This is a genomic window from Enterococcus sp. DIV1096b (assembly GCF_050498765.1).
GTDB lineage: Bacteria > Bacillota > Bacilli > Lactobacillales > Enterococcaceae > Enterococcus_D > Enterococcus_D entomosocium.
In genome coordinates this window covers 1-56,953 of record NZ_JBMHEK010000002.1, presented here as the reverse complement: position 1 = coordinate 56,953, position 56,953 = coordinate 1, and the positions used below count along the sequence as shown (strand labels likewise).

General features: G+C 37.8%; 63 protein-coding genes and 1 pseudogene. 57 read left to right on the top strand and 7 right to left on the bottom strand.

All coding sequences use genetic code 11. The features are described from left to right. The 19 genes from IGJ17_RS17190 to IGJ17_RS17100 form a co-directional block, all read left to right on the top strand. Positions 1–2,489: DUF3991 domain-containing protein (locus IGJ17_RS17190; protein WP_429961656.1), on the top strand; the 2,489-nt coding region annotated here is incomplete at its 5' end. Between the two features lie 13 nt (positions 2,490–2,502). Continuing rightward, a complete protein-coding gene (locus tag IGJ17_RS17185) occupies positions 2,503–2,916 on the top strand; it encodes a CPBP family intramembrane glutamic endopeptidase (protein WP_429961655.1) in 414 nt (137 codons plus the stop codon). A gap of 61 nt (positions 2,917–2,977) precedes the next feature. Next, positions 2,978–5,158, top strand: coding sequence for a DNA topoisomerase 3 (locus IGJ17_RS17180; protein WP_429961654.1), 2,181 nt, complete (start codon positions 2,978–2,980; stop codon positions 5,156–5,158). Further along, complete coding sequence (ssb, locus tag IGJ17_RS17175) at positions 5,155–5,619, top strand: single-stranded DNA-binding protein (RefSeq protein WP_142960365.1); 465 nt, start codon at positions 5,155–5,157, stop codon at positions 5,617–5,619. Before IGJ17_RS17180 ends, ssb begins: the two co-directional genes overlap by 4 nt. Before the next feature lie 105 nt (positions 5,620–5,724). After that, positions 5,725–6,204 carry a transcriptional regulator gene (locus IGJ17_RS17170; RefSeq protein ID WP_313266021.1) on the top strand — a complete coding sequence of 160 codons (480 nt, stop codon included), beginning with the start codon at positions 5,725–5,727 and terminating at the stop codon, positions 6,202–6,204. 232 nt (positions 6,205–6,436) lie between these two features. After that, positions 6,437–6,640, top strand: coding sequence for a hypothetical protein (locus IGJ17_RS17165; protein ID WP_010750032.1), 204 nt, complete (start codon positions 6,437–6,439; stop codon positions 6,638–6,640). 351 nt (positions 6,641–6,991) lie between these two features. Continuing rightward, positions 6,992–8,449: a DNA (cytosine-5-)-methyltransferase gene (gene dcm, locus IGJ17_RS17160; RefSeq protein WP_429961653.1), complete on the top strand. Its 1,458-nt coding sequence runs from the start codon at positions 6,992–6,994 to the stop codon at positions 8,447–8,449. 315 nt (positions 8,450–8,764) lie between these two features. Then, positions 8,765–8,968, top strand: coding sequence for a hypothetical protein (locus IGJ17_RS17155; RefSeq protein WP_086373464.1), 204 nt, complete (start codon positions 8,765–8,767; stop codon positions 8,966–8,968). Between the two features lie 44 nt (positions 8,969–9,012). Then, positions 9,013–9,342, top strand: coding sequence for a hypothetical protein (locus tag IGJ17_RS17150; RefSeq protein WP_142967603.1), 330 nt, complete (start codon positions 9,013–9,015; stop codon positions 9,340–9,342). A 92-nt stretch (positions 9,343–9,434) separates the two neighbouring features. After that, on the top strand, positions 9,435–9,614 hold the full coding sequence (locus IGJ17_RS17145) for a hypothetical protein (RefSeq protein ID WP_010748127.1): 180 nt from the start codon (positions 9,435–9,437) through the stop codon (positions 9,612–9,614). Positions 9,615–9,712: 98 nt separating this feature from the next. Beyond that, positions 9,713–10,375 (top strand): DUF2786 domain-containing protein, encoded by a 663-nt coding sequence (locus tag IGJ17_RS17140; RefSeq protein WP_347483681.1) that lies wholly within the window; start codon positions 9,713–9,715, stop codon positions 10,373–10,375. 27 nt (positions 10,376–10,402) lie between these two features. Continuing rightward, the gene (locus tag IGJ17_RS17135; protein ID WP_104870835.1) at positions 10,403–10,648 is read left to right on the top strand and encodes a hypothetical protein; all 246 of its coding nucleotides are present in this window, start codon (positions 10,403–10,405) and stop codon (positions 10,646–10,648) included. Beyond that, positions 10,605–10,961: a hypothetical protein gene (locus IGJ17_RS17130; protein WP_429947154.1), complete on the top strand. Its 357-nt coding sequence runs from the start codon at positions 10,605–10,607 to the stop codon at positions 10,959–10,961. Before IGJ17_RS17135 ends, IGJ17_RS17130 begins: the two co-directional genes overlap by 44 nt. A 42-nt stretch (positions 10,962–11,003) precedes the next feature. Beyond that, positions 11,004–11,390, top strand: coding sequence for a DUF6075 family protein (locus tag IGJ17_RS17125; RefSeq protein WP_429947152.1), 387 nt, complete (start codon positions 11,004–11,006; stop codon positions 11,388–11,390). A 201-nt stretch (positions 11,391–11,591) separates the two neighbouring features. Then, complete coding sequence (locus tag IGJ17_RS17120; protein WP_429947150.1) at positions 11,592–12,095, top strand: hypothetical protein; 504 nt, start codon at positions 11,592–11,594, stop codon at positions 12,093–12,095. Positions 12,096–12,189: 94 nt separating this feature from the next. Beyond that, positions 12,190–12,465: a YvrJ family protein gene (locus IGJ17_RS17115; RefSeq protein ID WP_429947170.1), complete on the top strand. Its 276-nt coding sequence runs from the start codon at positions 12,190–12,192 to the stop codon at positions 12,463–12,465. A 45-nt stretch (positions 12,466–12,510) separates the two neighbouring features. Further along, complete coding sequence (locus IGJ17_RS17110) at positions 12,511–12,756, top strand: helix-turn-helix domain-containing protein (protein ID WP_429947148.1); 246 nt, start codon at positions 12,511–12,513, stop codon at positions 12,754–12,756. Between the two features lie 904 nt (positions 12,757–13,660). Beyond that, entirely contained in the window at positions 13,661–14,029 is a 369-nt protein-coding gene (locus IGJ17_RS17105; protein ID WP_429947146.1) for a BlaI/MecI/CopY family transcriptional regulator, read from the top strand. 116 nt (positions 14,030–14,145) lie between these two features. Next, a complete protein-coding gene (locus IGJ17_RS17100) occupies positions 14,146–14,781 on the top strand; it encodes a recombinase family protein (protein ID WP_429961652.1) in 636 nt (211 codons plus the stop codon). A 727-nt stretch (positions 14,782–15,508) separates the two neighbouring features. On the opposite strand, the gene IGJ17_RS17095 is transcribed toward IGJ17_RS17100, so the two are convergent. From IGJ17_RS17095 to IGJ17_RS17075, 5 genes are all read right to left on the bottom strand, one after another. Next, positions 15,509–16,096 carry an SOS response-associated peptidase gene (locus tag IGJ17_RS17095; protein ID WP_429961651.1) on the bottom strand — a complete coding sequence of 196 codons (588 nt, stop codon included), beginning with the start codon at positions 16,094–16,096 and terminating at the stop codon, positions 15,509–15,511. Positions 16,097–16,188: 92 nt separating this feature from the next. Next, on the bottom strand, positions 16,189–16,695 hold the full coding sequence (locus tag IGJ17_RS17090; RefSeq protein ID WP_429961650.1) for a hypothetical protein: 507 nt from the start codon (positions 16,693–16,695) through the stop codon (positions 16,189–16,191). Next, a complete protein-coding gene (locus IGJ17_RS17085) occupies positions 16,679–18,058 on the bottom strand; it encodes a Y-family DNA polymerase (RefSeq protein WP_429961649.1) in 1,380 nt (459 codons plus the stop codon). Before IGJ17_RS17085 ends, IGJ17_RS17090 begins: the two co-directional genes overlap by 17 nt. 255 nt (positions 18,059–18,313) lie before the next feature. Beyond that, complete coding sequence (locus IGJ17_RS17080) at positions 18,314–18,685, bottom strand: hypothetical protein (protein WP_016612373.1); 372 nt, start codon at positions 18,683–18,685, stop codon at positions 18,314–18,316. Between the two features lies 1 nt (position 18,686). Next, positions 18,687–19,598 (bottom strand): ParA family protein, encoded by a 912-nt coding sequence (locus IGJ17_RS17075; RefSeq protein WP_029485251.1) that lies wholly within the window; start codon positions 19,596–19,598, stop codon positions 18,687–18,689. Positions 19,599–20,151: 553 nt separating this feature from the next. On the opposite strand from IGJ17_RS17075, the gene IGJ17_RS17070 reads away from it, so the two are divergent. The 4 genes from IGJ17_RS17070 to IGJ17_RS17055 all read left to right on the top strand — a co-directional run bounded on the left by IGJ17_RS17070 (position 20,152) and on the right by IGJ17_RS17055 (position 23,592). Then, positions 20,152–21,651, top strand: a complete 1,500-nt coding sequence (locus IGJ17_RS17070) for a primase C-terminal domain-containing protein (protein WP_429961648.1) — start codon at positions 20,152–20,154, stop codon at positions 21,649–21,651. Between the two features lie 136 nt (positions 21,652–21,787). Further along, entirely contained in the window at positions 21,788–22,075 is a 288-nt protein-coding gene (locus IGJ17_RS17065; protein ID WP_086373500.1) for a type III secretion system protein PrgN, read from the top strand. A gap of 341 nt (positions 22,076–22,416) precedes the next feature. Continuing rightward, positions 22,417–22,827 (top strand): hypothetical protein, encoded by a 411-nt coding sequence (locus IGJ17_RS17060; RefSeq protein WP_429961647.1) that lies wholly within the window; start codon positions 22,417–22,419, stop codon positions 22,825–22,827. Positions 22,828–22,839: 12 nt separating this feature from the next. After that, positions 22,840–23,592: a DUF6973 domain-containing protein gene (locus IGJ17_RS17055; protein ID WP_429961646.1), complete on the top strand. Its 753-nt coding sequence runs from the start codon at positions 22,840–22,842 to the stop codon at positions 23,590–23,592. A gap of 117 nt (positions 23,593–23,709) precedes the next feature. Here the strand turns inward: IGJ17_RS17055 and IGJ17_RS17050 are convergent, their stop codons facing one another. Together IGJ17_RS17050 and IGJ17_RS17045 are read right to left on the bottom strand one after the other, a co-directional pair. Next, the gene (locus IGJ17_RS17050; protein ID WP_429961645.1) at positions 23,710–24,654 is read right to left on the bottom strand and encodes a helix-turn-helix domain-containing protein; all 945 of its coding nucleotides are present in this window, start codon (positions 24,652–24,654) and stop codon (positions 23,710–23,712) included. 345 nt (positions 24,655–24,999) lie between these two features. Beyond that, positions 25,000–25,269, bottom strand: coding sequence for a helix-turn-helix domain-containing protein (locus IGJ17_RS17045; protein ID WP_271773057.1), 270 nt, complete (start codon positions 25,267–25,269; stop codon positions 25,000–25,002). 668 nt (positions 25,270–25,937) lie between these two features. Here IGJ17_RS17045 and IGJ17_RS17040 point away from each other — a divergent pair. The 34 genes and pseudogenes from IGJ17_RS17040 to IGJ17_RS16875 all read left to right on the top strand — a co-directional run. After that, a complete protein-coding gene (locus IGJ17_RS17040; protein WP_142960386.1) occupies positions 25,938–26,339 on the top strand; it encodes a hypothetical protein in 402 nt (133 codons plus the stop codon). Positions 26,340–26,909: 570 nt separating this feature from the next. Further along, the gene (locus IGJ17_RS17035; protein WP_429961644.1) at positions 26,910–27,191 is read left to right on the top strand and encodes a hypothetical protein; all 282 of its coding nucleotides are present in this window, start codon (positions 26,910–26,912) and stop codon (positions 27,189–27,191) included. Between the two features lie 46 nt (positions 27,192–27,237). Then, on the top strand, positions 27,238–28,158 hold the full coding sequence (gene dcm / locus IGJ17_RS17030) for a DNA (cytosine-5-)-methyltransferase (protein ID WP_429961643.1): 921 nt from the start codon (positions 27,238–27,240) through the stop codon (positions 28,156–28,158). Between the two features lie 44 nt (positions 28,159–28,202). Next, positions 28,203–28,577, top strand: a complete 375-nt coding sequence (locus IGJ17_RS17025) for a hypothetical protein (protein WP_194199968.1) — start codon at positions 28,203–28,205, stop codon at positions 28,575–28,577. 258 nt (positions 28,578–28,835) lie between these two features. Then, positions 28,836–29,264, top strand: coding sequence for a hypothetical protein (locus IGJ17_RS17020; RefSeq protein WP_010749173.1), 429 nt, complete (start codon positions 28,836–28,838; stop codon positions 29,262–29,264). 92 nt (positions 29,265–29,356) lie between these two features. Continuing rightward, positions 29,357–32,983, top strand: a complete 3,627-nt coding sequence (locus IGJ17_RS17015; protein WP_429961642.1) for an MSCRAMM family protein — start codon at positions 29,357–29,359, stop codon at positions 32,981–32,983. A gap of 13 nt (positions 32,984–32,996) precedes the next feature. After that, entirely contained in the window at positions 32,997–33,317 is a 321-nt protein-coding gene (locus IGJ17_RS17010; protein WP_148844165.1) for a hypothetical protein, read from the top strand. A 51-nt stretch (positions 33,318–33,368) separates the two neighbouring features. Next, a complete protein-coding gene (locus IGJ17_RS17005) occupies positions 33,369–33,530 on the top strand; it encodes a DUF2065 family protein (protein ID WP_140966480.1) in 162 nt (53 codons plus the stop codon). 67 nt (positions 33,531–33,597) lie between these two features. Then, complete coding sequence (locus tag IGJ17_RS17000; RefSeq protein WP_140966479.1) at positions 33,598–33,984, top strand: hypothetical protein; 387 nt, start codon at positions 33,598–33,600, stop codon at positions 33,982–33,984. 4 nt (positions 33,985–33,988) lie between these two features. Then, positions 33,989–35,452, top strand: coding sequence for an ATPase, T2SS/T4P/T4SS family (locus tag IGJ17_RS16995; RefSeq protein ID WP_429961641.1), 1,464 nt, complete (start codon positions 33,989–33,991; stop codon positions 35,450–35,452). Then, positions 35,421–36,278, top strand: coding sequence for a type II secretion system F family protein (locus IGJ17_RS16990; RefSeq protein WP_140966477.1), 858 nt, complete (start codon positions 35,421–35,423; stop codon positions 36,276–36,278). Before IGJ17_RS16995 ends, IGJ17_RS16990 begins: the two co-directional genes overlap by 32 nt. Then, positions 36,275–37,039: a hypothetical protein gene (locus tag IGJ17_RS16985; RefSeq protein ID WP_142967621.1), complete on the top strand. Its 765-nt coding sequence runs from the start codon at positions 36,275–36,277 to the stop codon at positions 37,037–37,039. The genes IGJ17_RS16990 and IGJ17_RS16985 overlap by 4 nt, the downstream gene beginning before the upstream one ends. A 17-nt stretch (positions 37,040–37,056) precedes the next feature. Continuing rightward, on the top strand, positions 37,057–37,425 hold the full coding sequence (locus IGJ17_RS16980) for a hypothetical protein (RefSeq protein WP_311957741.1): 369 nt from the start codon (positions 37,057–37,059) through the stop codon (positions 37,423–37,425). A gap of 4 nt (positions 37,426–37,429) precedes the next feature. Further along, entirely contained in the window at positions 37,430–37,573 is a 144-nt protein-coding gene (locus tag IGJ17_RS16975) for a hypothetical protein (RefSeq protein WP_185953298.1), read from the top strand. Between the two features lie 13 nt (positions 37,574–37,586). Then, a complete protein-coding gene (locus IGJ17_RS16970) occupies positions 37,587–37,997 on the top strand; it encodes a hypothetical protein (protein ID WP_010749182.1) in 411 nt (136 codons plus the stop codon). A 26-nt stretch (positions 37,998–38,023) separates the two neighbouring features. Continuing rightward, complete coding sequence (locus tag IGJ17_RS16965) at positions 38,024–38,317, top strand: DUF5415 family protein (protein WP_086373487.1); 294 nt, start codon at positions 38,024–38,026, stop codon at positions 38,315–38,317. Then, positions 38,271–38,549 carry a TrbC/VirB2 family protein gene (locus IGJ17_RS16960; RefSeq protein WP_010749184.1) on the top strand — a complete coding sequence of 93 codons (279 nt, stop codon included), beginning with the start codon at positions 38,271–38,273 and terminating at the stop codon, positions 38,547–38,549. The genes IGJ17_RS16965 and IGJ17_RS16960 overlap by 47 nt, the downstream gene beginning before the upstream one ends. 63 nt (positions 38,550–38,612) lie before the next feature. Further along, on the top strand, positions 38,613–40,889 hold the full coding sequence (locus IGJ17_RS16955) for a hypothetical protein (RefSeq protein WP_429961640.1): 2,277 nt from the start codon (positions 38,613–38,615) through the stop codon (positions 40,887–40,889). 11 nt (positions 40,890–40,900) lie between these two features. Then, on the top strand, positions 40,901–43,531 hold the full coding sequence (locus IGJ17_RS16950; protein WP_429961639.1) for a VirD4-like conjugal transfer protein, CD1115 family: 2,631 nt from the start codon (positions 40,901–40,903) through the stop codon (positions 43,529–43,531). Positions 43,532–43,575: 44 nt separating this feature from the next. Then, positions 43,576–44,064, top strand: a complete 489-nt coding sequence (locus IGJ17_RS16945; protein WP_311957735.1) for a hypothetical protein — start codon at positions 43,576–43,578, stop codon at positions 44,062–44,064. 62 nt (positions 44,065–44,126) lie between these two features. Next, positions 44,127–46,538: a pLS20_p028 family conjugation system transmembrane protein gene (locus IGJ17_RS16940; RefSeq protein ID WP_429961638.1), complete on the top strand. Its 2,412-nt coding sequence runs from the start codon at positions 44,127–44,129 to the stop codon at positions 46,536–46,538. An 11-nt stretch (positions 46,539–46,549) separates the two neighbouring features. After that, entirely contained in the window at positions 46,550–46,999 is a 450-nt protein-coding gene (locus tag IGJ17_RS16935) for a single-stranded DNA-binding protein (RefSeq protein ID WP_142967616.1), read from the top strand. A gap of 13 nt (positions 47,000–47,012) precedes the next feature. Beyond that, entirely contained in the window at positions 47,013–47,321 is a 309-nt protein-coding gene (locus IGJ17_RS16930) for a DUF5592 family protein (RefSeq protein ID WP_005230821.1), read from the top strand. 3 nt (positions 47,322–47,324) lie between these two features. Beyond that, positions 47,325–47,894 carry a hypothetical protein gene (locus IGJ17_RS16925; RefSeq protein ID WP_005230823.1) on the top strand — a complete coding sequence of 190 codons (570 nt, stop codon included), beginning with the start codon at positions 47,325–47,327 and terminating at the stop codon, positions 47,892–47,894. A gap of 17 nt (positions 47,895–47,911) precedes the next feature. Beyond that, on the top strand, positions 47,912–49,837 hold the full coding sequence (locus IGJ17_RS16920) for a VirB4 family type IV secretion system protein (RefSeq protein WP_429961637.1): 1,926 nt from the start codon (positions 47,912–47,914) through the stop codon (positions 49,835–49,837). Positions 49,838–49,841: 4 nt separating this feature from the next. Further along, positions 49,842–50,957 (top strand): lysozyme family protein, encoded by a 1,116-nt coding sequence (locus IGJ17_RS16915; protein WP_428214290.1) that lies wholly within the window; start codon positions 49,842–49,844, stop codon positions 50,955–50,957. 24 nt (positions 50,958–50,981) lie between these two features. Further along, entirely contained in the window at positions 50,982–51,647 is a 666-nt protein-coding gene (locus IGJ17_RS16910) for a hypothetical protein (RefSeq protein ID WP_311957731.1), read from the top strand. A gap of 356 nt (positions 51,648–52,003) precedes the next feature. Beyond that, entirely contained in the window at positions 52,004–52,240 is a 237-nt protein-coding gene (locus tag IGJ17_RS16905) for a hypothetical protein (protein ID WP_171805177.1), read from the top strand. Next, positions 52,240–53,112: a hypothetical protein gene (locus IGJ17_RS16900; protein ID WP_311957730.1), complete on the top strand. Its 873-nt coding sequence runs from the start codon at positions 52,240–52,242 to the stop codon at positions 53,110–53,112. Before IGJ17_RS16905 ends, IGJ17_RS16900 begins: the two co-directional genes overlap by 1 nt. 56 nt (positions 53,113–53,168) lie before the next feature. Continuing rightward, entirely contained in the window at positions 53,169–53,612 is a 444-nt protein-coding gene (locus tag IGJ17_RS16895; protein ID WP_311957728.1) for a hypothetical protein, read from the top strand. 279 nt (positions 53,613–53,891) lie between these two features. Continuing rightward, positions 53,892–54,164, top strand: a complete 273-nt coding sequence (locus IGJ17_RS16890) for a hypothetical protein (RefSeq protein ID WP_081117345.1) — start codon at positions 53,892–53,894, stop codon at positions 54,162–54,164. A gap of 17 nt (positions 54,165–54,181) precedes the next feature. Next, positions 54,182–55,693 carry a MobP2 family relaxase gene (mobP2, locus tag IGJ17_RS16885; RefSeq protein WP_429961636.1) on the top strand — a complete coding sequence of 504 codons (1,512 nt, stop codon included), beginning with the start codon at positions 54,182–54,184 and terminating at the stop codon, positions 55,691–55,693. A gap of 16 nt (positions 55,694–55,709) precedes the next feature. Then, positions 55,710–55,901, top strand: coding sequence for a hypothetical protein (locus IGJ17_RS16880; RefSeq protein ID WP_429947166.1), 192 nt, complete (start codon positions 55,710–55,712; stop codon positions 55,899–55,901). A 118-nt stretch (positions 55,902–56,019) separates the two neighbouring features. Further along, positions 56,020–56,953 (top strand): annotated as a pseudogene (locus IGJ17_RS16875) (DUF3991 domain-containing protein); the annotation flags it as partial.

Here is a 56,953-nt window from a genome sequence, read left to right as displayed (position 1 = left end):
ATTATAAAAAGCTTGAATCGTTAGCTGCAAAAGATAAGAAAGATGTTCTAACAAACGATCATTCAAAAGCAGATTACTATTTAAGAATTGAAAACCATGCAGAGGGGGCTTTTTTCAGAATCTATACAGATGAGGAAAATATTTTTAAAAGTACAGTAGCGTCCTATGAGTTTGATTTACATGCGCAATTAACTGAGGAAAATATTTGGTTCAGTCAAGATCATAAAGAAGCTGAAGAGAAATTAAATGCTGATTTTTTGGTAAATGACCGATTGAATCCAAAATATCTTTCCTCTTTTATTAGCCAATGGAATGACTATAAAAAACAGAATAATGTTTATATGGGCGTGCCTATTGATCATGGACTGATCGAATTTGATCCGAGTGATTACTATAAAGGAACTGCAGTACCTTTGACACAAGGGAAACTCACAATCGTTAACCTAGATACTCAAAAGAAAGTTGAACCTTCTGAAGAAAAACGGTCAGTCAAAAAAAGAAAATCAGCCGATGAATTAAAAAAAGAAACCGATCAACTCGTCAAAGATGCCATGGAAAATATCAAGAATCATTTTGATGATCCGGAAGACGTCTTAGAATTAGGTGCGTTTATGAGTAAGTTTTACAATTACTCACTAAAAAATACGGCATTGATCCAAAAGCAATTACCTCATGCTCACGCTGTTGCCGGTGCGAAAAAATTCAAAGAAGCTGGCTTCTTTATTCGCAAGGGAGAAAAAGCAATACGGGTTTTGGCGCCAACAACGTATAAATGTTTTATCAACGAACAGGGACGTTCACAGTCATTATCAAAAGCCACTAAGCAACAAAAAGAGAAAATTCTCAAAGGAGAATTGAAAACAGAAGAAAGAAGGGCATTCAAAAACGTGCCGGTCTTTGACATTAGTCAGACGACGGCCACAGCTGATGATCTGCCGAAAATTTTCCCAAATCGTCCTTATAACTTTGATTTGACGAAGGCCACAAACACGAAACTGTTATACCAATCATTAGAAACCTATGCCTTATCAGAAGGCCTGACGATCATTGATGATCTTACGACTGTTACGCCGGTGTTAGGAACCGCAAAAGGGGCATATGGTCAGGGCATCGATGGCTCAGAAATGCTTTTCATGAATCCTCGGTTTACACAAGCAGAACAAGTGCCAACTATGATCCACGAATTGGCACATGCAAAACTTCACTCAAAAGCGAGTAATTCGACTTATTCTAGCTCAGTCAAAGAATTTCAAGCGGAGCTGGCTGCGTATATCGTTGCCCACCATTACGGTATTGATACAAAAGAAGAATCGATTCCTTATATTGCGGCTTGGACAAAGAATGGTCATACCGTTGAGGATAAATTGGCTCAAATGGAAGAGGTGAAAGTGTTCTCTCGCCAAATGATTGAACAGATCGATACGCAACTGATGATCCATCAAGAATTGGAACAACAAGAACAAGAAAAAGCGCCCACGGTAGAAAAACAAAAGCTGACCGAATCACAAAAGACTTACAGAACGTTCTCGGAACAGATTGCTTTTGCGAAGACGGTATCGATCCTAGATATCGCTTTGAAAAATGGCATCAATTTGATCCAGGACTCGAAAAAACAGTATCGGCTAGCTGACAATCATTCCTTGGTAATCACGGCTGATAAGAACTTGTTCATTGAAAATAATGGGAACTTTGGTGGCGGGCCAATCGATTTCGTTCAAAAAGTTGTTGGTATCGAGGATTTTAAATCCGCTGTACACCATATTACAGATAGCGAATATGAGATTTCCGATGTAGCACCGTCTGAACAACGGGAATTTACCTACAACAAAGAAAACGAACGGGACTTTGTTCGTGCGAAGAAATACTTGATCGATGATCGCTGCATTGATGAAGAAATCGTTTCTGTTCTTCATAATAAGGGTCTTTTGCAACAAGACAAGCGCAACAATGTCTTGTTATTATGGAATGATCATGGAAAGATCGCTGGCTGCAGCGAAAAAGGTACGATTCCGGATTCAACCTGGAAGAAAATTCAGACAGGATCCGACAGTAAAATCGGATTTAATGTACGTAATGGCGAGCCGAAAAAGTTGAAGTTTTTTGAAGCTGGCGTCGATCTTATGAGCTATATGTCCTTGAATAAAAGCAATCTAAAAGATACCTGGTTTGTTTCTATGGAAGGATTGAAACCAGAAACGGTTTATCACTATTTGGAAGAAGCACAACAAGTCAGTCCTTCAGGAATTGAAGAAATTGCCTTGTGTGTCGATAACGATGAAGCCGGAAAAGCCTTTTTCGATAAGTTCCAACAATTTACTTTCAATCAAAAAGAAAAAGCACCGCTTGAATTTCAAGCAGAGTTTCCGCAAGCTCCGGTCGGACAAGAAACGCAAAAATGGGATTGGAACAATGAGCTGGTCTATCAAGTAAACGAGGGCGAAAATCAAAGAAAAAAGTCTCTCGAATCTGAACCAGCATTGAGCTTATAAAGAAGGTGAACGGATGAAACGAATGATTTTTACAATCATTCAGGGAATAGGGATGGCCGTTGTGCTATCCCTTCTTAGTATGTGGATAGGCGAACAATTTTTTTCAACGTATCTTCCTAGACTTCCTGAAGCAAGACACGGAATTTCCATTTCCGCCGCAACGTTCTCTATTGTATTGGCACCGATCATTGAAGAATACTTGATACGGGTCAAACTATTGCCTTTTTTGATCCGACGTACGAATTTACCAGCTGCAGTTCTTTTCTCTAGTTTCATTTTTTCTGTTTTACATGGGCAGGTTTTTCTACTGCCCTATTTTTTAAATAGCCTGGTCTATTCGTGGGTTTCACTCAAAACAAAAAATACTTATGGATCGATGATCGTTCATAGTGCTTATAATTTTATCGCCCTGATTCCTGGTTTATAAGAAATCTAAACTATTTTTCGTTATACTGATTATCAATCACAAAAAAAGAGGTGTGTACGTATTGACTACCGTAATTTTAGCAGAAAAACCAAGTCAAGCAGCTTCCTATGCAGGTGCGTTAAAGCATAGCGTGAAGAAGGATGGCTTTTTTGAGATCCAAGATCCAATTTTTCCAGATGAGACCTTTATCACCTTTGGCTTCGGCCATTTGGTCGAATTAGCAGAACCAGGTCATTATGATGAAAAATGGAAGAGTTGGGCATTGGATGCATTGCCTATCTTTCCGCAACAATATGATTTTCAGGTCGCAGCTGACAAGAAAAAACAATTTAAGATCGTTTCCGGACTGCTAAAGAAAGCCGATACGATCATTATTGCAACAGATAGTGATCGAGAGGGGGAAAATATCGCCTGGTCGATCATTCATGAATCAGGCGCTTTTTCTAATAAAAAAACATACAAGCGTTTATGGATCAATAGTCTTGAAAAAGATGTAATTCGTAGTGGGTTTAAAAACTTAAAGCCAGGAATGAACTATTATCCTTTTTATCAAGAAGCACAGACACGGCAAATTGCCGACTGGCTCATTGGCATGAACGGGAGTATGCTTTATACGTTGAATCTTCGTTCAAAAGGGGCAAATGGAACGTTCTCTCTTGGACGGGTACAAACACCAACGCTTTACATGATCTATCAACGCCAACAAATGATTGAGCATTTTAAAAAAGAACCATTTTATGAAATCGAATCATTGATCAAGGCAACGAATGGCTCGTTCAAAGCCCTATTAAGCCCGTCACAACGTTTTTCTACTAAAGAGGAACTACTTTCCTTTGTTTCTTCTAAGGGCGCTGCAATCGGCACACAACCAGGAACAATTAAAGATCTTCAAACAAAAATGAAGAAAACGAATAGTCCCAATTTATTCTCATTGAGCAGCCTGCAGTCAAAAATCAATCAGCTGTATAAAGCAACAGCCAGTCAGACGTTGAAAGCCATGCAAGGACTGTATGAAGCAAAATTGTTGAGCTATCCAAGAACAGATACACCATTTATTACAGACAGTGAATTTCAGTACTTAAAAGCGAATTACGACAGTTATGCCCGTTTTTTATCCATAGATGAACCCATGGCACAAGATCAGCCAAGAAAGCGATATGTCGATGGAAGTAAGGTGCAAGAGCATTACGCCATTATTCCAACGAAGCAAGTCGCAAGTGAGTCAGCCTTTAATAAATTAGATGATCTACAAAAGAAAATCTATTTGCTCGTCATGAAAACAACGATCGCCATGTTTTTACCAGATTATACTTATGAAGAAACCGTAATAGAAACCATAGTGTCAACTCTCTGTTTTAAAGCGACGGGAAAAGTGCCAAAAGTCGAGGGATGGAAGATCTTATTCAAAGCCGATACCAACAAGGAGAACGAAGAGAGCCAAACATTACCAACTGTGACGATCGGTGAAGCGATTCAAGCGGATGTAAAAAGTGTGGAGAAAGAGACGCAGCCGCCGAAACCATTTACTGAAGGCACGTTACTTACAGCAATGAAAACGGCTAATAAGACCGTAGATGATGAACAAGCAATCAAGATCCTTCAGGAAGTCGAAGGAATCGGTACAGAAGCGACACGTGCGAGCATTATAGAGACATTGAAGCAAAAAGAATATATCAAAGTTGAAAAAAATAAATTGATCGTTACCGAAAAAGGAAAATTATTGTGCCAGGCAGTCGAAAGCCAGCACTTATTGACGAGTGCTGAAATGACGGCAAAATGGGAAACGTACTTAAAGAAAATCGGGAAAAAAGAAGGGAATCAAGAGACTTTTATTGCCAATATCAAGAAGTTTATCGTGCATTTGATCGAACACGTGCCAGATGATGTTCAGAAGTTGAATTTCCACACCTACCAAGCGGAAGTCAAAAAAGAAGCTGATAAGCAGACGATCGGGAAGTGTCCGAAATGTGGCGGAAATGTGGTGTTGAAAAAGTCTTTCTACGGTTGTTCGAATTATCCTAACTGTACGTTTACGTTATCTGATCAGTTCCGGAAGAAAAAATTGACGAAAACCAATCTGAAGGATTTGTTAGTCGGGAAAGAAACCGTGGTTTCAGGAATCAAAAAGGCAGACAAGACGACCTATAATGCAAAAATCAAGTTGAGCGATACGGGACAGATCACTTTTGTATCATTTGTCAATGCGCCAAAAAAAGCAAAGAAAGTAGGGAATAAAGCATGATCAATAACGTCGTATTAGTAGGAAGATTAACGAGAGATCCAGAATTAAAATTTACACCGAACGGTGCTGCAGTGGCCACGTTCACTTTGGCCGTGAATCGAAATTTTACCAATCAAAGCGGTCAAAGAGAAGCTGACTTCATAAATTGTGTCATTTGGCGTAAACCAGCCGAAACCCTTGCCAATTACGCCAAGAAAGGTACGCTTCTCGGCGTGACTGGACGTATTCAGACAAGATCTTACGATAACCCACAAGGACAGCGAGTGTACGTCACAGAAGTCGTGGCAGAGACGTTTCAATTAATGGAATCAAAAGATGTGTCTGAGCAGCGTGCGAATGAATCCAACGAAACAGCTGAAAAAAGCAAACCAACACCGCCACCGCTACCTAAACAAGAAACAGATCCATTTGCACAAAGCAGCTCGGCAATCGATTTACCAGATGATGATTTGCCATTTTGAGAAACAAAGACGAAAAAAGACCTGGAAACCCCAGGTCTTTTTTGATATAAAATTCAGGTTCAAACGACAACTGTTTGTATCACCTATCATGAAAAGAGGAATAATGTGCGATTATTTGATGTTCACCAATTTGAATTACCTGAAAAAGAGGTGATCGATTGGGAAAAAACCAAAGGAGAGATCGGATCGATGCTCTCTAGTTATCTTGTTTCAAGAGAAAGGATGGGATTGACGAGGATGCCGCCGATTCATTCAACGTATTCGCTCTTAGACCAAGATATACCAGAAATCAAACACTCTAGCTTTGTTCAAGAAAATCAGCAGTTCAAACAAGAGTTTCTTTATTTTCACCACTTGTTTTCTTTGGGTCTGACGGCTATTAGCCATCCATATAAACCAGAAATTACCGATCGGAGACGAAAGATCTTTTTGATGCGTTTTGTTTACGGATTATCAATCAATCACGTGAGCGATCGGATCCATTATCAGAAAAATGTGATCGTCGATGATTCTCAATCCGGCTTACTGCAGTTTGCGAAGGCTTTGTCTATTTTGGCTTTAAAAGAACAAGAGATCTCTGCCTGATCCTGGTATTTTTTTCTATCGATCCCTTCGGGTTGTGTCAGCAACACGGTTTCTGAAGGAGCGGTGGTGGTGGCTGGAGCGACTGAAGGAACAAGCATTTCACTCGGATTTAGACATAAAAAAAACGCTAAAAGCCTTGATAAATATAGGTTTTTAGCGTGAGTTATGGTATAATATGAGTACAGTAAAGTTTGTGACGGTGGCGCTTTTTTTGAAAGTGAGGTGGTGCATTATGAATGTACTATCGAAATCTGAAGAAAGGAGTAGCCTTTTGCAAGATGTGGATATAATCGGCATTTTGTTAGCAATAGCGCCTGTTTTATTAGCCTTCATTGGTTTAATCGAAGCATGTGTGAAACTAGCAGATACGATTATAAACACTCGTTCTTCTAAGCGTAAAAGCAAGAAGAAACGAAAAAAGAGTGCAAAAAAATAACCGTCAACTTTAGCAGGGTTACGGTTATTTTTAACTAATTGATCCGCCGCCGTCTTAAACGGTGCTGTAGGGGAGTTGTTAGCGCAACTCCTCTTTACATAGTAATTATAGCAAGATTTCAGTGAAATATCAACCTTTTGCTCTACAGACGTGCCTTGCACGTCTATTTTTTTTGCCCTCCTAAGTGGTGGAGGCGGCTGGAACGTGGAGGGCAAAAAGATCGCTTTTCTTTCTTAAAAAAAGGCCTAAGTACCACCATTGTTCCGAAATTTAACCATCCATTTTCTCGGTATTCTTAATCCATCAGGTACTTGAAATACCTTTCATGCGCATGAAGAAACTGAGTGAACAATGGAAAATGGTACAACAGAAAATAAAGGCACCTTTTTAGATCTTTTTTCAGGAATCGGAGGATTTCGTTTAGGGATGGAACAAGCTGGCTACCGATGTGTTGGGTATTGTGAGATCGATGGCCATGCCAGAAAAAGTTATCAATCAATTTTTGACACAAAACAGGAGGTAGAAATGCATGATATCACAAAACTTTCAGATGAATTTATTCGAGGAATCGGACGTGTGGACATTATCACGGGAGGATTTCCGTGCCAAGCTTTCAGCCTTGCAGGAAAAAGAAAAGGTTTTTCAGATACTAGAGGAACTCTCTTTTTTGAGATTGCACGCTTCGCATCTATCTTGCGACCTAAGCTTTTATACCTTGAAAACGTCAAAGGACTCCTCAACCATGAACGAGGGGCTACGTTTGAGACGATCCTCCGAACCCTGGATGAATTGGGGTATGACGTGGAGTGGCAACTGTTTAACAGCAAAGAGTTTGTCGCCCAAAACAGAGAGCGTGTATTTATTATCGGACATCTTAGAGGAGCAGGTACCAAAAAGATTTTTCCTCTCACAAGAGAAGAAGGATCAGCTGATCAAAAATCAGGAAGGATCCATTTAGCTGGAACGACACATGCAGCGAATGATTTAAGTCGATTTACACGAGAAAGAACGTACTATACGGACGGTCTGATGGGGACTTTGACAGCAACGGACTACAAAACACCGAAACAAATCGTTGTTGGCAACGTCAATCCAAGTGGTGGAGGAATGAATGGCCAAGTGTATGACGCTTCAGGACTTAGTCCTACGATTACCACAAACAAAGGAGAAGGAAATAAAATTGCGATCCCGATCCTAACGCCAGATAAAGCTACTATTCGTCAAAACGGCCGTAGAATGAAGGAAAATGAAGCGCCGATGTTTACCTTAACCACACAAGATCGTCACGGAATTATCGTTGCAGGGTCGATCGATGGTTCCTATCGATCAGCTGCAGCGATCCATTCCGTAGAAGGGTTATGCCCTACACTTACCACCATGAGTGGTGGCGGCCACGAACCCAAAATACTGGTGAAAGAAGCCACGAAAAAAGGCTATACTGCAGCACTACCAGGCGATAGTATCAATTTCGCTTATCCTAAATCTACAAAACGTCGGGGACGTGTGGGAAATCAGCAAGCAAATACCGTCGTTACAGGTGATCAGCAAGCCGTAGTAACCGATGATTTTCAGATCCGGAAACTAACACCACTTGAATGTTGGCGACTGCAGTCGTTTCCTGATTGGGCCTTTTTGGCAGCGAAATTCGGTAGTAGGCAGATCGCTGAAGAAATAATCAGTAACGGGCTTGATCACTATAACTGCAGGTATGATCAAAAGACTTCGGACAGTCAGCTGTACAAACAAGCTGGAAATTCGGTTACTGTATCAGTCATTTATTTCATAGCAAAACACTTCCAAATTGGTTAAAATCAACTTTTTTGACCATTAAAATCAAAAAAAAAGCAATAATAGATTGTCACTATCGGTATACCGTGGTATAATAAATACAACGGTATACCGATATGTTTAATTTTTAGAAAGTATCTATAACTATCTGAAGATCCGGTATACGGATAAAAAAGGGAGGGATCACTACTGCAAAATAAAAAAGCACTTATTCTGAGTGGGTCAGAACAAGCGCAAGTAACAAATCCTTTGACGGGAATGCTACTACTCAAAATATACCATAATTGTGAGTAGTGGCAAGTTTTAATTGTCATACTCCTTTCAGGAGGAAAAAAGATGTACGCAGATAAAGATAAGATAGAATGGTTGCTTTTTGAAAGTGGAAAATCATTGTATGAAATTCAAAAAAAATCAGGAGTTGCCGCAACAACCGTTGCAGATCTTGCTCATAAAAGATCTTCTATAGAAAGAATGCGATTTGACAATGCCGCCAAGCTTACAAAACTTGCGGATCAACTAAAAGAAGAAACCACTGAATAATTAGAGCTTGGTCTTGTAACTCCTTATCTCTAGGAGGAAAAATAATGAACGCCGTTTTAAATAAGAAAAAATGTACTGTGATATTTGATCACTATGAAGATAACAACAATGTAGCGATTCAATTGATTAAGAAAAGAAGAGGTCAGTCTGAAGAAGAGTTGCTTGCTACGGCTACGGTAAACACGAGTATCGGAATCAGACAAGATTTCGTCGCAATCAAAGGGTGGTCTGAAAATACGGGCATTGAAGATGTACTGATAGAAGCTGGTGTCATTTGTGAGGAAGCTGTAGGGGCAATTCCTTGTGGCATGGCTGTTGCAAAAGTCTTTCCGCTTACAGAAGAAGCAAAGGAAGTCATGAAAAACAATCAGTAGAAAAGAGTCCGTTCAAAGCTGCGGCGAGTGTGATTTACGCTCGCTGCGTCTTTGATTAAATCTTTGATCGTTTCAATGAAGGAGAGCGAGTTATGGCCATTGCAAAAGGAAATACACGTCTTCCTGTAACGCTTAATGAAAAGAGGAAGCAGGGACTGAAGCACTTGAACACCAAGTACAAGAAAAGTGAATCGAAATTAATGTGTATCGCTTTAGATATGTTGCTTGAGCAAGAAAAAGCGGGATTTGAGATTCCTGCGCTCAGAAAGTGACCGCACTTTATTTTCTATTTCATTGAAGTGCTATCACTTATCAGTGAAACCGTTATCCAATACGTGGTAAACTAAAATCAGACAAAAGGTGAGATCCAATGGATGAAAAAGCCAAAAAGAAGATCGTAAAATTATTAGCACTTGCAAATGATGCCAATGACGAAGAGTCGATGTCAGCCTTGGCAAAAGCACAAGAGTTGATGCTTCAGCATAATATCGATGAATCAGACGTTTTTCATTATAAGCAAGAACAAAAGTCAGAAGCAGTGATCAATACGGTGATTTATGAAGGCCGGCCACAAAAATGGCTTTACCGATTGGCGAGGATCATTGCTAAAAATTTTCGTGTCCGGTATTACTATGTGTCCGGAAAACCGATTGAACTTCACTTTGTTGGGATCGTGTCCGATGTACAAATTGCTCAAATCACGTTTGAGTATGCTCGTGGTAGTGCCAGCTACTGTGCAAGGCAGTTTCTTCAGTTGCCAGAGATCAGACGAAAATACAAACGGAAATGGCAGTTAAAACAAGACTATTTGGAAGGATACTTGAAAGGTTTGTCGCAAACATTTCGAAAACAAGTGCTGACAAACGGCTATGAATTGGCTTTGCAAGTACCTGAAGTGGTTCAGGCTGAAGTCGAAAAAATTGGACTGGTACCTGGTAAAGATACCTCTCACACCGTGAGGGATCGGGAAGCATTTTACTCCGGTTATGCAGAAGGTGTCCGTTTTAAGGATAAGGATCGATTAGGTGCTTAATCGTATGTTGAAAGGGGACTTATAAAGATGGCTGAAGAAAGACAATGTTACGGTGGGCAATGGAAAGTACCAATAACGCCCTACAATCGACGCTTATACTGGCCGCCTAGCTGGATCAAATGTGATTGCGGTGAGTTAGCAAAACGAGTTTATGTAAGAAAAGGGGACTTTCTTTATCCTAATGGTCATTATTTATGTAAAGCGTGTCAACGGGAGTATCAGAAGGTCGATGGAAGAGATCAATTTATCCTGGTCAAACCAAATGAAGAATGATGTAGGTGGTAAACTAATTTCTCTTGAAGCTAGAAGAGAAAAGGTCTGGACAGTGATCGTTTTCAACCATTTTTCTAAGGAACTGATGGGATTTTTAAGTAACGCTGCGACGGTTGAGAATTTGCAATTTACGCAAAGAAAAGAAGAGTTAGGTATTTTTAAGGAGAACGAAGCAAAAGCGATCCTTGATGCCATACTTGAGCTAAAAGATGAAGAGGATGTGATCCGCAAAACTTTTACAGATAGCGGTCATGTAGACTGGGTATCTGGAACGTATTTTGATTTTGAAATTGCAAAAGTGACGTTCGAGTAATTGCTGAAGGAATGGTCAAAACCAATTAGAGGAGGAACAATAATGGAAGAATTATTTCTAAACAAGGAACATATTGCCAGATTTAATTTTATGATGGATGAATTGAGCTTTACAGATCTTCGAGATCCTTATTGGCGTAGCTTGGTTTTTATTTTCACTGGTGATGAAAGATTATTTAACCAACGTCGCTCTATGGTTAATTTTGTCCAAAAAGAAATCAATAGTGACCTATGGTTTGATGGCACTTTATCCGGTGGGGAGCAACGACTGGTTGCTTTAGCCTATAACTTGTTTACCAATCAAGATTTCTATGAATTCGAAAACGGCAAGAGGTATAATATTTCGCCGTTAGAAGTATTTTCTGGTGTTGATGAAGCTGGCTATCAGCTGGCCAAGAACGCAATCGACATAAGGCTGCAGTTCTACTAATTCAATTCCATAAAAGAATAGTTTCAACTCTTAGGACGTGCATAGCACGTCTTTTTTTATTCAAAGCTAATGAAGTCGCCGATAAATGTATAAATTATAGTTTACAAAAAAAAGAAAGAAAACAATAATCCTGCATACTGGTGACATCAAATAAATATTGATCAATAAATTTGATAAAAAAAATTAGGAGGAGAGAAAAAAATGGCATTTCAATCAGAACGATGGGCAACAATTCAAGTGACAGCAGCAAATTTAGAAGGGGCTAGACAATTTCAACAACTATTTTTGGATAATAAATATGCACCAAAAGCAAATTATAGCGTATTGGTAAAACTATTTGAAAGCAAGGCGAAAAGTTGGGTTCAAGGTGGAGTTATTTCTGCTCTGACATTGGCCAGTTGGCCAGCAGCCGGGTTTGCTACAATAGCAACCCTATGTACAAGTATGGTCGATGTAATTGGTAAACAAGCTGCTGCAACGGAATACGACCAATTAATTGCAGGACGAAAAGCAGTCGAAGAAGTCAAAGCATATATCACAAAAAACAATTACAAGATGGCAGAAGTAACTTTCAGATTGCGTGTTTATGATAATCCAGCAACTGGAAATAAAGTATCATTTTTCTTAGGCAATTCTAAAAATATTAGTGCTGCTTACGAAATTAAACGAGTTCAGTTACAAAATGGTAAATGGTTAGAAAAATAATATCAAAAAGAGAATAGTCCCAGTTTAGAGGACTATTCTCTTTTTAATTCCCAATAATATATCGAAGAATGAATTTATTAATTGTAATATATAAATTATAATTTACAAATTAATTATCTGTATTAAAGTTATTTTATCCTCTTCCTATGATAGGAGGGGAAAAATATGCATACAGAAATTAATCCATTCGGATAAGAAAGTAAGGGGGAGTCAATATGGAAAATTTGGAGTAATCGCAGAAATAGTTGCAAACATAGGTTTTCCTATAGTGTTATCGATATTTTTTTTAACAGAGTTAGACAAGGCTATTGAAAAACTTCAAGAATCAATCAATGAAATTCTGCGAATAATAAAGAAAGAAAAAGATTAACGGATTTATCCGTTAATCTTTATTCCGTATAAAGGGGTTTATTACATGAATGATGCTATCGTAGGTAAAATACTTAAACAGATAAGAAAAGGTAAGAAACTGACAGTAAGGTATCTTACTGAAGACATAATCACTCCACAACATTATTATAAGGTTGAAAAAGGAGAAGCTTACCTGAGCAGCAATTTTCTATTGCAAATTCTTAATCGCATGAACGTTTCTTATAAAGAATTTTCTATTTTAATTAACTCAGAAATAGAACGGAAAAAAAAATATTTGATGGAAATATAATTGATCAAAAACCTGTTGATTTCGATTCTGACTTTTTCTTTCAACATTATTTTAAAAAAGAAAATTTAAATGAAAAAGAAATTAATCTTCTAAAAAAATATTTGTTTGAGAAAGAAGAATTCTTTCACTATGAATTCTCCTTGTTTAACAACTTTTTAACCTATTTTGATGATAAATTTATTTCCCTATTACTCCCAACTGTAGAGTGTTATTTAAACACTGTAAGTATGATATCAGAATACAAAATCGAAAAAATAATTTTTTATATTAATCTAGCTTTTAATTATTTAAATAAGAACAGAAATTTATCTGAATTCAAAAAAATTTTCTCCGAGCTATCCCTATTAATTGAAGATAACTTATTTGATATTCCTATTCTTCAATATTATAAGTATGAATTGCTATATTCATATGTAAGGGGTAACATTAGTAAAGAGAAGTTTTTGTTATTAAGCAAAATGAATAAAGAAGAGACTAAAGAAGCTATAGGAAAAACATTAGATATTAATTTTAATTGTTACGGTATTTAAAAGAAACTAAGCTTTATATTTATTTTGATGTGATGTATTATATATAAAAGCAAAAAAATATATATAAGGAGATTTATATATGAAATCCAACTTCAGTAAGTTACCTTACCATCTGAGAAAATGGTATGCATGGCTATATATGGTACCACTAATTTTGACCCTGATAGTTATAACCTTAACTGATTGGCTGAATGGTTATTCGTTAGCAGCGTTGTTTTTACTACTATATGGTATTAGTTGTTATTTTTCTACCAAAGCAACTGATGGTAGGAAACAATGGATTATAGTAGATACTATTATATATGTGTTTTTACTAGTGGTCGCTTTGATATTTTACAAATAGAGAAGCATCGGAAAAAGGTAAGGAGACTATTATGTCAGAATTAAGTAAATCTGAATACCAGATTCTTCGCTATTTCTATGAATTCAACCAGACTTTAACTAAACATGAATTATTAGAAAGATTGCCAAAACTAAACGAGAATACGACTGCTGCTGTGATAAGAAAACTATTAAGCAAAGGATATTTGGAAGTAGGAGAAATTAAATATTCTCAGAATGTGTTAGCACGTGCTTACAGACCTAGTATTCCTTTTGGAGAATTTATAAAAAACGAATATGGAGAAGTGGTTTTGAAAAAATTAGTAGATCACGCAGTAAGTTCTTTAAAGACCAAACAACAAACAGAATATTTTTCGAATCTTATAACTGAAAGAAAAAATCTCATAAAAAAGAATAGTTGAATTTTTTATTTTTTCGGTAGACTGTTCGAGAATTTAAAAGAGGGTCAGAAACTTAAAAGTTTTTGACCCCGTTTTAATTTCTTGATATACTTGACTTTGACAGGTGTCAAAAACTTATGTCCAGAAAGTGTGAGCGAAAATTGACAGTTTATGGGTATTCACGAGTCAGTACCAGCAGCCAAGACTACAAGACACAAATTCAAAAACTAGAGCAAGCCGGTGCAAAAAAAATATATAGTGAAAAATATACAGGGACAAAAAAAGAAGGACGCAAGGAATTAGAAGAATTGCTTTCAATAGTACAGAAAGAGGATATAGTGTTGGTGACAAAAATTGATCGCTTAGCTAGAAGTATCGTGGATTTGAACTCAATTATTTCAAATCTCAACAATACGGGGGTCACGGTAACATTTTTAGACAATTCCTTGACTTTTGAGCCAAATAAAAGAGATTCAATGCAGACATTAATGATGAATATGTTAGGAAGCTTTGCGCAGTTTGAACGTGATCTAATCGTTACTCGAACTCAAGAAGGTAAAAATTGGCACCGTCAAAATATGACCGGATATAGAGAAGGTAGACCCAAAAGAGTCTTAAACTCCAAATACTTGCATGCGATAGAATTAATGGAAACTAATAGCATGAAAAATATTGTACGCAAAACTGGAATTTCTTTATCCACGTTAAAAAGGATTAAGAAGCAGGCAATAGAGGAAGGTATTTTATATAATGAAAATGAAAATATCACCTAACAATTTCTAACAATTTTTAAATTATAGTTATGAAAACCTTAATATACCTTGTTTTTTTTAAGTACAAGTGTTGACTTTCAGTTTGGATGCTGATAATATATGTATGTGAACATTTAAAAAACACGAGAACCTGTACCGCTTCACTTCCTTTTATAATGTATTTTAGGCAGTCAGGTATCTTATAAATCACGCCAATGATTTATAAGATTAGTTGTATCAGTTTTTCGAAGATGATTGGTACGACAGCGTTTATAAAATCCGTCAAGTCTAACAACCCGTTGACATGACAACAGTATAGTACAATAGTTAAAAGCACCAAAAATAGCAAAAACAATGCTATAAGTATAATTTTAAGATTGTTATCGTTTTTCTGAGGTGGTTCAGATGACACATTTTGGATAACCGTTATATGATTAACGGTTCCATAGTAGTTCTTTGTATTTAACATAATAATTGCGGCACATTGTTCTCGTATTTATATGACTACCTTCCTTGATTATAACACACTTTCGTGTTAAAAGTCAAGCTATTTGTTTTTGTTCACATTATAAGTTAATTTGTGTGTAATGATATTCTTAAAAAGCAGAGATTTTTCTATATCACTATTGTATATACATCAAAGATAACTGTAAACTTAAATTGTTAAAGACTTAATTGATAAAAGCCATTCACTTTACAAAGTGAATGGCTTTTTCTCTGAATATTACTCGTTTTTCTCACAAGAATATCATCCAGCTATACACCATTTTAAATCGGTCACAGTTGATATTAAGTAATTCCTTGCAAACTCTAAATCAACAATCCAATCCTTGATCTGTTCCTTCTTTAAAATTAAGGGCATCCGGTCATGTATTGGTTGTACAGTTTTATTTGGCTTTGTTGTCATGATAATTGATTCTGTTTCGAATCCAGCTCCAGTTTTATGAATTCGATAGAAGCCAGCAACATACATTACCTCAGTTTCTTCAGCTGAGAAAAGGATCTTATTTTTTTCTTGATCCCACTCATAAAATCCGGACATGGGAAACACGCACCGACTCTCTTTAAAAGGCTTGGAAAATGTCTTTTTTTCTTCTACTGTTTCCGCACGTGCATTGATCATGAGCTGGCCTTTTTTGAATCCTTGGAATCCCCACTTGGTAACGCCAGGAACAATTTGCGAATCTTTATTAAGGCCAAGTGTAACCACATGATTTGAAGGGAAAATTTCGTTATATCCAACTCGGACTTGCTTACTGGCAGCATTGGGAATTACTTGATCATAATAATTTTTCAATTCTGATGATGATAAATCAAATAAATATCGACCACACATATATTTTTCCTCCATTACTGATTATTTTAAAAAATCGTGTGCCACAGAGTCATTCTAAGGCGATTTCAAAGTCAAATGATGGACAATGATCTTCAATCGTCGTCTGCAAAGTCCTGATAATACTCATTTTTGATTAACTTGATCTCTTCTTCTATAGTACTCTCTTCTTTACTTTGCTTGTTGAGAGAAGATTCACCGTCCTGAAAATAATCAACTTTGAACCATTTTTCCTCTTGTTTTATAGATACGTGTCGGACGTCTGTCCAATAGATCAGTTGTTCATTCAGTACAAAATAGTCTTCATATGCTTCACCTAGAAATTGTCCTTCAACAGGATCCAGAAATCGCCCAAATTCGTCTTTAGTGTTTAATTGCAGCGATATAGGCTTATGATAAAGGAACGATTCGGATAGTATTGCGTCGATTTCCTCACGGTTCATTAACTCCAAACCGACAACTTCTTTTGTAGCCCAGGTTTCGTTTTCTAAGACACCTTTCATCAAATCATCCATGGCGTAAGCCGTTGCCCACTTCAATCCGAATGGCCGGTCTCTGTATTGATTATAGTCCGTAAATGTTTTCTTAGTACGCTTTACCATGACTTTCAGCACCTTCAAGTCCAGACATACCACCTGCATGTCCTCCGACAAGGCTGCTGCGAGCGATCGCACGTCCACCTTCCATTATGCTATTTGCATGAACGATCGACTTAAACCCAAATTTTTTGCGTATAGTATCTACCACATAATCGATTTTTAAGTCTTTTACTTGCTCGTCCGGATCTTCAAAGAGATCAAGCTGCAAAGCATTAGAATAAACGAGCTTTGAACAGTTTACTCCTACATTTCGAATATCCTGGTACTTGTAATGACGATCAAATATCTGCAGTAAGTAGTTTGCTATTTGTTTGCTGCTATTGGTTGCTGGCACCTTCATTTGCTGGTGAAATCCTCTACTTCCTGATTGATCGACGTAGCCCATTGAAAAGCCGATCCATAAAGAAACGACTTCAGCTTTCGCTCCTGTACGGCGTAACCTAGTTGCTACTTGATCGGCCATTTCTTTGATTACAATTTCTATTTCTTTTCGGCGTGTATAGTCCCGATTTAAGACCTGACTGTTCCCTATAGACTTAGATTTTACTTTGTATTTCTGACCTAAGAATGATCGATCAATGCCCCAGCTGTGTGCATACAGTTGAGTACCTAAGACGCCAAAATTTTGCTTCAGCTGATAATAATTTGCGTGTGCCAGATCATGCATAGTAAATATGCCCATTCGGTTCAGTCTGATTGCTGTCCGACGTCCTATCCCCCAAACGTCTGTAATGTTTTCTACAGACCAAAGCTTTTGCTGAACGTCTTCATAGCGCCATTCTGCTTTCATATCTGAATTTTTTTTGCTTTCGAGGTCTAGTGCGAATTTGGCCAAGAGCGGATTGTCACCTATCCCGATCGTTGTGAAGATTCCAGTTTGCCGATAAACGTCTGTTTGAATCATTCTCGCCAGCTCTCTTGCGTCCTTTGCACCGAACAGCTTTAATGAGTCTGTGACGTCCACGAAGCTCTCATCGATGCTGTATACGGAATGATTTTGCTCATCAGCATACTTCTTGTAAATATTGTTGATCTCCATGTTCTTTCTCATATATAGTGCCATCCTCGGTGGTGCAATCACGAGGTCTTCCGGATAAGGAAAAGGAAGATCTCGTGATCGACTGACATTAGAAATTCCATAGGCTTTTTTTGCGGCCGGACTCGATGCCAGGATTAACCCACTTCCTCGCTGAGAAGGATCGTCTGAAGGATAGGACATGACCACTAACTTTGTCTTTAAAGGATTTAGTCCTCTTTCTACGCATTCTACGGATGCATAAAATGACTTACAGTCGATACAGAGAATATCTCGTGAGGGTTCTTTAGTATAGTCAAACCTTGGATTTACGCCAAATTGCATAGCCATGATAAATCCCCTTTTCTAAAAAAAGATACGTTTTATATACACATTAGAACACACGTTCGCTTTTATAGTCAAGAGAACACGACTGGTTATATTTATAAATTATAAAATATAGAATATAAATTATAAAATAATATTTATAAAACCTTTGCTAGCGAGTAATTAATTGTATTTAAAGGCTTAATTTTTTTTGCAATTTATAATTTGCAAAATATAAATTATAAATTGTATTTTACAAAATATAAAAAGGAAGAAGATTTATATCTTCTTCCTTTTTTCTTTCTTATATATCCGTTCTCTTTCCTGATCTTTCTTGCGCTCTAATATTCGGTTGTAGGTTGTTTTTTGATTGTGATCGAAACGTGCAGTTCTTTCGTGAATTAATTCTTCGAGTAGTTCATAGGTATAATCATTATCAGTAGTATCAAGCAAAGCAGTAAATTCGCACCAGACTATCGCTGGTATACCAAGCGACTTATTGTTTATCTTCAATACGTCTTCTTCAGGGTGAATATTTTCTAGTAAATCTGTGTTGTCTGAAGTAAATGCTGATTTCGGTTTAGGGATTTCTTTATAAGAATTATCAGGTTTTTGCTTTGAAAAGAAACCTGGTTTTGCATTATCGGTCATGTTAGTTTTCTCCTTCGAATAACTTTATTCTATGAATGAAATCTTTTGCTAAAGGTACAAAAACTTCTTCGTAAGCAAGTTTGTCCCAATAAGTGTCAGTATTTAAACCTGTCCTCGGTGTTGTTTGCACTCGCTTAACATGTGGTAAAATATTATCAAAAAGGTTTTGATCACCAAACTTTTCGATAGCATCGTTGACAACTTGGCGATCTATACTACCTTTACTCAACTGATTTGGAAGTATTCCAACTATTTCAGTTTTACAATCAAATTTTTCAACAAGAGGAGTGACTTCTTCTGATATATAATCTTCAACGCCATCTAAGCTGTCGGATTGTGTTTGAAAAGCCATAATAATATAGTCAGAAGCATAAGCAGCATTCCTAGTGAAATCAGACATAGTAGGTGGGGTATCGATGAGAACAAAATCGTAATCCGGCTTGACTGGTTCAAGTAAATCTTTCAAGACTGAAATTCTGTTTTTTTCGACCTCGATATAATCAGCGTCTATTCCTTCTATAGCGTCCCCATAAAGCTTAGTTAAATATTTTGGGAAGTTTTTAAAATCTATATGTGATGGAATGCAATCCAAGTTTTCAATTATTGGAAGAACTAATTGTTTTAAATCTCGTTCAACGATTCCAGCTAGCATAGTTTTTTCAATAATGAAAATGTCATCGTCTTTAGAGTGATAATTTTTAGTCAACAACATTGTCTTTGTAGTATTTGATTGCGGATCGGCATCCACTACCAACACTTTAAATCCCATATTAGCAAGTACATAGCTCAAGTATCTTATAATAGTAGTTTTACCTACTCCACCCTTGGAATTTGCTACAGTAATAGTTAATGGTCTTCTGACGACATTTCTATATTCAAAAACAATTTTCAAGTTTTCTTGCGATAATTCCATTAAACAAACCTCCCGTTTATAAAATATAAAATATAAATTGCAAAATATAATATATATATCTGTCTAAGAACATTGTACCATAAGTAAATAAGTTGTCAATTATATTTTATAAATTATATTTTATAAAATATAATTTATAATCAAGTCGCTTGATAATCTTTACAAATGTTTAAAAATAGGGTAACTTTGTAGTATAAAAAAAAGGTTTACAGCATTAAAAAAAAAGTTTACACTTTAAAAGAAAATTACATAAAAAAAAAGAGACGGATAAAAAAGTGAAATTGGCCTCACTATTCTATCTGAATCACATAAAAAGCCTATGTGTTCTCGCTCGTCTCAGAAGTTATGTAAGTGGCTGACAACCACTTATGTAATTTTGATAAGTTTTTCGGACTGACAATCCGAACTTACAGACTTATTCTACCATTTTTTGACGAGCAACTCAATATATACACGCTTATTTTGTCATTCATTTAAGACTTCTAAGCTATTGGGAGAACACAAATCTTTAAGATCATTTGTGTTCTCTTTTAGTTTGGGAAGGAATAAAGTCATGGCAGCTTCTTTGGATGTCGTATATTCGACGGTATTACAAAATGGTATCCGTAAATTCAAATATAGAAACAGCCACCTAAAACCGGTCTCTTTTAGTGATCAGTCGGGGAAGGGGGCTATTTTTGCGTACCGTTCAAAGGAACACATGATCGAGGGGATCGGACTAGTGATCACTTCAGAAGAAGGGGTGATCGAAAACAATAATCGATTCACTCATTGGACTCCAAATGTATTTCGCTATGGAACATATGCTGATGAAGCCAGAATGTTTACAAAAGGTCATTCTGAGGACAATTTGCGTCAAATCAATACTTTCTTTGTTGATTTTGACACATTGGATCCAAACTTTGACTACGGAGAAATTATCTTGGCCAGTCACGAGATCGGCTTTATGCCGACAATGATTCTACGTACACCGCATGGATTTCAAGCTTTCTATGTACTAGACAAGCCTGCATACGTGACGAAGAAATCAAATTTTAAAGTGATCAATGTGGCCAAAATGATCTCAAAAAATCTAAGAAACAAATTTTCAAATGATTATCGGTTTCCAGTTGATGCAAATGCCAATCATTTTGGGATCACACGAATGCCTTCTGAAGAGAATGTTTTATTCTTTGAACCACAGTATCGTTATAGTTTCGAAGAATGGATCGACTGGTCAATGAGAGAAGATGCGGACAAAAAAGCGGAGATCAAGAACGTTTTTGTATTACCATCTACTCAAGAATTTCGTCAAGTCGATGAACCATGGTTCCAGCTGTTGCTAAAAAGTCAAAAAATCCAAGGTGAAAAGGGCGTTTATGGTCGAAATAATGTCATATTCACCTTGTCTTTGGCATACTTTTCGTCAGGATACGAAGTAGAAGCATGTGAATTGACGATGTTAGAATTCAATGACCGCTTGGCTAACCCTTTATCTGATCGAGAATTAACCAGAATCATTCGTTCCGCTTACTCCGGAAAATATCAAGCAGCGCACAGAGAAAAAATTGTCCTATTATGCCAAGAGTGGGTCGATGCCAATCTTTCTGAAGAGCAGCTATTCAACAAAAAACGGGGTTGGTGGAAATTCAAGAAAGAAAGAGCTGTTCGCAAGTATTCACATAGTCATGAATGGGCAGAAGATCTACTGTCCTATTTGAATGAGCAATCCTATGAAGAACAACCATACATTATTTCTACAAAAAAAGAGTTAACTGAAAGTTTAAAGATCCCAAAACGCTCCCTGGACAAAGTACTGAAGCAGTTAAGAGAAGAGAACAAAATTCATTTTCGTGTTCGTGCTGGTCGTAATGGAGGTATTATGCTAGCTTCGATACATGGATTGATGCGCTCCGTTATCCGGCTAAAAAAAGAAAGCCAGGGGGCGTATTTCGCTGCGATCTCAGAAGCTTTTGGAAGAGAATACACGTTTATCCAGACAGCATTGAAACGCTTGATAGAACCCAATAAGATCGGCGTGCAAACAGATCTGTTCATGATCGATACAGGTTGAAACTAAAAGGTGCAAATTGCCTTTTACATTATATCTATGATACGTTCCTTCTTTTTCTCCGCCTTGCTTGCTGGTCTTAAGAAAGAGTAGTACTATTATCGCAAACGTAATAATATGGTGGGAGGTCTTTCTGACTATGAGTATCAATACCTTTGTATATCCCTACCCGATCAATGTGTTTATTATTTCGCGGTTAGGTATGACAGTAGAGCAATTTTGTGAGTTACATGGATATAAGCAGAGTACAGTAGCAAGCTGGGTAACAAGAAACCGTGCAGTAAAAACGTTACCTTGTGATTTTTTATATTGTCTTAGTCTTTCTTCAGGCTGGTCGATGGATGATGTTTATCGTCATTTATTGGTATTGGAGGAGAAGTTCTTAAAGAGTATCAATCCAAAAAAAGAAAAAGAACAAATTAATTAATTATGTCGATCATTCTTCGTTGTATTTTAGTTTTTTACGTGTTCGTTAAGTGATATAGACAATGTAACTTAATAAATGATTTTGTCAGTTTATTTTTTTGGGAAGGTTCAAGTATCTGTATTTATTTGTGAAAGGTAATATTATTACATTTTTGTAAGGGTTATTTAAAACAGCAATAGTGTATAATTTAAATAAGATTATATCTTGTCTATGTTTAAAATATCGATAAAATAAATATTTACAATATCCTATTACTAAAATATACTTGAGTTAGAAAGGGGGAACAGTAGATTCATTTTTCGAATTTACTGAAAGATATGAAAAAATCAAAAAGGAAAGTATTGACGATTGTTTTATCTTGCACAGTTTTGGTAGTACTTGGTACACTATTTTTCCTGAAAAATAATGGTAAAACAGGCATTTTTATTGAAAATAATAAAGGTGCAATAGAAGTTCCTATTACAATAGCAAGAAATTATAAGAATGATTCAGAAGTTCTTTATGAAAGTAATTCGATAAAGTCTACGAATAAACCAATAGAGGAAGCTAGTATAAGTGGTGAGAGTTCTATTTCAGTTACCATTTATGGAGAAGAGCAAACAGTTACTGGTTATGTTGATAGCAATACTAAAAACTTTTCTTTATTGGTAAAAGTAGCTAGTTATGACGAATCAACGGGTAAAATAGTATTAGATTGCAACTATGATGATGGTATAAACAAAACAGAAAAACAATTGATTTTCCAAAAATAAGGAGAACTAAAAATGAAAAAAATATTTTTAACGTTAGTTTTATTCTTTGGTATTTCAGTATCAAGTAGTATCCATGCTTATGCAGATGAGATTGCAACAGATGAATCAGTATCAGAAACAATATCGAATGAGAGTCTAAGCGATGAAGTAATAGATAGTTTAACAATTGATGACTTTGTTAGAGCTTATGAAATTTCGAGCTCAGATGAAGCATTTAAAGATCTATCTGAAGATGATCAAAACTTATATATGATTAAGCTATACAATGAGATATATGAGTCAAAAAACTATAGGGTAACAGCAAGATACCTGCCATCTGCCTACGAGAATTTGAATAGTGCGGAGAAAAAACTTGTCAAATCATATCCTGCGCAAGCAGCTCAAGTGTATACTGCTTCTAGTTTGGCTACAAAAAGGACAAATGCACTATATAAAAACGGGTTGCATAATGGAAACGGAGATGCTTTTAGACATACTTATTGGAATGCTGAGATGGCAACGATGTTAGCCGGATATGGATCAAGTTTCAACCCTTCTAACGGTAAAACAAATGCGAAAAGATGGGCAGATGCTCACGAGGAGAATAAAAATCAACCAGCTAATGAAAAGCAAATGGATCTTTTCAATAATAACGTTGGTAGATCGATTGTAAATAAGAAATATTCATCAAAGGATTTGGAGAAGAAGGCTTTAGCAAAAGTTGATGCAGGAAGTTGTAGAAGAATTGTAAATAACAAAGTAGTTGCTACAACTAAAGCAAGATAGTTTTTCGAGAAGAGATGAATATTATCTCTTCTTTTTTTGTATTGATGATTTGGGAAAATAGGAAACTTCAGTTTTAAATATATAAAAAAAGCCTAGCAAAGAATACTAGGCTTTTTCTTATGGTTTTAAAATGTATACAGGTGGAATATGAATATTGTTTGGACGATCACCGTTTCTGTCAGATAGACGTTGGAAACCGCCATGTAGCCCTTCTACCAAACGACTTGAGGGTAATAAGTTGCGCCAATTAGTAACAATTTGATTCAATTTGTTTAGCTTATTTTGTTTTTCATTGTTTTGATTTTCGGTGTAGATGGCTAGAACATTTTCTAAGTATTGGGCCCAAATTTTCAGTTCAATGGAGTCAACATGGTCTGCTGTAGCTATTAATTTATTTAAAGGCTGCTTGGCTTCTTCAAAATAACCTAAATCCATTAAGCAATCGGATAGGTTTCCTAAGCAGATTGGATAATACTTTTTGTAGAAATGATTAAATGAGTCCATAACATTGAAGTCGACATCTATCAATTTTTGACTGACAATCTGAAGCTGATCCATTGATAGCAGGGTCATAAAATCTGCGAAAAATTGTAGATCGTAAGAAGTCAGATGATTTGTGACTAAGATTTGATTCATCAATGCCTGGACTTCAAGAATATTTATTTTAGGTATTTGTCTTGTATCTTTTGCAAAATACTTTTCTAGCAACAATCGCATTCTGCTTAGCATTAGACTGTTTTTTTGATTTTTTATCAGGTCTTCGTATAGGATAATTGCTTCAGCTATATCATGTGTATCAGTGACGATATTGTATCGCTTGAAAAGATTTTTGTATTCATGATTTTCACTTCGATAATAGAGATCCAAGATATCTTCAATCCTAGCATTCAATTTTTTTGCTAAAGGAATAAGCATATATAGCGGAAATTCTCTTTCGCCTTTCTTTATTCTTGCATACGAGCTTTCACTAAGAATAGTATTTACTAATTCTTTTTGGGATATTCCACGACTTTTTCTTAAATCTTCAATTATTCCCACTAAAATGATAGACTTCTCATTCACAGCTCATTAAACCTCCATAAGAAATTGCCAATTTAGCAATTATCCATTTTTTTGTTGTAAAAATTTTATCAAGTGGTACTATTTGACTTGTAAATTTACACAATTAAAGTATCGGAGGAAAACAGTATGAGTTTAGACTTAATCTTATTATTATTAACTGGTTCAACTGGTGTTCAAACGCAAGATGTACAAATTGGTACACGCTAAAACTAGTTCCAAAATGTATCATAATTTACTATTCAGCGTCTGTTTAAGTTAGTTATTATAATGTGCCGGCCATTTTAATAACCTAATGATGAAATTTATTTTTTAATCAATCCCAAAATAAAAAAGCTAGTAGATAAACTAGCTTTCAGGCGGATAGTGATTAAAAGGTGGCATGCTTTCAATGTCATAAAATAATTCTGGCATCGATATCTCTAATATTTCGAATAGAGTGAGATAAGTATGCATGGATGGTTTTTCTATATGATTATTTTCAATCTGAGATAAATACGAATAATTTATTTCAGCTATTTCTGCCAATTCTCTTATTGTGTAGTGATGTTTTTTTCTAGCTTCTTTTATTACATTAGCAAAATGAAATTTGATGTTTGTGTACTCTTCATTAGTCATTTGTTTAGCCTTTTTATTTTTGAAAATACCATAAATTTTGAATTTTTGTTTGTCTGCATGCAAATAAAATGGTATAATATTATTGTGAAAGCTTAAATTTATATATCACAAGAAATAACTTAATTACTTAAGAAAATGACCGATAGTATAAGAATAACTAGTAATGGTATTTTTGATCAACAAAATAAATTGTTGTCAAAATAAATTTCTTATGCTATGTTTTACACATAAAAATAAAACAATATTTTTGTTTGACATACTTGTACGAAGCCAAACAAAAAGGAGCCCCCGAAGTAAATCTCGTCACTGCAAGAGCGCCAACTCATGCAGGAGTCATTGATAAACCTCGGTTTCCAATCAAGTGTAGTAGCACCTGAACGGATTGAGCTCCTTTGCGTCGTAGCTTCTCTACAACGATGTAATTATAACAGATAATGATTGTAGAAAGAAACTTCTGATTCAATGTATTATTGAAAAATGTATGTTTAATCTTTAGTTTCTTCTACAGTTGATCTAGGTGTATGATAGGCCAAATCATCATTTTTGACGCCATCTGTTATTTTCGTTGAAGAGACTGCGATTCTTAGGAGGTAAATTCATGTTCTCGTGAATTTACCTCCTTTTTGTTTGCTTTTATGTAAGTATGATCTAGGAAATGAGGAATGACAATGACAAAAGGGTTAGCAGTATACGTTAAAGATCTAGCAAGAATCAAAACAACGGTACAACTATTTAACACGCAGCATTGGATGATCGAAGGGGAAAACGCCTATCGCTATACGACTCTTTTTGAAAAAGGAAAGCCAAAAAAAATATTTTTCGGGGCTGCCAAAACGGAAACGATCTTTCCACAAATCAAACTTCTTTTTGATCAAAAGGAAAGAGTCATTGCGCAACGATTAAATTCAAATGGTCGTCTGATAACGACAAGGGAAAACAAATATTTCAAAGTCCGGAACCATCGATCAGAACGAGCGTTAGAAGTATATGCCTTGATCACTGCGATAGAAGAAAAAGAATACGAGGAAATGATTCAAAATTATTGGTACCAGGAACGAAAACGAGCGTAACTGCTTTTTGAATCTAAAATTAAACATCTTTTGTTTGCTAGTTTCTAGCAAAATCTCTTGATATGAGTTGATAACGAACGAGTATTGAGAACTAATTGAATAAATGAATGTGGGTATTAGAACGCCCCTCTAAACTAAACAGCATGGCTACTAAGGGGTTTAGAGTAACCAGGAATACAATGAACTGGTGAGCCAAAAACATTGAAGGATTTGCCAAGACCGCACGTGTGCGAGCGAATATCCGGCCTTCATAGGAGTTAGATTTCTCCGGTTGTAAAAATCTGCGACTTTTATTTTGTTCTATTTTCGAATCTGGTAAACAAAAGATGTTTAATTGGTTAATAATAAATTTTAAAAAGGGAGTGGAAGTTATGACGAAGACAAGTAAGTTATTGGCAGTTGGAAAGTTTTTCTTGAAGATGATGTTTAAAGTTAGTATGGGATTGCTGAAGGTTGCGGTATTTATCTTCATATTCACTTTCACGTTCGCAGCGATCAATGCTACTTCAACTCCTTTTTCTAACCGTTGACCTTAAAAAAGTGATGGACGGCTGGTCATGAAGGGCAATATTGAAGTTGGCTAATGGAAGAAATAGAAAACTAGAAAGGGATTTATTCATGAGATCGAAAAAAGAGCAGCACCATTTTGACGAGGGTTATTTTTCGGCAATGAGAGACGCAATGTCACTTGATATAGAACATTATGGCAATGGTGCAGGGGCAGAACTAATACAAGAATTTAATTTGAGACGTTCCGATTTTTTGAAGTATTTTGAAGCTGAAGATATTCAATTTATAGATAACTATGTTGGAGAAGGATCAAGGCGATATAAAGAAATTTGGTTATCATAATTGTTCTTCTATCCCACCAAAATAATCAACCGGAGGAGTGAAGCCAGTGCTTCAAATTTTAGAACTGTTCGGAGGGATTGGCAGCCCTCGGATTGCATTAAGAAATTTAGGGATACCGACTAAGTCAATAGACTACGTTGAAATCGATCAGAAAGCCGTTGATAGTTACAATGCTATCTTTGCAAACGAGTTACCGTTTAGTACTCAATCAGTTGTTAATTGGAACCTTAAGCCAGATATTTTGATTCACGGATCGCCTTGCCAGGATGTATCTATTGCTGGTCATCAAAAAGGTGCTGATGAGGGATCGGAAACTAGATCTAGCTTGATGTGGGAAACAATTAAAATCATAGCTGATATGGGCATGTGGAAACCAAGGATTGTGATTTGGGAGAATGTCAAAGGTGTATTGTACAAACACATGCGAAAGAATTTCAATCGGTATCTCGATGAAATGGAAAAACTAGGGTATTCGAATTCATTTGAATTGTTAGACGCAAGGGATTTCGGTCTACCGCAAGCAAGACAAAGGGTATTTACGATTTCAGTTCTTAATCAAGATCCTTTTAACTTTCAAATTTTGAATCGTAAACCTATGAAAGATATCAAAGAGTTTTTGCTTAATAACGACCAGGTTGATCCAATCTACAACGTAACGCAGCCTAGTGTCTTATCCGTTATCGGAAAAACAGGAATCAAACGTGCAACAGTGATTCAAGATTTTGCTTACACGATAACAACTCGACAGGATCGTACACCAGCACAAGTTATTGACTGTGGGAAAGAACGTTATAGATATCTTACTGAACTGGAGTGCTGGCGACTACAAGGCTATTCAGACGATGATTACTTTGCTGCTGCTTCGACCGTTGAGAGAAACGGAAGATTTCGCATGCCAATGTATAAGCAGGCCGGGAATAGTATTCCAGTTGGTATCTTTGAAAGTCTGTTTGAAATACTAATTTAGTTAGCTATCCACCAATATTGTTAAATCAATTAAAGGAGGTCAATATGAGTAGTATTGTCTATATGATAGTAGCCTTTACTATATGTTTATGTGGGCTATATCTATATGGGAAAATGTCCAATTTGGAAGATATTGACCAATACCTATCAAAAGAAAATCAAGAGTCCTTACTAAAAAATTGTTACTATGATCATTCTTTCAAGAAACACACTCTACAGGAAATTGAGATAATGACTCATCGAATCAACGCACAGTTGATGGATCTGAACGAGGATAGGCTAATAATAAGGGCAGAACTATCAAGCAAAATCGATAGTTTGAAGGCTTTGAAACACAAAATTCTTGTTGATAGTTACAATGAAAAATTAGCCGAATTATCGCCAGATCAACGTGCATTAGATGATTGGGATCGGTTCTGACCTTGTTTGAAAGAATTAAAAAAGTCCTCCTAGTTTCCGCTAGAAAGACCAAACAAACTATTATGTCCTTATTTATTATAAGTAAACAAGACAGTAAATCAACTAATTTGGTTTAGCTGTTTAACAGAATAAGAAGAGTAAGCTTGGGAATGGAATCTCAAGCTTTTTTAATACTCAAGAAGGAGGAAGCGTATGAAAAACGTCTGTCGCAGTCCATAAAGGATAGATAAAAAATGAGTGAAGGGAGGGCAGAAACAGATGGATGCTGAAAAGAAAACCTTGTATTTAACCGTAGGAAAGGAGGTTTCCCTAAGTTTTACAGGAAACGGTGAAGCATTACAGTATATTCGCTTGAGCGTGAATAAGCTGGCAGAAATTATTAATAATGGCTTGGTCGATCGCCAAAGTATTTTTGAAATTGACGAAGTTTCACTGATCACGAAAAGTAATTATAAGACCGTTGTGCAAGTGGTCGCTGGGAAACAAGTATTACACGGTAATACGGATCATGTAGACGTGGTTATCGATAAAGATAAAACAAAACAAAAAGCCGCTGGGAAAGATATTTTCACGAATGGCGACTTTTTATTTATCGTTGATCAAGAACAACACATATCGAAACAAGAGCTGCATACGCTAAATATAAAGAACTCAAAAAGTTATTTAAACGAAGGAGACCGCCTATGATCTTATATGGCCAAGGAACAAAGAATGCGTAATCGAGCGCCACCGTCCTTTTCGAAAATCCATTTTGAAGGAGAGGATGTGAACAGGTACCAATGAAAAAGAAGCACAAACTCGTCGTTTCGTTTTCAGTGATGATCATTTCTCTTCTTGCTATGGCCAACTTTCCTTATGTTTTGGCACAAGAACAAACAGATACCGCTAAAACGGATCAGGAAGTGGCTGCAGTATCGGAAGAGACCTTAAACAAAGAACAGGCATCAACCGTTGTTCAAGGTGCTGATGGCTTACTGTATGTGGTAGCAGACAAATCAGACAAAGAACAGCTGATTTCTTCAGATACGCCGCAGATCGCTGAAAAAACTGAAGGAGATTTTACAGCTGTTGAAGTAGGGATCGATGAAAAGCGTCAGGAAAAAGCGGATCAGGCAGATCAAGAAATCAAAGACTTTGATGAAATCGATCTAAATGATGTTGAATCGCTGCAGTCGGCAGTCAATAGTGAAGATCTTCCATTTATTGAAGAAGATCAAGTCGCTGAAGAATTGTCAAAAACCAAAAATACGGAAGAGTCTGAACAAGTTTTGATGCAGACACGTTTCTTTTATGCTGAAGAGATCCTGAACCAAACCAATAACTTGAATGATGTTCCTTCTATGCTAAAAGAAAGTAAAGTTGCTTTGCTGGCTTCTGTTTCAAAAACAGTCTCTGAAACAACGATCAATCCGCCTTCAGGTTATCCTTGGCTGATGTATATCGTTCGCAGCAACGGTTATTCTTACACAGAAGACCGTGGGATTCGGCGGACGATCGATGGAAAAGATGCGTTTTGTTTACAAGCAGGGGTTACGGCAGCTAAGACGTACACGGATGCCGGTAGCAGCTATTTGAGTACTTCTCAAAAAGAAACGATCACGTCCATTATTAGTGCTTACCGTGAATTAGGTGGTTGGGCAAATAACGACGCTGGAAAGCAACGTTGGATGGCCGCACAAATTCTTGTTTGGGAAAATTCAAATGAAAAACCAAAAAGTATCACCATTACCCCAAATCACAAAGCTGGTGTGACTGACTGGAAAAGCAAAATGACTACACGAGCTGGTCAGATCCGCACACGTCCGCAATGGGACGCAACGTCTAAGACGGTCTATGAAGGAGAAAAAGCAACCTTTACTGTGAATAACAGTTGGGGCGATCATAACCTCTATGTAGAATCCGTCAGCGGTGGGGCAAAAGCGACGATCAGTGGCAATAAATTGACCGTCGATACGAATGGATCCACTGCAACAAAAATCACTGTAAATATGGTGAAAGGGTCGAAAACAAATGAAAAATATCCGACTACTGTCTGGGCGAACGGTTCGTATCAAAAACTGGTCACTGGTTCTTTTTATGTTTCAACTTCCGTAACCGTGAATGTGAAGCGAAAAGGGACTGTGGATGTCTTGAAAGTAGATGCAGATACCAAAAAGCCACTAGCAAATGCCACCTTCCGCTTTACGTATGATGGAAAGACAACAGACGTAAAATCAGGAACGGATGGGAAGGCAAAGCTAGGAGAACGATTAAAGGCTGGATCAATAGTCAAAGTGAAAGAAATAACCGCTCCTTCAGGTTACAAGTTAAACGGAACGGAGTTTTCAATCACGGTAGGGGAAAATACGAATGTTTCGAAGACCTGGACAAACGAGCGACTCGCAGGTGCTGTAGAGCTTACCAAAATCGCAGACGTCGATCAAAAGTCGTTAGATGGTGTGGTATTTACACTATACAAATCGGACGGATCCATTTTACAAGATAACCTAAAAACCGACACAAATGGCCAACTGAAAGTAAAGGATCTAACGCTGGGATCCTATTACTTTAAGGAAAAAACGGCAGCGGTTGGTTTTGAAACAGATAGTAAAAACTACTCGTTTACCATTACTGCAGACGTGACTGAAGCAAAGCCGGTGAAATTAACAATCACCAATCAGTACAAATTAAGTGCTTCAAAGACGGTATCAGACAAGAATGAGACAGGCAAAACCAGCAATGCTTGGTCAGCTGCTTCCGATGATTTTCTACAATATGATTTAACGACAAGTACGGTAGAAAAACTAGGATCTCGTTTCTTACCAAATATTTCGATTGAAGACCAGGTAGATTTTTCAAAAGTTTCTATTTCTACGGTTCAAGTACTTGCTCAAGGTGTTGATGTGACAAGTCAATTTACAGTTACACAAAATACTGCAGAAAATAAAGTAACAGCTGTTGCGAAAGATTCTGCGCTTTCGACATCTTCTTTTTATGGGAAGACTTATACACTTCGAACGAAGATGAAACTTCTTTCTAGCGTAATCGATGCGAAAGAAAAACAAACAATCACCATAACCAAAAATGGTCTTGTCAAAGCCGGTTCGCTAACTGCAACGTCAAACGCTGTTACAACTACTTTACCAGCATACAAGCTGACAGTGAATCATGTGACAGAAACAGAAAAAGCGCTGCTTAAACAAGTCGTTGAGACCAAATACGATGGGGAGTCGTATGAGTACAAGCCGCTGGATGATCTATTCGACGTGAAAGGCAATCGCTACCGCTCAAAAGTGACTAGAAGTGGGGTCGTTGCTGGCAAAGATCTTGTACTTGAGATCCCGTATTATCTACCGTCATTAGAGATCAATACCGAGAAAGTTTCAATACTGACAGGCAAAGCGTCATTGACCGACAATTTGAAGGCGACGATCACTTTTTCTAAGTCAGCGAGTTACGAAGAAGAATTGAAAAATGTCCTTTATCGATTGACTGTAACTGATCAAAAACAGAAGAAAACTGTCTTTACAAAAGATATTTCACTTGGTTCCTATGCTTCAAGCCTAGCTGTTGATTTGCCTACTGCAGGCTTTACTAAGGGTGAGAAGGTTCCGTATTCTCTTTCCCTTCAGGTACTGAAAAATCCTGACAAAGTAAAGGCTGAAACAGATACGATTGATTTTTCAACATTCGGCTATATAGCTTCAGAAAAAGTCCTCACCAATGCGGATCTGAAAAGCGGTAAGCTTTCCTATGGCGCAGTGAGTCAAACAGAAGCAACGAGAAAAAACAAAGCGTATGTAGAAAAGAAAGAGACCCTTCAGTTTGATTTTGAAGAACAGCGTTCGTCAAAAACGGGCTATGGACTACCAATCACATTAGCGCCGATCTACAGCAGTGAGATCCAAGATACGCCACTACTTTCGTTTACGCTTTCTTCTCCAACGAAGCTAGTCGATACCTATTTAGATCTTCAGTATGTCGAATCAAAAGGGAACATTCAGATCCCGTTAGATCGTACGGTCAATCAAGTAGCGAAACAAACTACTGCCGCTATTACTTCTACAAAATTTGAGTTTCCTCAAATAAGCGTAGAGGAGAAGACGGGTGCATTGTATACGCAAGAACAAGTAAAAAATCCAACCAAAAAAATTGCGAATAAGTTACTTGATGGGGGAAGAAAGTTTTATTTGCCGATTTGGGCAGAAAAAGGGGACTACAATCTGACGCTGCAATCGAATGTGGTTGGCCGGAACTTTATTCAAGTATCGATGAACCAAACGCTTTCGGTCTACGCAAACATGTATGCGACGATTGATAGTAAAACAAAGAAAGAAGATGAATTGTTACTCACGCCGGTTTATCCTGATACGACTGTGCCAAAAGGATGGTCAAAAGCAGAGATCACGTGGTTAAGAGGAAAGTAAGGAGTTGGGCAATATGTATGGTTCAGCCGTTTTTGATGTACGATCGGAATTAAAACAGTCCAGGCACCTATTGCGGAAAGTAGTTTTTAGCAGTTTAGGGATCCTGGTCTTTTTCTTTCTCTTTAAGCAGTTGATCGGGATCCCGTTCAATTACTTGAATCAGATCAGTTCTTCGTTTTTAAACTTTGGTTCTGGAAGCAGCAATGTTTCCGGTTCGCTGACCTCAGCGATTCAACAAAATCAATTTGTACAGGCCGTTATGGTATTCGTTACTGGGATTTTGGCAGTCTGCACCAAGTTTTTTGATGAAATCAAACAACTATTTTTCAAGTAACGATCGGCTTTAATAGCCGGTTTCTATTTCTACTGAAGGGAGGTGACATTCATGGATACAGTTCAACATCATTCTCACACATTAATGAACATTGCGATTGCAGTAGGTTTAGTTGCGATCATCGGGGGTGCAGCTTTCGTATTTTTTCCTGACTTAACAAAACAAATGCTCGCAAAAATCACTACTTACGTTTCAACATTACCAACAAAATAATGGATAAAAAGATGATCGGGGAAGACAATCTTTGTCTTCTCCTTTTTCTTGGTTAGGAGAGGGAGGAATGACACATTATTGGCGACAGATCACGGTTATGGTCGTAGGGGCACTTTTTATGATTTTAATTGCGTGGTTTTTTATCGGAAATGCCAAGAAAGATACGGAAGCATTTAACATTACTGAAGCGTTAAGAACAGCTGCAATCAGTAATAAAGATGATTCTGCACGCATTCAACCAGGCACTTTTTACTTGGATCAAGCCAACTTTGAAAAAGAGTTTGAGCAGACGATCAAGAAGCAGCCGTTTTATGCAAAAAAAACGGTAAAAGTGACGTTCAACTACTTAAAAGAAGCAGATAACAAAGGAATCAAAGGCATTCGTGCCTATGTAGAGTCCGATGGATCCATTGACGAAGCCACATGTATTTTAAGTACGCCGGAAGGAGGGTAAATCAATGGTTGTTATTAGAGAAAAAAAGTCTGTCTTTCAAGATGAAAAAGACGTGTTAAGAAATGTAAGAAATCTCGTGACTACCAATCAATTTCGCAATGTACCGTCAGCTGCTGAAGAAGAGCAAGACGATTATTTGAAAAAATTAGTTGAAGATAGTCGAGTCGAAGTGATTCGAGACGATTTAGTCGAGCACTATCCGGATGAAGTAATGCGTGCCTTCACTTCTAAAGTATCTCGTGAAAAGCTCGTTAAGTTGGTTCAAGAAGAACAACGATTTGGAAAAAATGACGAAGGACACAAAAAAGCGGCCTATGTTATTAATGAAATCGTAGGTTTTGAATTTATAGATCGCCTGCTTTTACAAGACGAGACAATCACGGATATCGGATGGAACAGCACGTTTCTAACTGTCGAAAGTGCGGAGCAACTACGAATTTATACGGCAGAACAATTACAGTTGACCGATCCTGAAAAGACGGTGTTTCGGATCGTAAAAAAATTTGCAGATGCTGTAGGAAAGCCATTTACTCGAAATGACCCTATATTGGATAGCGTATCAGGAAATTTACGATTAAACGCTATGCATCAAGTGATCAGTCCGAGTGGCACTACGATGTCCTTACGGGTCAGTCGACCAGGTCTAGTGTTGACCGAAGAAACGTTTGTCGATTTTGCGCCATCTTTTGTGTTAGATTTTCTTAAAATAATCATGAAGGCTGGATCAATGAGCGTGATCGGTGGGGAGACTGGTTCTGGGAAAACCGAATTGATCAAAATGATGTTGTCTTTTGTGCCTAAAAAAGACCGTATCTTTATGATTGAGGATGTCCCTGAAACAAGAATCAAGGAACTTTTGCCAGATCATGATATTTTTTCTCTCGTTACAGGAAATATTGTGACGATTTCAGATCTGGTTAAAGCCGCTTTACGGAATTATCCTAAATGGATCGTTCCGTCAGAGACACGGGGTTCCGAAGCTTATGAAATGATCCAAGCTGCACGGACAAACCATTCAGGATTGACGTCGATTCACTCAACAAATTGTCGCGCACATCCTCGAAGGTTAGTCACCATGTCTAGTATGGGGTACAAAATCAACGAAGAAGCAGTTACTGAAGATATCCTTACATTCTTTGACTTTGGGTTTCAGATCAAAACTGCTTATATCGAGATCGATTCGGAAAATCTTATTTTCAAAAAAATTCGCTATTTGTCAGAAATCGTTGAGTATTCAGTAAAAGATACGGCCACGACTTTGTTTAAACAAGTATTAAACAATGGGCAGTTCTACGTTACTACGGGTCAGTTGTCAGATCAGTACAAGGAAAAGTTAGCAGAACGCTTCTTATCCTTTGATTTTCCTGAAATGACCAATGAAAAGATTAATAAATCGGAAGAGCTTGAACAGATTCTTCAAAAGGCGGTGGCTGAGTTTGCGGATCAATCAACTTCAGACGGAAACTAAAAACCGTGTAAATCTTGAAGAATTACATGCATTAAACAGTGCTTACGGGCAGCGATTAAAGCAAAAAGAGATCATTCAGCTCGTCGGACTCCCAGCTGTAGTCTTAGGCGTTTTTTCATTGATTCTGACGTATATTTGGTGGATCGTTGTCGGTTGTACAGTGATTGGTGCCATTTACGGCTATCGGTTTATCTTGCCAAAGGTCGTGAATCGGCGGTACCAGATACAGTCATTGGTGGCCAGAAACAAATTTCTTTTGAATCTCACACAAGTGACGATGGACAATGATTTGACTGTTCTTCAGTCGTTGGCCTATGTGATCGATGAAACAGAAGGAGAACTTTCTGAAGATCTCCGAAGCTTGTATGCCGCTCTTGGTGTAGGGTCTGATCCGGAACGTGTCTCCTATTTATTGAATACCTTATCTGAAAAGTATCATGATGATGCGATTTTTGGTCAGTATTTGGAACAGCTTGATACGATTATTCAAGAAGGGAAAAACAATACAGATTCGTTGCAATACCTAACAGAACACCACAGTAAAATGTTAGAAAAAGTCAATTCGTTTCTAAAGAAGAAGAATGAAATGTTAAGCGGTGTGCAAACACTTCTTATTTTAATGGGCGCTATTATCTTGCTGTTTCACGGGGTTTCTTTCTTCATGAATGGTGATTTTGCGCAATACATGGACGGCTATGCGCACCATCCAATCGGGTATGTCAGTTCAGCCATTTGTCTGACTTCGCTTAGTATGATTTTAAATAGCTTTTTCAAACAGTATTTTGATGATTCTGTCACGGAATTGGGGGTGCGAACCAAAAAATGAATCTCGTTATTCGAAACAAAACGGCTGAATCAAGTGAGAATCGACCATTTTTTTCTCGCTTACTTTCAGATGGTGTTTATCAAAATCTTTTAGAAATGAATAATACTAAGGAAAACATTGAAAAGTGGGCGAAAAAAAAAATTCGCACCTCTGCCATCTGTTTTTCTATTTTTGTGGTTCTTGGCTTTTTAATGAGTTTGTATCTGATTCCTATTGGGCTAGTTGTCAGTATGCTGATTTATTTGGACACAATCAAATCAGTTAAGGTCGTTTATCAGCAGTTTCGATTTGAACGTCAAATTCAATTTTCAAAATTTTCACGGCTACTTGTTCCGATATTAAAACAAACTAGAGGGGGGATCAATCTTCGTTCTGTTTTTGAGCGAATCGTTCCAAGGATGCCACATGAAATCGATAAGAAGATCTTACAACGGCTTATGTTGGATGTGAGTCGAAATCCAAGCAGTTTCGATCCGTTTAAGATGTTCGCCAAACAAATGTCTGGAACAGACAGCAGCCGGTTATTTATGGTTACTTTGGCACGTTTGGCACAAGGATCAGCGAATTTGCAAGTGATCGATCAGTTATCCAGGATCGCTAGTGAAGAAATGATGGCCGGTATTGAACAAATCATCCACTTTAAGCTCAGTCGATTTTCGGGGTTGTATATGAAAATGGTAGGGGCTATTTTGGTTTTTGTTTTGGGGGCGTCGATTGCGATCATTCCTTTCCAACTTGGAAAAGTCTATGTTTATCTCTAAAGAAAGGAGCATAAATTATGGATATAGAAGATAGTCAGGGAGAAATTTTCAGCATGTTGTTTTACTGTTTGACTGTGCTTGCCTTTTTGAGCGTCGTCGTTTTCGGGTATCAACTTCAAACGATCACTACTTATCGCCAACAAGTCAATTATCAGATCGAGCGAAAAGGGGGACTGACAGCTGAAGCAGTTTCAGAACTTAAAGAGTACTCAATTAAACAATTCCACGGGTGGTATACGATAGAAAGTACACAACTAGGGAAAAAGGCTGCCTTTGGAGATACGGTGGCTTATACGATCAAAGCGACCTATCCAGTTTTATTTCTACCAGACAATATCTCTGTGAAAATCGGCATTGAAGGACAAGCGCCTTCTCAAGTGAGGTGAAGATATGGGAAAAGTATTTTCAAAGCTATTGCGGGTGATCATCAGTTTGGTCGTGGGTGCGCTTTTTCTTAAAGTAGTCATTGATTATCAAGACGTCATAAAAGCTGCATGGGAACAGTGGTGGACACAAGGAAGCATAAGAATGTGAAAGGGGTGATCGTGTGTCCGGGCAATATCGGGTACATTTTTCGCACGTCAACAAAAAATTGACACGAAAATACCGTGCATTGAACACAAAGATGGTTCACGGTATCTTTCAAGCACAACAGATCATGGAACAGCTACAGCGTTCAATCACGGAGCCTACGAAATTGTCAGTAGTGATTGACAATGGCGAACAAGAAATAATCTTAGAAGACGTGGTCGTTGATCCTACACGGAACACGGTACAACTGTTAGATATGTTGCAAGAGGAGATATCCACTCTTGAGTCAAACCGCTTGGAAGGAGAAAAGCTTTACCAAGAAATCAATCGGCAATTCAACGAAGAACGAAAAGCATTGCCGGAAATGGAACCAAGACAAAAGCGAACCTACTCGAAAAAATCGAGGGGTTTTTCATTTTTTAGATAGTCAATTAGCCAGGAAGGAAGAAGCATATGGCAGGGAAAAAATCTACGGCTTCACCATTTGTAGAAGCCGCAAAAGAATTACTTTCTCAAGAAGGTATTACCTTTAAGGAATGGACGAATGATCATTTACGAGATAAAAAAATGGCCATTCTTGAAGGAAAGGACAAGGAATGGGAAGAATCAACGATTGAAAAGCAATGCGAGTCTTACGTGCTTTCAAAAATCAATACTCTTGTATCAGACAAAAACCAAGTGAAAAATGGAGGAAATAAACATGTTAATGAAACTACAACTAGCACTACTAACGCTACCAACGAATGATTGGGTCAGTGAATTAGACAAGGCAGGAACAACGATTTATTCAGCTTTACAAAGACTATCGTTTCCCGTGGCTGTTATTACGACGATCGTAGCTGGCATCATGTTCATGAGTTCCGATCGAAAAGCAGACGTCGCAAAAAGTATCTGGTTTCGTGTAGCAGTTGGGATGATCGTGATCATGTCAGCTGTTTCATTAGCAACGTACTTCCAAGGGATTGGTAAAAAATTCTAATATCAAACGTTTAAAAGATGGGAAGAAATAAAACTTTCCATCTTTTTTTTAAAGGAGAGAACCATGGGAAATTATATTTTGCGTTTTACAAAATTACCAAAAGAAATCAAAGCTACGAAGCGATTGACCCTGAAAAAGAAGTATTCTCTTCCTGAAGCGAGAGAACTTTTTTACCAGGTTCAAGCAAACGTTGGGCCGCTGGATCATAAGATGACTTTAGAGATCCATCGTATAGAAGGAACAAAAGACTATTGGGAGTTCACTCTCCCCTTATCAAAAGATGTGCCTTTAGACCTACTGATCGACGAGGATATTATTCAGGAGCTTAGAAACTTAAAGGGAAGCCAAAAAGAACAGTTTGAAGAACTGGAAAATGATCTTTTAATCGAGTTCGATCAGCCATTTGAACCTGTCGAAGAAGAAGTCAACGAAACAAAACCCTCGTTTCTTGGCGGCTTGTCCTTGCCAGAAGTGAAATTGCCGGAGGTTGCGGAAAATCTGCTTTCTCGTGTATTACCGAAAAAGCAACAAGAAGCAGCTCCTGTTATTACCGAAGACCAATTAAATGTGCCTGTCGAAGAAGAGGAAGAAGTAATAGATTTATCTGAAGGCGATTATATTCCTGATTATGAAACGGTAGAAGAGGGCGAGCTTTCATTTGAAGATCCAGAAGAGAGCAAGCAAGAAATCACAATTTCTCAGAGTTCAGAGGAATTGACTCGTGTTTCTACAGCGAAAGAGCCGACTCCTGGCATCGTGATCCCTCCTTTGGATACCTATTTGGATCTAACGACTCAACCGATTTTTAGTCCTATCGAATCGTTGATCGCTAAACTAGAAGCAAAGCTGGATCGTCAGACGCAAGAATTGATCATGTATTTTGGTTTAGCCGATAAAAATGATTTTATCAGTGAGCGAAAGAAAGAATTTATCCGAACACAATACAATCCAACGTTCTACAAACAGTTGATTTCAAGCTTATATAAATTAAAAAATGACGTAGAGAACAAATTGATCAAAAAGCTGACGATCGCTTATCAAGAAATTACTGCAGACGATGGTTCTGAAGAATGTCTTGCGGAATTAGCTGCTAAAAAAGCAATTCTAAGTGAAGAATTTACTGATAAGATCGAAGCAGCGTTCACTTCTTTAGAGAATCAATTAGCGCTTGATAAAGCGAGGATCCAACAGCGCCAACAAGAAGAATTGGAACGATTGAATAAGCGCCATCAAGACGAGCTTTATCAAATCGATGTCAAATTGCAGGCAGACAAACAGGAAAAAGCGACACAACTCGATCAAATGAGACAAGAAGCAATCGAACAAGAAGAAGAAAAAATTACTGCTTCTTATGAAGAAAAAGCTCATAAGTTACAGTACAGCCAATTGATTGAGCGTAAGAACAGTCAACTCGAAGAGTTAAGCACGATCCTGGTCGAATCAGTGCAACAAGTCACGGATCAAGAACTGCAGTACTTACAATCAATGAAATCAAAAATGATTGAATCACAGCCTATCTTTGAAGAGCAACGTCGAATCCATGAACAAGAGTTACGGGATAAAGCCGTACTTGCGCAGCGTGATCGTGAATTGACTATAAAAGAAAAAGAATTGTCCCTAAAAGATAAAGCCGTGCAGAATGTTGAATCGACGAAGCAACAAAATCAACAAAAAGAAATGGAAATCTCGCAATTTCTAGCAAAATTGATCGATGATCAGACCCGAAGAGGGGCTGAAAACTTGGCGACGCAACAACAACTGATGGCATTTATCCAACAGCAACAACAAGGCACACCTTTACAGGCAGCGCCAACACAATCAAGTGCTGCACAACAAGCAGCAGGGAAACCATCTTTATGGAAAAAAATCACTTTAAGTGGTGCGGTTTTACTTGCCGTGGCAGGATTTGGCGGCTATGTTCATGCAAAAGCGCAACAAGATTCAAATCAAGCGACCGTATCTGCAGCCGTTCAAACAGAAAATTCTTATGCGAGTTTCGAATCAACGGAACCAGCGGTTCCTTCTTATGATGATCAAATCAGTGCTGGTAAGTATATTGAAGCGGCTAAAGAATATCCTGAAAATATTGACCATGTGGTTCAAGTCGTCTTTGAAAAAGAGGATACGGACACCTTAAAGCAGTTAACAAAGCTAGGCGAATCTGATTATGGTTTATTGGATCTGGCCATTCTACAACAAGATCAAAAGGCCATTACGTCAATCTACCAAGAGCTTTCAGATGCGTTGAAAAAAGATTTAACCATGGGTCAAAAACAACAGATCGCTTCTGCTTACTTGTTACAGGACAAGCCGAAAGAAGCAAAATCGGTATTGGAATAAGGTGAGCATCTATGCGAGTACGAAGTAAGAAACGCTCCTTTTTCTACCGATTATTTTCTGTTTTCGGTCTGAAAAAATTAGCCCTTTTTATCGGAAGGGGTTATTCGATAAAAGGAGAAGGACTCGCTGAAGAACAGAAGCGTCATGCGCCAATAGCGTTTCTTGGCTTTTTCAGTGCCTTCTTCTTGGTTTATTTTATGAGCAACTATCTGATCAATTTTATCGTTTCATTTCTGCCGATTCTTGGCAAAGCTTTTACACTTTCGATTAACCAAGACTTTTCAACGGCTGGAAAGCTATTTCAGACGTTCCCTTATTTTGCCCGTTCCTTGTTTATTCATGTAGGAACGAACAAGCAGCTGCTTATCACGTTGCCTTTGAGTTTCTCTTTTTCTTGGATTATCTTTAAAAAACTGACTCGAAAATTTGATTCTTTGAGTTATGGGCAAGAAGGAGATGCTCGATTGACAACGATCCAAGAGATCAAAGAGCAATATCCGGCTGTTCCAGATTTGAAAGAACGGTTTGAAGGGATCGGCGGCATTCCTATTACACATTACATGAAAGAATTTTATATCGATCGCAATACAGTCAATTCAATCATTCTAGGGACAAGTCGATCCGGTAAGGGTGAGTCGATCGTTTTTCCGTTTACAGATATATTGAGTCGAGCGGAGGAACAGAGTTCGTTGATTTTTAATGATCCGAAAGGCGAACTTTACAAAGGATCAAAAGAAACATTAGAAGAAAGGGGCTATGAAGTACAAGTACTGAACTTAGAAACACCTGATCAATCCATGAGTTATAATCCGCTGCAGCTGATCATTGATGCTTACGTAAGAGGGGATTCTTCTTCTGCGCAGATGTTGGTGGATCAATTCACGTATGCCTTGTTCAACGATCCAAACGCTGGCCAGAACAAATGGGTCTATAGCGGTGCGCAGAAGCTGTTAAACGGCGTGATCTTAGCCCTAATCGACTATTATTTGGAAAAGGACGATTTAGGAAAGATCACAATGTACAATGTGGCACAGTGGATCATTGAAATGACGAATCGAAAAGTCATTGATCGGGTCACGAAAAAAGAGTACACACAACTCGATCTCTACTTTGAACGTTTGCCGCAAGGACATATTGCCAAAGCACAATACTCTTCATTTTCTTCTATGGATTCGAAGAATAAAGGGCCAATTCAAAGTGCCGTCTTGGATAATTTAACGATTTTCCAAGGATTTGAAGCGATTGCGAAGATGACGTCAAAAAATAGTTTTCGGCTGAAGTCGGTGGGTTTTCCTAAGTCATTGTTCTTCCAATTTGATCGATCGATGTATGACAAAATTATGAAAGTTCGCTTTCTGAGAAAAGGGCAATTACTAGAAATTGAAACGATCCGTCCGAATATGGCTGGAGTGGTGGATTTGAACTTTAACTTGGATTTACACACTGACGATCAATTAGAAGTGGTTTTCCAAGATAAAAAAGTGACCTATTCGATCACGTTACTGGAAAAAGATGGTGAGTTAAATCGAATCAGCGGAGATTTAGACGAGCTGAAGCAATGTGAACTTTTCTACACCGAAAAGCCGATCGCTGTATTCATGATCACGCCGGACTATGATCCGTCTAAAAATGTGATTTCTTCCATGTTTGTTAAACAACTGTATACAACACTGGCACAAAATGCTGGAAATACGAGAGGTGGCAAGTGCTTCCGGCGAGTCCATTTCATCCTGGACGAATTTGGGAACATGCCAGCCATTGAAAGCATGGATAACATTGTGACCGTTTGTTTAGGGCGAAACATTCTGTTTGATCTCTTTTTACAAAGCTATGCGCAATTAGGCTCTGTTTATGGGGGCGATACGGCGAAAATTATCAAAGAAAATTGTCAAAACCATTTGTATATCATGAGCTTGGATACGGATACACACGAAGAAATATCGAAACGAGTCGGTGAGAAAACGGTAGAAAAACATTCGACTGGTGAACAAGATCCACTTTCTCTTGATACGAGTAAACAAACCAACGTCGGCTCTCAACGAATACTTACCCCGTATAAATTATCTACGCTTATGATGGGAGAAATGGTGGTCTTACGCTTGCATCGAGAAAATAATAAGCGCCAAAAAATCCGATCGTACTCTATCTTTTCTACGAAGGAGACATCGATGCCATTTCGTTATGAATATCTGTCAGAATACTTTGATCCAAATCGATCGATTGAAGACTTTAACATTCCTTCTGAACATAAAACCTTTGATTTAGCAGCAAACGCAATCGATGTCGATGATTTGATCTCAGAATCAATCAACCGATCGCTGCTTTTGTCTCTGGAAGAAGGTCTTCAGCCAGAAGAGGAACTGTTACAGATTGATGAAGAAACCTTCAGATCCGTACTTAAACGATTTGATGCCAAAGATGTGGAGAGGTATCGGGAAATTATAAAACTTTCAATCGTAGAAGATCTAGTTAATTCTGAAAAAATTAACTTAATCGACTTTTTAAAACAAGCGGTTACTGAGGATCTTAAACCACTTTTTAAAGAAGAAGAGCGTTGTGCGTTTTTACAGCTGGCTAATTTCTATTTAAACGACTCATACTATAAAGATATTTCTAACTTAGTCCGATTAGATACAGAGTAGACGTGCTATACTAAATTCAAATCGATAGAAAAAGAGGGGTTACTGTGAAGCGTTTAAAAACGAGTGTTTTCGGGATTTTTTTGGTAGTGGGTAGTATATTTCTTTTAAGTGGGTGTTCGAACTCGCCTGAATCCAAGCTTGCAGATCTTTTTGAAGAAGATCAGACTTATTATTTAAAGGGTTCACCAACGGATGAACCAATGATCGCAATTGAAAAATTGTCAGATGGGAAAATTACCGCCAGCAGGATCAAAAAAGGAATTTCAGAGGAAATGGCCTATTCTGTTGAAGAAAAAGAAAAAGGTCTATACTTGTATCATATTTCAAACGATGAAGGAAAAAGCATTTTTAGAGTATCTAATTTAGGTTCTGATACAACTGATTTCAACGTATTTTACGATGAAGAACATGAAGGATATGCTTTCGTTCCGGTTTCTCAGAATTATTCTAAAGCAGATTCAACATTAAAAGAAGTGAAAGACATTTATGAAGATGATTCGATGTATTTCATTTCAATCTATGAAGAAAAATAACTGTAATGATTAATAGCAAAGGAAGACTCGATATTGAGTCTTCCTTTTTTTATGATTGGAAGGTGAAAATCACGGAAAAAGCAACGGAATTTTTACAAAAATTTAGCGAATGGATCCATGATGCGACTTTGTTTGGCTATATTTTCAAATGGATAAGCAGCAATTGGATCAAAGGATTGTACAAACTGGCTTCAGGAGTGGAAGATATACTTGATCAAGTATTTAAGGTATTTGGATTTTTGGAAAACGGAAAAATCGGTACGATTTACACCAGTATGCGTATCTTATCTGGAACTATTTTGGTCATTATGATCATTGTCTTAGCTTATAAATTTATTCTTAATGAACGTGTTAATTTACAAGCTGGCTTGTTTAGGGCAGCTTTGATCGTTTGTTTGGGCATTCAACTACCTGGTATGATAACGTCCAGTGTCGATTTGGCTGAAAAAGTTTATGGGCAAACAAAAACATTAGATGGTGGTGCAGCAAGCACTTTGTCCTATAGTATCGTCAAAGAAAATCTAGCGGATCTGCAGTATGCATCGAAAAAAGGGTTTGGACGATTGAACGGGCAAGCAGGAACGCCTAAAAATAATTTGTCAGAAAATGCTTTTCAGTCTACGGATCTTACTCAAGTGATTACAGCAGATGATTTAAAGACAATGAAAGAGAAAGCTCGTAATGAGGATGATGTTTCTTACTTAGAATATAAATTAGTGACAGATGAAGAAGGGAATATAACTTCAGAGAAAATTACTAACGGCGCATTCAGCTTTTTTGACGAAGGAAAATTCCGTTTCACATACAAGACAGGCACGATCACGTTATCACTAGTGACCGTGTCTTTTGCGTTTATTTGTTCGGCGTTTATTATTGCGACTTCTTTGCTTGAGTTGGTTTTTGCGAAACTGATGTTTCCTGTACTTTCTGTATCAGATATCGAGACCGGTCAACGTGCGAAGAAAATCTTTTTAGATATCGGAAGCAGTTTATTAGCGATCATGTTAACAGGGTTTAGCTTGAGCATTTTCAAACTATATTTTTCCTATATCGGAACCTTGCATATAGGCTTTTTGGCTTACTTGATTTTATGTATCGTTGGGGTTCGGATCACGATCGACGGGCCGAATTTCTTTGGTAAATACCTTGGCATAGATATTGGGGTTCGTTCGGGCTGGCAAGCTATGGTCGGTACAGCGGTTGCGGCGAAAGCTGCGACTTCCGGAACTGCCGCAGCTGCCGGAGCAGGCGCAAGTGCGATAAAAGGCGGAATCAATGCTGGAAAAAGTATCAAAGATCACGCTGGCCAAGCGATTAGCCGGATGCGAGTCAATAACGGTGTACATGAGAGCAACAATGACAAATCGATTCAAAGTCGCTCAACGGTTCCAGGAAACAATGGCTCTGCTAGAAGCAGTGTGCAGGAATTTGCGGCCAACATGCGCCAAACGTTTGGCATGAATGACCAACAAGAGCCGGTGACACAAACGCAAGGATCGAATCGCTCAACGGTTCCAAATGATCAAATAAATCCGTCGATTCAAGACAAGGATCAGGTTTCTACTAATGGAGAGTTGCCTTCAGGAACAAATCTTTCACCAGAAACAACTTATCAACCAATGAACGCTGCTGCTTCTTCCAGCACTGTTTCTCAAGGTAAAGAAACAGATGGAAAAAGCATTGGTAATGTTTCAGCTGAAGCATTGAAACAGATGGGTGAAAGTGGCAACCGAAGCGAATCACCGATCGATCCTATCAACGGCAATCGTGCGAATGGTTTGGCAACGGGGAAAACGACCGCTTCACAAAAAGTCCAACGAACGACCATTCCGCCGCTTCAGACGCCAAGTAGAAAAGCCGCCATCCAAGCAGCGACTGACAAAGTCAATCAGAACAACAATATGCAACAGTCAAGCAATTCGAGTGTGTCTGAAGGAAATGCAGCTACTACTCAAAGAGCCAACGATCAGGAAGTGAAACGATCCGCACCAGAAACGTCTTACGGCACTTCTTCAGCAGCGCCAAGTCCATCTGTTCAATCGAGTGAACAAGCGCCTGAAGGAGCTTCTGTAGCTCTTGAACGGGTCACAAGTGTGAGTCCTTCTACAGCTGCAGTCGTACAACGAAGCAATCCATCGTCTACCAGTGCTGGCACTCAAATAGTGCAACAATCACCAAGTAGAGGAATTGATCGATCAACGGTGACACCTGCTAAACGCAGTGAACCAAAATCAGGTTCGATCAAACAACCAGGTCAACCAACGAACCATCGATCGGTGACTAGCCAGAAACCTGCAGAAAAATCAACGGCACCAACGTATCATATTCCAACGGTTGAATCAAAAACGAAGGAACTTTCTACACCCAAAGAATTGGCCACAAAATACTTGAAAGAGTCGAGTGTGACACCAGAAAATGATTACTATGATATCTATCAATCCATGAATAAAGTAAATGCCGATGATTATATTTAGGAGGAGATCTTGTGTTAAATGTCCATTGTATTGAAGGCCGACTGGCTGAAAGTCCCATCTTAAAGAAAACGGAAAGTGGCACGTGTTATACACGTGTCTTACTAATATCAAAACGAAACTTCAAGACAAAAAAGGAATCTGACTATCAATCAGATTCCTTTTTATGTGTGCTGTATGGCACGATCGCAAAGTCCTTTGTTGAAATGACGTGTCGAGGATCTCATGTGTCTTTTGTGGCCAGAGTCCAAGTCCGACCGTATGAAAATCAGTCAGGAGAACGGTGTTACGTGTCTGAAGACATCGTACAAAGCTACAACTTGTTAGAAACCAAAGAAGTGACCGATCGTCGGCGAAAGCACTTATTGGAAGGTCAGCCAGCAGAAGAAATGGCTTTAAATGACTACCGTCAAGCGGTAGAACATATTCCAACCAGTTATGACGAAGCAGATTGGTACCAATAGAGGAGGAAAAAACATGGATAAATACCACAATATCGTGATTCAACGAAGTATCAAACAAGAACTAAAGTACAAATCTTTGTATATCTTGGATCTTCTGATCGTCTTTGGCCCCTCGATGTTCCTTTTGTATCTACAAGGGTATCTGCATTTTTCTCTTGTGACGTCGATCCTATTGGGCATTGTTTTCTTTTTCCTTGGCTTGTTCCTATGTGCAAAGCCTGCGTCAAACGGCAACAGAAGAAATTTGTATACGATCTATTGCTTGATCGTTATGGATCGAAATGTGTATGAAGTACAAAGCTATAAAAAAAGGAGAGGGTAAGGCATGGCCGCAAAACAAGTTCAAAGTTTCCGATCAATAGGACGAAAGCGCACTAAAGGGGAGAACCCTTCTATTCAAGAATTGGTACCAATTAAAAAAATGATCAGAGGAAATGTGGTCAAAAAAAATGGCCGGTACCTCTCTTTTTTGAAAGTCACGACAAGAAATATCAACGGTCTCAGTGCCAGCGAGCAATATCAGGCTATGCGACATTTTGAAAATATGTTGCGGATCTACGAAGAAGAAATGAGTATTTTATCGATGATGTTTCCTACAAATATCGATGACAATCTGGTCTATTGGAACCGACAGCTGCAGCTGGCAAGGGAAGAAAGAAACCCCGTTCGAGCAAGAATCATTCGAGAACAGATCAGCCGTTTGGTGTGGGTCGAACAAGAACTATCAAATTTAGAATTCTACTTTATCGTTTATGGAAAAACAGAGAAGGAGCTGAATCTTTCCAAAACGATTCTAAAACGAGCAGGCGGATCCAATCTAGGAATCAAGGATATTCCGCCGAAACAAATTGAGCAGATCTTAATTAAATTAAATAACCTGAATACCCCGATTTAGTCTGGAGGATAAAAATTATGTTAAATGAAAAAGAAATTCAAACACTTGTTAAAGAAGGCTTTGACCTCAGTTTCATCGAAAAAATCCAACCTCAAGGCGGCATTACGTTTCCTGAAGACCGAATGGTCGCAGGGGACGGTACCTATGCTTGCCTTCACATCTATCAATTAGCCAAACGGCCAGCGCCATTTTGGTTGACCACGATCATGAACAATCAAAATTCAATCACAAAATTCGATCTAGCGCCGATCGATAAAGAAGTCATTTTAAGCGATATTGACAAAGCTATGCGTGAATTAGACTCACAAGCAGAAGAAAACCGAACCCGTACCCAACGAAACGAAGCAGTCAATGAGTTTCGTTCTCTGGAACGTTACGCAAATGAAATCAATCAAGGTGACGAAGTCAGTAAAATGGTCGATATACGTATCTATGTGACTGCAGATACACAAGAAGAGCTTGAAAAAGAAGTGGGTGATCTTAGACGTTCGCTCAAAGCCATGGGCTACAAATCTGTTTCGTATATTGGCAAACAAGCCCAAGAATGGCTGGCTTTCTTTCAAAGTTATTCTGAACAACAAAATGAACCAGGCAGTAAGGAAGGCATAACCGTGCCAAGTTCTGCGATCGGTGGCGGTTATCCTTTTAATCACCAATTTTTAAATGATACGGGTGGTGGCTATATTGGGAAAACAGACACAGGTGGGTCATTTATCTACAATCCGTACATGATCACTGCACTTAGAAAATCATTTAGTTCTATGCTTCTTGGGAAATCTGGTATGGGAAAATCGACGTTGCTGAAGCTAATTGAGGAATTGTTATATGGCAAGCGGACGATCATTCGAGGGTTTGAAAAAAATCGAGACTGGTATAAATTGATTCAGTCGCAAAACGGGAAAATTTATGATCTTTCTGGAAAAGAAGGCATGTTAAATCCGATGGAACCACTAGCCACAATCACCGATACTAGCGGTAAAGTGATCGATGAACTGAACAGTTACTTGCAGCATAGAGCAACTTTTTTTAACAAAGTGCGCTTCTTAAATCCCGCTATGCGTTCAGTAGATATTCTCGATTTCGGTAAGATCATGGATGATTTTTATATCTCTTACGGTCTATTACCTGAAAACTATACACAGAATCAAAAAGATATCCATATCATTGGATTGGATCCTTCAAAATATCCTACAGTTGGTGAATTCAAGCAATTTGTTGATAAATTTGTGGAAAGCGGCTATAAGGATCGTGTGACAGACGTCAAAATGGTTGAAATGGAAAACTTTCAAACGGTGATCACGTCAATGTGCGAACAATATGGATCGATCTTCAATGGACGCAGCACGTTTCGAAATATTGATGAAGAAGATGTCCTTTTCTTTGATATTGAAACGATCGGTCACTTTGACGATGAAGTCTATAAATGTATGCTTTACACCGCTATGAATATCGTTTGGAACCAGGCACTTAAAAATGGACGCAAACAAAAAATTGCTTTGGAGAATGGCGATATTACTCCTGATGAAGTTCGATTCTTTGCCTTTTTCTTGGATGAATGTCAAGAGATCCTAAGTCCTGATACGGTGTTTGTCGTTAAACAAGTCGTGAAATTTTTAAAAGAAATGCGGAAGTTTTCGGCCGGTGCTTTCTTTGCGACCCAATCACCACAAGAGCTATTGCCTGAAACGTCTTCTGATGATTACATTTCAAAAATCAAACAAGTCTTCGAATTATGTAATGCGAAATTCTTTCTACAGCTGGATGCTTCAGTCAGTGAAACAATGAAAAAAGCAATGGGAAATCTGTTGACTGATGGACAGTATGAAGACCTGGCATTACTCGAACAAGGAGAAGTAATCGTCAATTTAGGAGGAAATAACAACTACAAGATCAAAACGGATCCTGATCAAGAACAGTTAGTCAGATTTGCAGGAGGTCATTAATAAAATGAAATCGAAAATAATTAAATTGTTGGCCGGAAAAGCAAGTAAGAAGGAGAAAATCCAACTCTTACTTGCTTTTTTAGGTAGTTCAACCGCTGTTTTAACTGCTCTTGTTATTGTGGTAGCCAGCTTGCTTCTCGTGATCTTTATCGGTGGTGCTTCTCAGACAACATCGACTGATGGAGGTATCGAGGGGGGCGGAATTAGTGTCTCAGAAATGACGATGCAATGGAAAGATAAGGTCACAAAAGAAGCAGAGAAGAATGGGATCCCTGATATGGTGAATCCCTTGCTTGGCATTATTGAAGCGGAGACGCAAGGAAATGCCATTCGTTATCCTGATGTCATGCAGTCCAGTGAGTCACAAGGAAATGCCCCTAACACGATTTCAGATCCTTATACGAGTATTGAAGTCGGTGTAAAGTATTTCGCCAGTTTGGTTAAAGCACATAAGGATATGGATTTGTTAAATCTCATTCAGGCCTATAATTTTGGCCCAGGTTTCTTGTCCTTTTCGACAAACAATTACGACTTAAATCGAGCGATCGCTTTTTCGAATAAATACGCTCACGGCGTACAAGTGACCTACACGAATCCGGTGGCGGTAAACCTCGGTTATACCTATCGTTATGACTATGGAAATATGTTTTATGCCATGATCGTTAAACAATATCTAACGCCGAAAAGTTCCGGTCTTCCTGGTGGAAGCAGTGATATGGCGAAAGTCGCTCAAGCAGAAATCGATGAAGGTTTGCATGCAGGAGGACAAAAATATTGGTCATGGTATGGCTATGGTGGTCGTGTTGAATGGTGTGCTGTCTTTGTTTCCTATGTGGCCGCAAAAGCAAATGTGAACATGGAAAAATTCGCTTACTGTCCAACAGGTATTCAAAATTTCAAACAAAAAAATGAATGGCAGCCAGTCGGTGTGGAACCAAAAGATGGTTGGGTGATCTTCTTTGATTGGGACGCAGATGGCATCAGTGACCATGTGGGTATAGTAAAAAACTACTCAAACGGCACGGTCTATACGTTGGAAGGAAACTCAGGAGACAGCACGAAAGAGCGCAATTACGGCAAGACTAGTCAGTATATTATGGGCTATGGTACACCTAAATAAGCCGGAGTAAAGGAGCATAACAACATGATAAAAGAAGCTTTTAAACAGTGGAAACATGAACTGAAAGAAGAGCATTTACAAATTAAAATCCAAAACAAATGGTTCGAAGAACTAAAAAAAACAGACCTTTATCGACAACTTAAGAAGTACAAATGGTTGAGTAATGGATCTATTTTGATCGACTATATCATTTTAGTCGGGTGCTATCTATCTATTTACACGCTGCCAGTTAGTAAACTAAATGCTATTTTGGGTAGCCATATTACAAAAGAAACCTATCAAAATATTGTATTTATTTATACAATTTTAGTTTTATTACTGATGATTTTCTCTGTTTTCTTTACTGTAGTTCTATCTAAAGACAAGCCGAGGGATGTTCGGGTGCTATATAATATGCTTATTTTTTTCTTGTTTGGCGGTGTAAATTATTTGTTGCTTTGTTTGGCCTGTATCATTCAACCAGCATACTTATTGTTCGTTTTAGGACTAGGTATTGTAAAACTAGTCTTTGGAAAATGGAAGGAACTACAAAGAGAAGCCGTCTTCCTATCTTATAAAGAAGCAGAGAAAGAAGATTTGATCGGTCATTATAATCGTCACGGCATACGATTTGAAATGGAAGATGAGCCACGTATTTATCGAATGGATTATTTTCAAGAAGAAAATAAAAATGAGGAGTTGAGATCATGAGTTATCAACGATTGAGCGGTATTTTAATACTTGGTTTATTAGCTAGCTGGGGAGTTTTTGGACTCTTTATCTGGCATTCAAGCAAACAACCAGAAGCTGCTTCAGAAACCAAAATTGAACAATCTATTGAAGAAAATCAGTTGGATTCTAACAATAGCAGCACTGATGATCCTACAGAAAATCAGGTATCAGAAACCGTTGAAAGTGAACAAAAAAATCAATCGACGGATGAAAAAAGTACCGTTGTGCAAGACTTTGTGACGACCTATTTCAACACAAAAGATGAACCATTTATTAAAGATCGTGTCTCGCTATTGAACGAAAAGAAGTTGATTACTAACGAATATAACCAAGAAATGACGCAATCGATTGGGGATATGGACAATGAAGATGCCAAAATGAGCGTAGAAGATCTACGTGTTTATACGAACGATGATCAAACCTATTTCGTCGTTTTTGATCTCAAATATGAAGGATTGGATTCAAATCAAGTCCTTGTTTATGTTGCTTCAGCTCACGTCAGTGATTCTAATCAAATCGATCATTATGAGCTGATCGCAACAAATACCAAATTAAAAAAGGGGAATGAATGATGGTTATTTTCGGAAAAATCTCTCACTTTATTTCTTCAGTAAAGGAAATGAAATCGAAAATAAAACAAAAACATTTTCGAACGAAGACACAAACATACACCAAAATATTAATGGCTTTTGGTTTTTTATTTCTATCGATCATCGGTCAAGCTGTGTTATCAAAACCAGCAAATGCGTATTCGGAATCGTCAGTTGAAAAGCCGATTCCTTTTGATGCAGGAGAGGTCACAGTACTAAAAAAACAATATTCGCCAGTTAGTAAAAGTTATCGAATGGATATTTATGTCGATTCAGAAGTCGATCTTGTATCTGATGGAGAGCCAGTTACAAAGGCAACTGTCGTCACAAAAGAAGATATCAATACACCGTTAAAAGTTGAAGTAATCCCCGTTTCTGAAAATTATTTTGTTCTTTTAGCACAAAATATCGACGATGAATTCGGCGCTTTGCGGTTTGATGTTACGTATAAACGATCAAAAGATTCCGATGAATCAGCGCTTAGTCTGTATGGATCCCAAGAAAAATCGATGCTCGTTAAAAGTGATCTTTCAACTTTAAGTCAAGCTGAATTGAAAATCAGCGGACTTGAAAATGATATCCGATTGCAGCAGCTAAACAGAAAAGTGATTGAGGAAGAGAACAAATCTCTTGTCGAAGAAATCAAAAATACACGAGAAAAAATTGCTTCTTTCACTGAAGAAAAAGAATATCAAGTCGGAGAGCAGTTAGCAAAAACGGAAGATTCAATCACCACTTTGGAGAATACGATTGAATCATTTAAAGGGAACATTTCAGATAATCAAACGAAGATTTCCGATATAGAAAAGACAATTCAGTTAATTAACGAAAAGATTAAAGAATTAAAAAAATAAACTTTTCGTAGTCTAAATCGAATTAATAAGAAAAAAATAAAGAAAGGTGGAATACCATGGCAAAAGAAAAACTACAAGTTTATATCGATCTAGAACATAGGGAAGCTTTGGAAGAATTAAAACTCTGGTTGCCCGTAGATGAGAGTGTAAAAGACGGTGCGCTGATTCGATTTATCATAATCGATTTGTTAAATCGTTTGCGAAAAGAAGAATCATTTGAAAAAAAAGTGCTGGATTCTTTGTCTGTTTTGTCCGTAATGACGAATGCAAAACTAGAACAAGATCATACAAAAATTCAAGATCTTTTTTCTTCTGATGTGTATCAAGAAGCGGTAACAATGAGCAAAAAAATTGTTCGAAATAAAAATTATCGGTTTAAGAATAAGAAAAAAATTCAGATTAATCAGGAAAATAAAGACAATAATGTTGCCAAAGAAGATACAAAAAAAGAACTCAGTTTCGAAGAAATGGTCGCTCCGTTTCTTCACAAAAATACCTAGTAGAAGGATTTTTTTCTAAAGAAAATGGTAACAGCGAAAGTAGTCGCAAAGTAGTCAAAATAGCTAAAATGACTACCTGAGTATTCGTAGTAGTATTCATGGGAGAATACTAAAAAAAGGGGTGTGGTGACTTCTCTAAAGGTCTTGAAACGCAATAGGCACAGCCTATTTTCCCACTCTCTCCATGAGAGTGGTGCGTTCACCTTATGCTCTTTCATTATTCTACCTCTTTTAGGCACTCACAAGATTCAAAATGATTAAATAGCTGGAGGTTTTTTCATGCCAAGATTTACTTTAATAGTTGAAAATGAGCCGTTGGTTGCGTACCTCGAACAGCGAGCTAAGAAACAAACCTTTAATACAGGAAAGAAAGTCACTCGAAACGAAGTGATCAATCAGATTCTTCAAAATGAAATGATCAATGACCTAACGAATAATCGAGAAGTTGATGCGATTAAAGATAGTTTGGATGATTTTAAGCACATTCTACAACAATACGTCGACACGAATAATGCGCTTTTGTATCGTGCATTTGAATCTGATGGCATTTAAATGAACGAGGTGATTACATGGCACAATCTGCTGGCTCTTATATAAACTTAATGAGCGGTTTTGTTATTTCGTTTGATTCTGAGTATGTAAAGTATATGGATCGAGAAGATAAGAAAGTGTATCAAGAAAAAGATCTTTCTGACTTTGAAACAGCAATGACGAATGACGATCCTAGTCAATCATTTGAAGGCTATTTGGATTATATGGATCGAAAAAATGCGTTACTCGCTCAATCAAAATTGACAGCTGAAGAAAGAGTATCATTAGGTGAGATCAACAAACGTCTCGCTGATTATTCGACTTTATCAAAAGCGCAAATTGAGATCATGCAAAAAGAAACGCAAGAAAAAATATGGTCGCTGAATACAGGGATGTTTGATTTCAACAATGATGATTTGACGCAACAAGAAGTTGAGCAATACAAAGAATTATTCGATCGAGCGAACAAAAATGAATCTGTATTGTTTCAAGATGTGGTGTCTTTCGATACAAAAGCATTGATTGAAGCAGGCATTTACAATCCATATTCAAATGAATTAAAAAGGGAACCGTTGATCATGGCCGGTCGAAAAATGATGAACGTCCTTTATGAGAAAGAAAAATTAAATGGATCAACAATCAGTGTAGGTGAGATCCATTACAATACAGGTCACTTTCACGTGCATTTTGCGACGACAGAAGTTGAACCTACCCGTGAAATGATTTTTGTTAAAGAGCATAATCGCTATGAAAGAAAAGGCCAGCGTTCCGATGAAACATTAGAAAAAATGAAATCGACTTTTGCGAATCTAATCTTTGATCGTTCGAGCGAATTGGAACGATTGAATGATTTGAGAAATGGTCTTCGTAGTGAAATCAAAACAGAAATGGCTGCGCCAAAAAAAGAAAGTGTTCTGTTGCTTGAGGAATTAAAAGCGCAGCTGCCGGAGAATCAAAGCAAGTGGAATAGTAAAAACCTAACGTCAGAAAGTCGAGAAACAATGAACCAGCTGATTGATTCATTGATGAAAGACAATGGCCACTTTGAAGAATTCAAACAGCTGGCAAAAGAGGAAGACATATTCAAGAAAGCAACTTATGGTGAGGGAGATCCTAGCAAAGAGAAAAAATCATTTTACGAGGGCCGAATGTACGGGCCGGATGGTATTTATTATCGATTAGGAAACAGTATTCTTCAGGAATTAAAAAAAGAAAATGACTCTACGTCGCAAAGAAATTCTTTTCGTCCATCTTCAATATCTGGGCAACAAAACCCTAACAAAGAAATTTACAATAGAATGAAACAGGAGTACTTCAAGGGGAAAGAAACGAATGAAAGTCGATCACCGCCAAAGAGAAATCCAAGTGAGCGAACAAAACCAGTTAAGGAATCATTCAAGTATCGTCGGTCGGTCACAAATCAAGTCAAACACCTGGAACGGGTGACGAGCAATGAATTTGATCAATTCAAAAATAAAGTAGCTTTTGAAAAGCTGCAGCGTGAAATCGAACAAGCAAAAATGAGTCAAGAGTCTGACCTATTCAATTAGGAGAAAGAGGAAAGTCATGGAAAATTATTACTTTATCAATAGCGTGGATTCGGAGAACCAAACGATGCGTATTCAAGAAGTGGGTGCTGGCGAAATGAGTGCGCAACAGGTACGTATCACGAAAGAAGATGCCGATGTTTATTCTTTAATGTTGGATGAAGCAACGCAAGAAGGGGAGCCGTTGATCGTTCAGCTGGATCTAAAATAAAGTCAAAACCAGCCGTAGAAAAATTTTTTTCGGATTCAGAGTGGCTGCTTTCAATCAGTAAATAGCAGAATAAAAAAGAAGATCGGCGAAAGCCGGTCTTTTTTTGGAGGGAAAGTTGATGGAACAACAGGACAATGATCGACAAGAAACGGACAATAGTCGATTAGCAAGAGCAAAAAGAAAGTTGGAACGTCTGAAGAGAGAATACAGTGCGCAAATCTCAAGAGTCTTTGACCATCAAGCACAAACAAACGGTCAGCCGATGAATGACAAAGCAAATGGTCGGTCTTTTTTTAATAGACAAGAGCAGCTGGAAGATAAGGCTAGAACTCTTCTTCGTGAAATAGAAGCACAAGAGGAACGGATCTCGACGTTGGAATACCAAAAAGAACGCAAAGCACTCGGACTAAATAAGCAAGGCGGTCTAATCATGAGCGTTGATAACATTCCAATGATCAAAGCAGAAATCGAACAAGCCAAGCAAGGAAACTCGATGTATTCGGCCGCAACGATTCGGAAATACGAAAAGCAACTGGTTGAGTTAGAAGAATTGAAGCGTCGATCAGAAAGGGCGGATAAACATATGAATGAACAAGCACAAAAAATGATTGAAAGTGGACGTCTGACACAATGGAAAAAAAATCCAATGATCTACTTTGTAAAAGGCTATAGAAAACTGGCCATTGAATTAACGGAGTCGGGAACATTCGAATCTTCTCAACGGTATGCCGCAAAAACGGAAGCAGAACAGTCGGTCATTTCTGATATTTTAAACGAACTAACGGGTGACACTACAGAGGTACCCAACGCTACAAAAGATCAAGAAGCTGCCTTGAACCATTTCTATCGAGTTGAATTTAACGAGGGGTCGGAAAGCATTCGTAATTTTGAAGGAGAGATCGTTTCACAACCTTTGATCGAAGAAATCAAACGTTTAGATCGACCAATGGAAAGTGGGTATTACAAATTTTACTTTCAGGAAATTAAAGATGGAGAAATCGTCGATGCGTTTCGTTTAGACGTCGGGGACGGAGTCAATAGTAACCAAGACT

Excerpts from the sequence above, each read along its gene's own strand:
- IGJ17_RS17095 (WP_429961651.1), bottom strand. The coding sequence starts at position 16,096 with ATGTGTGGTCGATATTTATTTGATTTATCATCATCAGAATTGAAAAAT.
- IGJ17_RS16895 (WP_311957728.1), top strand. The coding sequence starts at position 53,169 with ATGGCAAAAGAAAAACTACAAGTTTATATCGATCTAGAACATAGGGAA.
- IGJ17_RS16910 (WP_311957731.1), top strand. The coding sequence starts at position 50,982 with ATGATAAAAGAAGCTTTTAAACAGTGGAAACATGAACTGAAAGAAGAG.
- IGJ17_RS17065 (WP_086373500.1), top strand. The coding sequence starts at position 21,788 with ATGAGTATCAATACCTTTGTATATCCCTACCCGATCAATGTGTTTATT.
- IGJ17_RS16980 (WP_311957741.1), top strand. The coding sequence starts at position 37,057 with ATGGATATAGAAGATAGTCAGGGAGAAATTTTCAGCATGTTGTTTTAC.
- IGJ17_RS17005 (WP_140966480.1), top strand. The coding sequence starts at position 33,369 with ATGGATACAGTTCAACATCATTCTCACACATTAATGAACATTGCGATT.
- IGJ17_RS16920 (WP_429961637.1), top strand. The coding sequence starts at position 47,912 with ATGTTAAATGAAAAAGAAATTCAAACACTTGTTAAAGAAGGCTTTGAC.
- IGJ17_RS17025 (WP_194199968.1), top strand. The coding sequence starts at position 28,203 with ATGAGTAGTATTGTCTATATGATAGTAGCCTTTACTATATGTTTATGT.
- ssb (WP_142960365.1), top strand. The coding sequence starts at position 5,155 with ATGATCAATAACGTCGTATTAGTAGGAAGATTAACGAGAGATCCAGAA.
- IGJ17_RS16925 (WP_005230823.1), top strand. The coding sequence starts at position 47,325 with ATGGCCGCAAAACAAGTTCAAAGTTTCCGATCAATAGGACGAAAGCGC.
- IGJ17_RS17150 (WP_142967603.1), top strand. The coding sequence starts at position 9,013 with ATGAACGCCGTTTTAAATAAGAAAAAATGTACTGTGATATTTGATCAC.
- IGJ17_RS17090 (WP_429961650.1), bottom strand. The coding sequence starts at position 16,695 with ATGGTAAAGCGTACTAAGAAAACATTTACGGACTATAATCAATACAGA.
- IGJ17_RS17135 (WP_104870835.1), top strand. The coding sequence starts at position 10,403 with ATGGCTGAAGAAAGACAATGTTACGGTGGGCAATGGAAAGTACCAATA.
- IGJ17_RS16905 (WP_171805177.1), top strand. The coding sequence starts at position 52,004 with ATGACGCAATCGATTGGGGATATGGACAATGAAGATGCCAAAATGAGC.
- IGJ17_RS17120 (WP_429947150.1), top strand. The coding sequence starts at position 11,592 with ATGGCATTTCAATCAGAACGATGGGCAACAATTCAAGTGACAGCAGCA.
- IGJ17_RS17045 (WP_271773057.1), bottom strand. The coding sequence starts at position 25,269 with ATGACTAATGAAGAGTACACAAACATCAAATTTCATTTTGCTAATGTA.
- IGJ17_RS17010 (WP_148844165.1), top strand. The coding sequence starts at position 32,997 with ATGTATGGTTCAGCCGTTTTTGATGTACGATCGGAATTAAAACAGTCC.
- IGJ17_RS17125 (WP_429947152.1), top strand. The coding sequence starts at position 11,004 with ATGGAAGAATTATTTCTAAACAAGGAACATATTGCCAGATTTAATTTT.
- IGJ17_RS16955 (WP_429961640.1), top strand. The coding sequence starts at position 38,613 with ATGGGAAATTATATTTTGCGTTTTACAAAATTACCAAAAGAAATCAAA.
- IGJ17_RS16915 (WP_428214290.1), top strand. The coding sequence starts at position 49,842 with ATGAAATCGAAAATAATTAAATTGTTGGCCGGAAAAGCAAGTAAGAAG.
- IGJ17_RS16950 (WP_429961639.1), top strand. The coding sequence starts at position 40,901 with ATGCGAGTACGAAGTAAGAAACGCTCCTTTTTCTACCGATTATTTTCT.
- IGJ17_RS16880 (WP_429947166.1), top strand. The coding sequence starts at position 55,710 with ATGGAAAATTATTACTTTATCAATAGCGTGGATTCGGAGAACCAAACG.
- IGJ17_RS17040 (WP_142960386.1), top strand. The coding sequence starts at position 25,938 with ATGACAAAAGGGTTAGCAGTATACGTTAAAGATCTAGCAAGAATCAAA.
- IGJ17_RS17100 (WP_429961652.1), top strand. The coding sequence starts at position 14,146 with ATGTCCAGAAAGTGTGAGCGAAAATTGACAGTTTATGGGTATTCACGA.
- IGJ17_RS17020 (WP_010749173.1), top strand. The coding sequence starts at position 28,836 with ATGGATGCTGAAAAGAAAACCTTGTATTTAACCGTAGGAAAGGAGGTT.
- IGJ17_RS17165 (WP_010750032.1), top strand. The coding sequence starts at position 6,437 with ATGAATGTACTATCGAAATCTGAAGAAAGGAGTAGCCTTTTGCAAGAT.
- dcm (WP_429961653.1), top strand. The coding sequence starts at position 6,992 with ATGGAAAATGGTACAACAGAAAATAAAGGCACCTTTTTAGATCTTTTT.
- IGJ17_RS17155 (WP_086373464.1), top strand. The coding sequence starts at position 8,765 with ATGTACGCAGATAAAGATAAGATAGAATGGTTGCTTTTTGAAAGTGGA.
- IGJ17_RS16900 (WP_311957730.1), top strand. The coding sequence starts at position 52,240 with ATGGTTATTTTCGGAAAAATCTCTCACTTTATTTCTTCAGTAAAGGAA.
- IGJ17_RS16985 (WP_142967621.1), top strand. The coding sequence starts at position 36,275 with ATGAATCTCGTTATTCGAAACAAAACGGCTGAATCAAGTGAGAATCGA.
- IGJ17_RS16995 (WP_429961641.1), top strand. The coding sequence starts at position 33,989 with ATGGTTGTTATTAGAGAAAAAAAGTCTGTCTTTCAAGATGAAAAAGAC.
- IGJ17_RS17085 (WP_429961649.1), bottom strand. The coding sequence starts at position 18,058 with ATGGCTATGCAATTTGGCGTAAATCCAAGGTTTGACTATACTAAAGAA.
- IGJ17_RS16960 (WP_010749184.1), top strand. The coding sequence starts at position 38,271 with ATGTTAATGAAACTACAACTAGCACTACTAACGCTACCAACGAATGAT.
- IGJ17_RS17015 (WP_429961642.1), top strand. The coding sequence starts at position 29,357 with ATGAAAAAGAAGCACAAACTCGTCGTTTCGTTTTCAGTGATGATCATT.
- IGJ17_RS17000 (WP_140966479.1), top strand. The coding sequence starts at position 33,598 with ATGACACATTATTGGCGACAGATCACGGTTATGGTCGTAGGGGCACTT.
- IGJ17_RS17080 (WP_016612373.1), bottom strand. The coding sequence starts at position 18,685 with ATGACCGATAATGCAAAACCAGGTTTCTTTTCAAAGCAAAAACCTGAT.
- IGJ17_RS16975 (WP_185953298.1), top strand. The coding sequence starts at position 37,430 with ATGGGAAAAGTATTTTCAAAGCTATTGCGGGTGATCATCAGTTTGGTC.
- mobP2 (WP_429961636.1), top strand. The coding sequence starts at position 54,182 with ATGGCACAATCTGCTGGCTCTTATATAAACTTAATGAGCGGTTTTGTT.
- IGJ17_RS16890 (WP_081117345.1), top strand. The coding sequence starts at position 53,892 with ATGCCAAGATTTACTTTAATAGTTGAAAATGAGCCGTTGGTTGCGTAC.
- IGJ17_RS17070 (WP_429961648.1), top strand. The coding sequence starts at position 20,152 with ATGGCAGCTTCTTTGGATGTCGTATATTCGACGGTATTACAAAATGGT.
- IGJ17_RS17055 (WP_429961646.1), top strand. The coding sequence starts at position 22,840 with ATGAAAAAAATATTTTTAACGTTAGTTTTATTCTTTGGTATTTCAGTA.
- IGJ17_RS16965 (WP_086373487.1), top strand. The coding sequence starts at position 38,024 with ATGGCAGGGAAAAAATCTACGGCTTCACCATTTGTAGAAGCCGCAAAA.
- IGJ17_RS16930 (WP_005230821.1), top strand. The coding sequence starts at position 47,013 with ATGGATAAATACCACAATATCGTGATTCAACGAAGTATCAAACAAGAA.
- IGJ17_RS17185 (WP_429961655.1), top strand. The coding sequence starts at position 2,503 with ATGAAACGAATGATTTTTACAATCATTCAGGGAATAGGGATGGCCGTT.
- IGJ17_RS17140 (WP_347483681.1), top strand. The coding sequence starts at position 9,713 with ATGGATGAAAAAGCCAAAAAGAAGATCGTAAAATTATTAGCACTTGCA.
- IGJ17_RS17105 (WP_429947146.1), top strand. The coding sequence starts at position 13,661 with ATGTCAGAATTAAGTAAATCTGAATACCAGATTCTTCGCTATTTCTAT.
- IGJ17_RS17110 (WP_429947148.1), top strand. The coding sequence starts at position 12,511 with ATGAATGATGCTATCGTAGGTAAAATACTTAAACAGATAAGAAAAGGT.
- IGJ17_RS17130 (WP_429947154.1), top strand. The coding sequence starts at position 10,605 with ATGGAAGAGATCAATTTATCCTGGTCAAACCAAATGAAGAATGATGTA.
- IGJ17_RS17075 (WP_029485251.1), bottom strand. The coding sequence starts at position 19,598 with ATGGAATTATCGCAAGAAAACTTGAAAATTGTTTTTGAATATAGAAAT.
- IGJ17_RS17145 (WP_010748127.1), top strand. The coding sequence starts at position 9,435 with ATGGCCATTGCAAAAGGAAATACACGTCTTCCTGTAACGCTTAATGAA.